The following is a 56,878-nucleotide window of genomic DNA, read 5'->3' on the forward strand; positions in this document are numbered from 1 at the left end:
TAAAAGAGGCAAACCGTTACGAGTATCAGTGACCGTTTCGTAAGCAATAGCAGTACAACCCGCTTTACCCAGTAACTCAGTTTGAGTTGGGTCTGGTGCTAAATGAAGGAAAGTATAAAGAATTTGGCCTTCGCGAAGCATTTTGCATTCGTTTGGCTGAGGCTCTTTTACTTTAACAATCATGTCGGCGCGCTGAAAAATCTCTTCTGGTGTATCAATAATAGTTGCACCGGCTTCCATATATTGCTCGTTTGTGAAGCCTATTGCTGCACCACCGTTATTTTCAATGATGACGTCATGGCCGTTTTCCACATATTCACGCACGGCTGCAGGAGTTAAGCCGATACGGTATTCGTGGTTTTTAATCTCTTTTGGTACACCAATTAACATTATCTGCCTCTTACAATTTCGTGTTTAAGGGGGAATTATTTGGCGCAAATTATAGACGCAAACAACAGTGCATGACTTACTTTTTTTAAGTTATTTTTTGGTGTGATATACTAATTTTAATTACTTATTTAGAGATTTATTATGTTTAACGCCGAACAACCAGCAGAAGTCACTATTGATAAAACCGACAGGAAGATCCTGCGGCTTTTGCAGGATGATGGACGCATGTCGAATGTTGAACTGGCAAGGCGTGTAGGGCTTAGCCAGACTGCTTGCCTGGAGCGTGTGCGTAAGCTTGAGCGGGAACAAGTAATTGAAAGTTATCATGCCCGGATTAATCCTGCTAAGTTAGGTGCAAACCTGATGGTTTTCGTTGAAATTACCTTAACCCGAACCTCAGCCGACGCTTTTGCCGAATTTAGCGAGGCTGCACGTAAAACAGATGAAATTCTTGAATGCCATTTGGTGGCGGGTGACTTCGACTTCCTGATAAAAGCACGGGTGCCGGATATGCGTGCTTACCGCAAATTATTGGGTGAAACCCTGTTAATGATGCCGGGGGTTGATGAATCAAGAACCTATGTGGTTATGGAAGAGGTCAAACAAGAAAATAAAGTATTAGTAAAGGGGTAACATTGGGGCTGATATTCGCTACAATCATGCGGATAAAATTTATCTCGATATTTTATCGTAACAAGAATACCAACGAAGGCGCTGCAATAAGATAATGACAGGTGTACAAAGAGTTTTAGAAGCAGGGTTGCTAATAAGTGGTGCGCTGGCCATTTTCATTTTTTTGTCATTGGTGAGCTTTAATCCCGCTGATCCCAGCTGGTCACAGACCGGTTATGAAGGAAGCATACATAATGCCGGCGGTGCCGTAGGTGCTTGGATGGCAGATGTACTCTTGTTTGCTTTTGGCTTCGTTGCCTACCTTATTCCTTTCGGCTTTGTTGGCCTTGGCTACTTACTGTTCCGTAAAACTTACCATTTATTAGAAATGGATTACCTTGCGGTCAGTTTGCGTATGATAGGCGCTATGCTCGCGCTTATTGGTGCATCCGCACTGTCCTCTATTAATTTCGACGATATTTACTACTTTTCTGCCGGCGGTGTTATTGGCGATGTTATTGCGGCGTCTTTGCTTCCTTATCTGAATTTTGTTGGTACAACCTTACTCTTGTTAACCTTCTTTTTTACTGGCATCACTCTGGTCAGCGGTATTAGCTGGTTGCAGGTTGCTGACAAACTCGGTGAGTGGGTTATTGACGGGGCTTTGTGGCTAACCGAAAAAATTAAAATTCTTTGGCAAAGTCGCGGAAGCTCAGAAGCGGAAGATAAAGAAGACGACTCAGAAGCTTATGATGACAACGAGCGTGAGCAAACGCTTGAAGAAAAGAAACCCACAACGCTCAGTAGCGACTTATTCGGGACTGACAAACAAGAACCTGTTTTGAGCCTGCCTTCAATGAGCTCTGTTGATGAAGATGATGACGTAGACAGCGATGCGCCTAAATTTAGCAAGCAAGCGGCTGCGAAAAAAGACACACCTAAGAAGCCTGCTGTGGCGCCTTCTTCAGACACCTCTGCGGAAGACGAGCCGCAATCAGCGGCTGATTCAGGCGAGGGCGAGTTACTTCCGCCGTTGCCGTCAATAGAGCTTCTTGATAGACCGAATAAAAAAGAGCACCCGGTAACTCAGGAAGAACTGGATCAGGTATCACGCACGGTCGAGACAGTGCTGAAAGATTTTGGGGTGGATGTTCGGGTGGCGCACGTTGAACCCGGTCCGGTCATTACCCGTTTTGAGCTCGACTTAGCACCGGGCGTTAAAGTCTCCAGAATTTCGAATTTGGCAAAAGATATTGCCCGTACCTTGTCTGCTGTTGCTGTACGTGTGGTAGAGGTTATTCCTGGTAAGTCATATGTTGGTCTGGAACTGCCTAATAAACACCGCGAAATTGTGCAGCTAAGCGAAGTGATTAATAGCGACCAGTTCACCCATAGCGGCTCGCCGTTAACGATGATTCTGGGCAAAAACATTGCGGGCACTCCAGTCGTTGTCGACTTAGGAAAAATGCCGCATTTGCTGGTGGCAGGTACCACCGGCTCCGGTAAATCTGTTGGTGTTAACGTTATGATTCTGAGCCTGCTTTACAAGAGCACACCGGAAGACGTTCGCCTTATTATGATAGACCCTAAAATGCTTGAGCTGTCGGTTTATGAGGGCATTCCGCACTTATTGACCGAGGTCGTAACCGACATGAAAGATGCCGCCAATGCACTGCGTTGGTGTGTGGGAGAAATGGAACGTCGTTACAAACTCATGTCATCTTTAGGGGTACGTAATTTAAAAGGCTACAACGCGAAAGTGAAGGCGGCTAAAGACGCTGGTGAACCACTGCGAGACCCTATCTGGAAGCCCGGCGACTCTATGGATGAGTTACCGCCGTTGCTGGAAAAATTACCAAACATTGTCGTGGTGATAGACGAATTTGCCGACATGATGATGATTGTCGGTAAAAAAGTCGAAGAGCTAATAGCTCGTATCGCTCAGAAAGCCCGTGCTGCCGGTATTCACTTAATTTTGGCAACTCAACGCCCATCGGTGGATGTTATCACCGGTTTAATTAAAGCGAATATTCCAACCCGAATTGCGTTTCAGGTATCATCAAAAATAGATTCGAGAACCATTCTGGATCAGCCGGGTGCCGACCAATTGTTAGGGCAGGGCGATATGCTCTATTTACCACCGGGTAGCGGTTCTCCGGTGCGTGTACATGGTGCTTTTGTCGATGACCATGAAGTTCATGCGGTGGTTAAAGACTGGAAAAAACGTGGTCGACCTAACTATCTGGAAGAAATTTTATCGGGCGATCAGGGCGAGGAAGCGCTGCTTCCGGGGGAACAGCAGGAATCTGACGATGCTGAATCTGATCCTCTATACGACGAGGCTGTTGCTTTTGTTACTGAGACTCAACGGGTCTCAGTATCCAGTGTACAGCGCAAATTCCGTATCGGTTATAACCGCGCCGCCCGTATCGTCGAACAAATGCAGGTGAGTGGTGTCGTAACCAGTGCAGGCAATAACGGCCAGCGCGAAGTGCTGGCTCCACGAGCTCCAAGGGATTAATTCATGAAAGCAGTTGTATTTGCCATGGTCATGGCCGTTTCGTTTAATGTGTTTGCCTCAGGCGACGAGTCAGACAAGCAGGCTCTGCAAAGTTTACTGAAACAAACTCAAAGCTTATCGGCAGAGTTTGAACAGCAAGTAAAAGATGAACAGGGCGAAGTGCTACAAACATTAAGCGGTACGTTAAAGCTAAAACGACCCGCTAATTTGTATTGGCATACGAAAGAGCCGGACGAAAGCGTGATGGTCGCTAACGGCAAAAAGGTCTGGTACTACAATCCTTTTGTTGAACAAGTAACCATTTATGCACAGCAGGACATGGTTGACGACAGCCCTTTACTGCTGGTGTTGAACAGCAACGGTAATCAGTGGCAGAACTATAATGTCAGCTTTCGCGATAACCGCTACTTTGTTGAGCATCAAACGAATGGCAGTAAGCTGGAGTTAAGATTTACTGATGAAAAACTCACAGAGATAACTATGGTTCAGGCTCAGGGCGAGCGGACTGAACTGATGCTGAATAATGTGGCGTTAAATGAAACCATCAGCGACGAACAATTTGTTTTTGATGTGCCCGCTGATGTCGACGTCGACGATCAAAGTTAATTGTTGTGGCAGGTCTGGACTTAGATTTTCAACCCGATTTCAAACCTCTTGCGGCGCGAATGCGCCCGCGTACGGTTGACGAGTATGTAGGTCAGCAACATCTTCTTGCTCCCGGTAAACCTTTGCGGGTAGCGGTCGAGCAGGGGCATCTGCATTCAATGATTTTATGGGGGCCTCCGGGTACCGGTAAAACCACCTTAGCTGAACTCATTGCGACTCAGGCAAATGCTACGGTCAGCCGCATTAGTGCGGTAACCTCCGGTGTTAAAGACATTCGAAAAGCCATTGAAGAGGCGAAGTTGCTGGCTCAGCAGCAGGGACGCCGCACCATTTTGTTTGTGGACGAAGTGCACCGTTTCAACAAAAGCCAGCAAGACGCTTTTTTGCCCCACATTGAAGACGGCACTATTGTCTTTATTGGCGCGACCACCGAAAACCCCGGCTTTGAGCTTAACAACGCACTGCTGTCGCGGGCGCGGGTTTACCGGTTACAAACACTGTCCAAAACGGATCTTGAACAGGCTCTGGAAAGCGCGTTAACGGACGCGGAACGAGGCCTTGGTCAACGTCAATTGCAACTGGAAGGTGAAGCCAGGGCAAAGCTTCTGGACTTAGCTGGTGGGGATGCACGTCGCTTATTAAACTATCTGGAAGTGGTTGCTGATTTTGTTGAGAGCAGCAGCCAGCCAATTACGCCCGAGTTGATCACTGCGGCTATTGGTGAAAAAGCCACGGCTTTTGATCATCAGGGTGACCATTACTACGATGTTTTATCCGCTTTTCATAAGTCTGTCAGAGGCTCGTCTCCAGACGGAGCCTTGTATTGGTACGCGCGCTTATTGACCGGTGGTGGGGACGCTCTGGTTATTGCCCGCCGGCTACTGGCTATCGCCTCTGAAGACATAGGTAATGCTGACCCCAGGGCATTGCAGTTGGCATTAAACGCCTGGGATACGTACCACAGAGTTGGCCCCGCCGAAGGTGAACGAGCCATTGCTCAGGCGGTTATTTATTGCGCCTGTGCGGCGAAAAGTAATGCCGTTTATAATGCCTTTAAAAGCGCACTAAGAACCGCAAAAGAACACAGCGATGCGCCGGTGCCTGAACATTTGCGTAACGCACCAACCAAGGTGCACAAAGCTCAGGGATATGGTGCTGACTACCAGTACGCACATAATTATCCTAACGCTTACGTTCCGGGTGAACGTTACTTACCGTCGGAAATAGCCAATACCCAGTTTTACGCTCCTGAGCCGCGTGGTTTAGAAATAAAGTTGCAGGAAAAGCTCCGTTGGCTGCAAGATATGGATTCAAAGTCAGACTGGCACAGGGAACCTGATGAATAACCTTCTTCTTCATTTCTTTTGCGTTGCAGTGGGGGGCGCAATAGGTGCATCGGCACGTTTTGCTATGGTTCTTGCTATGCAATCATTTGGGGTTCGGGCATTCCCTTTTGCCACGTTGACCGTTAACATAATAGGTTCATTTTTCTTAGGGTTGTTGCTGGCTTACGCAGAGCAACAACCTGTTTCTGAAACAACTCGTTTATTTTTAGGCGTTGGTTTACTGGGGGCTTTTACAACCTTCTCGACATTCTCTGTCGAAGTTGTGGCCTTAGCCAGTCAGGGTGAGCTGCTTAAAGCCGCTCTGCACATTGCCTTTAATGTAATTATTTGTATTGCTGCAGTTTTCGCGGCAATGATGTTGTACTCAACAACGGTTAAATAGGACACTCATGCTAGACGCAAAATACTTCCGAGAGGAATTAGACCAGACCGCAAAAAAGCTAGCAACGCGAGGCTTTGACTTAGACGTTGCCAAATTACAAAAGCTGGAAGAGCAGCGCAAAGAGGTGCAGGTGCGCACCGAGCAGTTGCAGGCAGAGCGTAACAGCCGCTCGAAAGCCATTGGTAAGGCAAAAGCTTCAGGTGAAGACATACAACCTTTGTTAGATGCGGTAAGCGATTTAGGCGAGCAACTGGATAACGCTAAAGAAGAGCTAAAAGTTATCCAGCAAGAACTTAACGATATTATTATGGGTGTTCCGAACTTGCCGGCAGACGAAGTCCCGGAAGGCGCGGATGAAGATGAAAATCAGGAGGTCCTGACCTGGGGCAAGCCTAAGTCGTTCGACTTTGAAGTGAAAGATCATGTCGATTTAGGCGAAGCATTAGCCAAAGGTATGGACTTTGAAACGGCCGCGAAGCTCACTGGAGCACGCTTTGTGGTTATGCGTGGTGGTATCGCCCGCATGCATCGCGCTCTGACTCAGTTTATGCTGGATTTACATACTGACGAGCATGGGTATCTTGAAACCTATGTGCCTTATATGGTGAACCAGGACTCATTATACGGAACCGGTCAGTTACCTAAGTTCGGTAAGGATTTATTCCATATTGAAGGCGAGTCTCAGGATCAAATTCCTATGTCGTTGATTCCAACGGCTGAAGTGCCGTTAACAAACTTATACCGTGATGAAATTGCTGACGAAGAAGAGCTACCGCTTAAGTTTACCGCGCATACGCCGTGTTTCCGCAGTGAAGCCGGTTCTCACGGTCGCGACACTCGTGGGCTTATTCGCCAGCATCAGTTTGATAAAGTGGAACTGGTCTGGTTGGTTAAACCTGAACAGTCGATGGATGCGCTGGAGCAATTAACAGGCCACGCCGAAACTGTGCTGCAAAAGCTTGAGCTGCCGTATCGAAAAGTACTGCTGTGTACTGGGGATATGGGCTTTGGGGCAGCTAAAACCTACGACCTGGAAGTTTGGTTGCCGGCGCAGGAAGCGTACCGTGAAATCAGCTCTTGCTCGAACATGCAGGACTTTCAGGCGCGCCGTATGCAGGCTCGTTTCCGTCGTAAAGGCGCGAAGAAACCTGAACTTATGCACACATTAAACGGCTCTGGTCTGGCTGTTGGCCGTGCGCTGGTAGCCGTGCTGGAAAACTACCAACAGGAAGACGGCTCAATTGTTGTGCCTGAGGTATTACGTCCTTACATGGGCGGTGTAGAAGTGCTTAAGGCTTAAATTAAATACATTTAGCCGGTTTAGGCAGGCCCGCAATTCGTGTGGCCTGCTTTGCCGGGCCTTTAGGGAACAGCTTATACAAATAACGACTGTTGCCTTTATCCTCGCCTAACTGCTTTTTCATGGCTTTAACCAGTACGCGCATTGCCGGACTGGTATCAAATTCACGGTAAAAATCCTGCACAAAAGTCACGACTTCCCAGTGTGCCGGGGTCATGTCGATATTTTCTAACTCTGCAAAGTGAAGAGCCAGCTCCTCGCTCCAGTCGTCTAAGTTTGCAAGGTAGTTGTGTTTGTCGGTTTCGTATTCTTTACCGTTAAATTCAATCATGCCGTGATATTACCAGGTTATTTGTTGTTGGAAGCTAAGCACCAGCTCAACCCACTGCTCGTCCGATTTTAACATGACGTAGTCAGGCAGTGCAGTATCCAAAGCGTTAGCTTCCTGTTTGCGCGCATAAACCGGTAATTCAACAGGTGACTCAGGTGGCAGTTCGTTGAGTGCTACGCCCGACATAAGCAAGGCATCAGTGTCACTCAGCAGGTGGCCATGTTGTTCCAGCCAAGGCACTAAAGACGAATTTCTTAACCAGTGTAAAGTAGAGGTCATGAGAATTGTAATACCTCGTCAAATTGGCTTAGGTGACGCTTTAATTGTTCTGGCGAGACGATAACCGTATCAATGTTTGCGGGCAGGGCGCTTGTATCGGTTAACTCTTCTGAACTTATTACAACAGGCTCAGCATCCAGTAATTCCAGCATGGCATAACGCTTAGAAGGTTGGTTCAGTAGAGACTTAACGGCTTCACCGGACAATATTAATTGCACCGGATAATCAAAGCTGGCCAATGCTAAAGCAATATCGAGTGCTTCGGTCGCCGAGTCGCTAGCGGCACTGCATTGTAAAATAGCAATTTTTTTCATGGTCATTAAAACTGTAAGGTCCGGTCGCTGTTAGCCATGGCAGTTGCCAGAGCGGTTAAACCTGAGGCTTCAAAACCGGGATGGAATTTCTCCATTCCTTTGCGTTCAGCTACGGTATGGCAGACCACCAGGGGGACTTGGTGGTGCTGGCTAAACTCTTCCCATTGCGTAATCAAGTCTTCATTTTCTGCTGGAGTGGGAAATTCCGCGTGATTTACCGACTCCCGATAAAAAAACACACAGGCTATGGTGTGGCCGGTGTTGATAGCCGCTTTTGCAAATGCCAGAGCGTCTAAAGAACGAGCTCGTTCTTTAACAGAACGTTGAAGAATGAGAGTAAGTTTAGCCATAAACTGTCCGTTTATACAAAAACGCCCCGCATGGCGGGGCGTTTGTTATTATTTTAGCAGGAGAGATTAATCATCGCCGCTAAACGCCATTAGCAATTGTAGCAAGCTAAGGAACAAGTTATAAATCGAAACATACAAAGTGACTGTTGCAAGGATGTAATTACGCTCGCCACCGTTAATAATGTCGCTGGTCTGCCACATAATCAGCATTGCCATCAATGGAATCATGATAGCAGATATTGCAAGCTGTAATGCTGGCAGTTGGAAGAACAGGTTAGCCAGCATCGCCACAAAAACCATGATAATACCGGCAGTAACCAGACCACCCAGTTTAGACATGTCTTTCTTCGTGGTTAACACATAAGCCGAAGTTGCAAAGAAGGTCAGAGCTGTACCGCCTAACGCAGTAGCAACCATCTCGCCACCACCAGGCATTGATAATGCCATGTTAAGGATAGGGCCAAGGGTGTAACCTAAAAAGCCTGTTAGAGCGAAGGTTAGTACAATGCCCATGCCGCTATCTTTGGTTTTGTGAATACCAAAAAGTAAGCCAAAGTAAGCAACTAAAGTGATAATGAAACCCGGATAGGGCAAGTTCATCATCGTGCTGATAGTAGCAACAATAGCACTAAAGGCTAATGTCATTGCCAATAAAGTGTAGGTGTTGCGTAATACCTTATTAACGGCCAGCGTCGATTCGTTCTGACCGACATAAGTCTGACTGCGATTGTTCATAGATTTCTCCGTGTTGAACTTACTGTCTGTTAAGACTGTTTTTTATTTAAAAAGTTTCCTCGATACTACAGCATTAATGGGGGCGTTGGGTAGAGCAGAAGGTAGTAATTTCTGGCGAATTTTGGTCGGTTTGTTTAATAAACGCCCAAACGAACACTTTGTTCAAATTTTTACTTTACAAGCGTAACTTAGGTCTTTAATATTCGCCTCGTTCTCAACAACGCAGTTGCAGAGAACAAAAATACGGAGAGGTGGCAGAGCTCGGTTTAATGCACCTGACTTGAAATCAGGCGTGGGTTCATACCCACCGGGGGTTCGAATCCCTCCCTCTCCGCCAAATTCAGAAAAAAGCCCCGCTCATTTGAGTAGGGCTTTTTTTGTTCCCGCCGCTTTTTGTTCTAGCCGATAGCGCAACTTTAAACCTCCTGTTATATTAAGCAAAAATGGAATTTTGCCATGGAATCGACCGTCAGTAATTGTAAGAACTGTAATACACCTCTTACCGGTGAATACTGCCATCAATGCGGCCAACAGGATAAACAAAGCATACGCAGCGTTTTTGCCGTTGTCGGCGATCTTTTTGGTGAGTTAGGGCACTGGGACTCCAGATTCTATCGTACTCTAAGAGGACTCTTTCTAAAACCTGGTTTTCTATCATCTGAGTTTATGAAAGGTCGCCACGCCTCTTATGTACCTCCGCTCAGGCTCTATTTCTTTATCTCGTTGATATCATTTATGGTGCTGACATCACAGATAACCTTTAACGATTCACGGTCAAAGACCGAGGATGGACAGTCCGAAACAGAAGTATCTGAAAGTGACTCTAACGAAAGTACCGTACGGCGCGGATTTGAGTTGCAGTTTGGTGATATCCCCTGGTTGAATGAAGAGCAAACGCGGATGCTTGAACAGAAACTTCAGCATTTAAAGCAAAACCCCCAGCTGTTTACGCAAAAACTGATTTCAATGACGCCGCAGATGATGCTTTTGATGCTGCCTTTTTGGGCTCTGTATTTAAAAGTCCTTTATTTATTCAGTAACCGTTACTACTTAGAGCACTTAACTGTAGCTTTGCATACACATGCTTTTTTACTGCTTTCCCTGATGTTGTTGTCGACATTAGGCTATATAACTAACCCGCTGATTGATAACTTTGGCTGGACCTGGTTAACCTTACCATCCGACTGGTTAGGTTATATTCTTATTGGATGGATGTTCACTTATCTGCTATTGACGCAAAAGAGCTTCTATCAGCAAAGCTGGACATTAACTGTATTCAAATTTTTAGCCTGTGTTTTTGGTTATTTTCTTTTATTAAGCGCTTCTTTTGTATTAATGGTGATAATTGGTATTCTTAAAGCTTAAATCAAACAGTCGTTTAAATAGGGAATAGTATGAACTTCCACACAGCTGTAGAACAAATCGTTGCGGATAAGAACAATCAAGTCATTGAACTACCTTCCGGCTGGGCTCAGGGACGCGCGTTTTTCGGCGGATTCAGCGGAGCATTGGCTGCTCAGTTTTTGTTGAAACAATTTCCGGTTGAATATCATCTTCGTTCCATGAGTATCTCTTTTGTCGCGCCTGCTGAACCGGGTGAGGCTGAGTTAAATTACCGAATTTTGCGCGAGGGAAAATCGGTTATTCAGGTTGCTGTCGAACTGCAGCAGCAAGGGCAGATTATGTTGTCTTGTCTGGCGAGCCTGGGCAAAGGCCGAAGTTCAACGGTTACAGTGGTAAGTGAAACGCCGCCCGATCTTAAAACCATCAACGACGGACCAGGTTTACCTGAAGCGGATATTGTCCCAGAGTTTGCGAAAAACTTCGATTACCGTATTACGTCAGGTGGTATGCCATTTAGCGGACAACCGGGAAGAACTTTTGGTGGCTGGATACGTTTTCGTGAAGAACAACAGCCGCTGACAACGGCAACTATACTGGCTTTAGTTGACGCCTGGCCACCGGCAGTCTTGCCTCATCTGGACAGCCCTGCGCCGGCCTCGTCTTTAACCTGGACTATTGAGTTTCCCGATATTCCTCTACAAAGTTTCAGTAGCCACGACTGGTTTCAGTACGAAGCTTTTATTGAGCATGCTGAAAATGGTTATGGGCACAGCCGCGCTGGTCTGTGGAGTGAGAAGGGCGAGTTATTAGCTATAAGTCGACAGACTTTTACGGTATTTGCGTAATAATTGTATGAAAACGACACCAGCAATCGTCAGACAACACCTTATCGATACTCAGCCGGGTATCGACTTGTTGCTGCTCCAGTTGCCAGAGCGGGGCTTATTGGCGGCATCTGAAACACCTGTTATTGAAGCTCTTCCACGAATTATTATTCGTCAAATGCTGTCTTTAAAAGCCTCCGCAACTATTATTGAAAGAGCGGAGCAAAAGGCAAAAGCATTAGGAGTGGGTTGCATTGCTTACCTTCCTGCGGAGGAATTAACCGGGTGCGGTGTCAGTCGTTCCAAAGCTTCGGCCATTAACAGCGTTGCTCACTGTCATCAAACTCAGCCCGAGAGAATAGATGCCTGGTCGCAGATGAATTCAGCTGACCTGATTAAGGATGTGACTCAGCTTAAAGGTATTGGTCCCTGGACGGCGTCTATTTTAGCTATGTTTCATTTTGCCCACGAAGATCTTTTTCCCATTCAGGATAGCTCGCTGCGTAAAGCCATGAGCCTGCTGAAAGACCAGGATATTTTGATCATCCCCGAACGGGCTCAGCCTTACCGCAGTTATTTAGCCTGCTATTTGTGGGACATGCTGGATCAGGCACGTCTGTAGTCCGGTATAAAAATTCACATTGAAGCTAGTCTTCAAATGTTATTTTCACACCTTTGAATTGGCTTTTTCAGAGTTTTTGTAAAGTTCTGTAAAAGCCGCTTGTTATTGTCTTTAAAAGCTCAGAATATTCTATCCGAATTCGGGCAGGGTGGTACGGATTTAACCTAATCAGGAAGACTAACAAGGTATACAAATAAGGAATGTGAAAATGAACCGTATTATTTTAGCGATCCCCAACCCCATTATTAGCGCCGGCATGGCCTCTGTTCTGCAGCAACACTTCAGTGATCAAATATTGACCGTAACCGGTATTGCCGATTTACGCCGAGCTTGCTACGAGTATGAAGACGCAGTAGTTGTTTTATGCAGCCGACTTGGTGGTGCTGCAACAGTGGAGCACTGGCGTCGCTTGAAACGTCGTCACTGCGATCTAAAGCTTATTGTCTGGGGTAGCAGCCAACAAGATATACTTGATTTTCAGTGCGGTATTAGCGTTGTTGACGGATATTTACTGGACTCGTGCGACAGTGCCGACCTAGTTCAGGCAATTCGTTCGTTGAAACAGGGCAATGTTTTTGTCGCAGCGCCGGTTGCCGCTTATCTTGCACAGAATCCGCGTTCGCAACAGCAAAAAACAATGGTTGATATGCTGAGTGAACGCGAGCTTCAGGTCGCACAAATGCTCAGCCGGGGCATTCGGGTAAGAGAAATATCCCGGCATTTATGCATTAGCAGTAAAACAATAAATACCTTCCGTTATCGGATTTTCTCTAAACTCGGTATCGATGGTGATGTACAATTGTCTCATCTTGCAATTCAGTCAGGTCTTGTTGACCTAATTCAGTTTGAAGGTAGATGACAGAAGGTAATCAACAAAAGCAGTTTGACAGCGACAGCTTTCTTCGTCACCTGACTCATCAGCCCGGCGTTTACCGGATGTACGATGAGTCGGGTGACGTGATTTATGTCGGAAAAGCAAAGGATCTAAGAAAACGTGTGTCCAGTTACTTTCGTGAGAAGGTCGACCGGATGAAAACACAGGTGTTGGTTAAGCAAATTGCGTCTATGGACGTAACCGTTACCAACACCGAAGCTGAAGCGTTAATATTAGAAAACACCTTTATCAAAAAATATCGACCACGCTACAATGTCTTGTTGCGTGACGATAAATCCTATCCTTATATTATTTTAACTGCTCACCAGCACCCTAAGCTTGGTTTTCATCGGGGCGCCCGGCGCGCGAAAGGTGACTATTTTGGTCCCTTTCCTAATGGTTCGGCTGTACGTGAAAGCCTAAACCTGCTGCAGAAACTGTTTCCAATTCGACAGTGCGATGACTCTTATTATCGTGCGCGCACCAGGCCTTGTTTGCAGTATCAGTTAAAACGTTGCCTCGCGCCCTGCGTTAATGTTTGCACTGACGACGAATACAATGAACAGGTGGCGCTGGCAAAACAGTTCCTGCAGGGCAAGAATCAGCAGGTTATTGACGAGCTGATGAATAAAATGGAGCAGGCGAGTACAGATCTCGATTTTGAACGAGCCGCTAGATTTCGTGACCAGATAGCTGCGCTACGAAAAACTCAGGAACGTAACTCGGTTACCGGAAGCCAACAAGAACTGGATGTTATTGGTTTAGCACGTGGTAACGGAATGACGACAGTGCAAATGTTGTTTATCCGGGATAATCATTTGCAAGGCAGTCGCAGCTATTTTCCTAAAGTGCCGACAGATACCCCTGACGATGAAGTACTCAGGGCTTTTCTTCTGCAGTTTTATTTGTCAGATACGGCTGGACGGAAAATTCCACGAGAAGTCGTGCTTCCCGTCGATGTACAGCCTGACAATGTTTTAGCGGAAGTGATGAGTGATGCGCTGTCGCAGCCGGTTAAATTGCAAAGCTCGGTACGTGGAGATAAGCGTCAGTACCAGTCACTGGCTCAAAAGAATGCGGTTAATGCGCTAGAGAGTCGGTTGAATCAGCAAAGTACGATGAACCGCCGGACTCAGGCATTACAGCAGGTGCTGGAATTTGGTGTACCCATTCAGCGCATGGAATGTTTTGATATTAGCCACACTATGGGTCAACAAACGGTGGCTTCCTGTGTTGTATTTGATCAAAACGGGCCTAAAAAGTCAGACTACCGCCGCTATAATATTACCGGCATAACGCCGGGCGATGATTACGCTGCCATGTCTAAAGCCCTGGCTAAGCGGTACGACAATGCGAAAGAGCAGGGCAATATACCGGATATTCTGTTTATCGACGGTGGTAAAGGACAGTTAGCTCAGGCGGAGAACTACTTTAATGACTGGGGAAAAGAAGCGCCGGTATTAATTGGCGTGGCGAAAGGCGAGTCGCGCAAACCGGGTCTGGAAACTTTGATCATGGCCGGTAGCCATGAAACCATTCCGCTGAGTAAAGACGCCAGTGCGCTGCATTTGATTCAGCACATACGTGATGAGTCACATCGTTTTGCAATAACCGGGCACCGCCAGAAGCGGGCTAAAGTTAAGAAAACCTCGACGTTAGAACAGATTGACGGGGTAGGAGCGAAGCGCAGACAGGCCATTTTGAAAAATCTAGGTGGATTACAAGAGGTAAAAAACGCTAGTATTGATAAATTAGCCAGCGTACCTGGCATTAGCCGATCATTGGCAGAGAAAATCTATTACTCATTTCGTGATGAGTAAAAACAATAAGGAATCAGCGGATAATGAAGTGGAATATCCCTAATATTTTGACCAGCTTCCGGATAGTACTTATTCCGGTATTTCTGGTGGTTTTCTATTTACCAATGGAAGATGCGCGTTTCTGGGCTGCTTTTATCTTTTGGTTAGCGGCAATCACAGATGCTCTGGATGGCTATATTGCCCGTCGCTTTAACCAGTTTACTAAGTTTGGCGAGTTTCTTGACCCGGTAGCTGATAAAGCGATGGTGGTTGCTGCGCTGGTTGTCATTGTTGAAGATTATAATTCTGCCTTTATTACCATTCCGGCGCTGACGATGATTTGTCGTGAGCTTATAGTAAGTGCACTACGGGAATGGATGGCGCAAAGCGGCCACAGAGCAAAAGTTGCTGTTTCGAACCTAGGTAAATGGAAAACAGTGGCACAGATGCTGGCCTTAATTGGACTACTTTGGAATGCGAACGTCTATATTTATTGGTTATCGATGTTCTTGTTCTATTCGGCTTTCGTTTTGACTGTGTGGTCCATGTGGGAATATTTACGCGGCGCCAAGAGTGAATTGACCAGAAATTAACTGCTTTGCCGTAAATTTGTGCAAACAGTCATTAAAATGATAAAAAGTCATTGACTGAAAACGATTAAACAGTAGAATGCCACGGCAGATGACGGTGCGGGAATAGCTCAGCTGGTAGAGCACAACCTTGCCAAGGTTGGGGTCGCGAGTTCGAATCTCGTTTCCCGCTCCAAATTCTGGCGGGTTGGCAGAATGGCTATGCAGCGGATTGCAAATCCGTGGATCTCGGTTCGACTCCGGGACCCGCCTCCATTATTCGAGAACACTTCTATGTAGTGCCCGGGTGGTGGAATTGGTAGACACAAGGGATTTAAAATCCCTCGAAGGTAACTTCGTGCCGGTTCAAGTCCGGCCCCGGGCACCAATTCCGAATTTACAGCAGTATCTGAAAGTTTATAAAGTCTTATAAATAAAGCCTCTCAGGCGATTCCTTGATTCCCCTTGTTTATTAAAACCTATTGGAAAATGCGACCATTTGGTGCTACTTCTAGTGCTATTCCAGTTTGGTGATCAGGATCCGCCCCGTTCATCACTCGCGTACTAATAAATAACTAAAAGTTAGTTCTGAGATTCATAAAGCAGGTTAAGCAAATCGTAGGTGTTTTCGGAAATGAATCCAAAAGAGAGTAACGCTTCTCTAATCTGCATGGGGTGGATTGAGAGACTCGACAGAGGAATAAATTCCTGGGTATTATAATCTTTCGTTAGTAACTTTAACGCTGCATATTTTATTGTGTCATCGAAGTTATAACCCATGTCCTCCAGCGGTTTTACCAAGTATGTATTAACTACCTCTTTTTGTTCCGTTATAAAAATCGCATCTTCAAGCTGAGCACGAGAAAAACTTGATGACTTGTTTTGGCTAATTTGAAGATAATCCAGAATAACGTCTTGGTTTATAGGCATAGGGCTGCCTGAACCAGATTCTAGAAACTTGGTAGCTTGTTGAACTGCTGGGCTCTGACTGATTGATTCTGCCAGTTGTTGTTCTTGTTCACTCCGTATTTCTTTTTCTTGCTGAGTCTCTTTAACCGTCTTTTCTGATTCTTCCTCTTCTAAAGCCGCTGAACGCTCCTTAAATGCGCTAAGCAATTTACTGTAGGACTCTTGGATATCGTCATGACACTTTTTCTGATGCTGATCAAGTTGCTCATATTCACTGCTGTCTAAATTAGGCCGATAGCGATCGAGCTGCATGAACGCATCCAATAACTCTCCGGAGGACGAGGCGTTGTCGAAGTCGGCTTTTGCTTTATGGAAATGAGAAACATTGTCACAAGTGATTTGAGCAACGGCTGATGTTGAAAACGCAAAAGAAAAAGGTGCCAAAGCCAAAAACACTAAGGAGGTTTTCATTAATTAGTTCCTTCTAAAAGATATGACTGAAAATAGCTTCTTGCTCATGCACCGCAATCCTTTGCAGAAGCCAGTTAAGGCTTCTGCTTCCATTCTCCGTCAATTTTTACATAGTGACCTGACTTGGTGCGTTCAATGGCGCGTTTGCCGGCTAACAGCTCGACATCGGCAACAGCAATGTCATTGTTGTTGGCTATGCGCGTGTATTCCTGACGGCGAGCTTCGTTAATGTGTTTAACGATTTGTTCGGCTGTTTCGGTGGACTTTACGACTCCCAGGTAACCGTCGGGTTTTTCACCCACCAGACCCTGCTCTTTGGCGTCACTTAACTGTGCCATTGACTGCTCTAAGTTTAGCTGCTGAGCTTGTGCCAGCGGGCTTGATAAGCCAATAAAAGCAATTAAAACTGCGGTTAGTAAATATTTCATCATTGCATTCCTTTGTCGTTAAAATAAGCCACTGGATTCAGAAATTACGTCGTCGAGCGCTTTATCAACTTTAACGTAAATTTCATGCTTTATTTTAACGTTCAAGTTAATAGTAATAGGCTCTTTAGGTGCTGCGACCTGTACCGTTGGGGTACACCCCAGAACGAATAAAGGCACGCTTATTAGTAGCAATAATCGTTTCATACCATCCCCTGATTAATTGATTTTTTGCTGTACTCGTTTACGGATAACATCGTTCAGACTGTTGCTTATTTGCAGTCCTTTTATCAATGCGGGTAAGTCTTCTTCTAAGCTTACGTTAAGCTCAACCGGACGTCCATTTTCAAGCTCAGGGTTCGAGCCTTTTAGTTGTACTGCTAAGGTCAATTTACCATTGTCATTATAATCAACGGTCGTAGACAGTTGATTATAATAGAAGTTACCCAATACGCCTGCCAAAGTTTGTAAGCTGGGGTTACTGCCGGCAAGTTGAACCAGGGCGGACGAATCTACCTGCAGGTGACCACCGGGCGCCAGCGCATCCAGATAACCTCTTTCTACGGTTAAATCGTTAGAGTCCCAGTAAACAGGGATGGTTCCTGAAACCTCACCATCTATGGAAATTTTGTTGCTTGGATATTGACGCATGAGTTCACCCAGCGAAATTTTTTCGAACACAATGGGCAGTGCAAAGCTGTCGGTTAAAGAGTAACGCTGGTTGGGAATGCTTATGCTGCCACCAAGAGCTTTAATGGTGTGACTGGTTAAGTCGAGAGTGGATTGCATAGGTTGTTGAAAGGGCAGTTGGGCTCTAAATTCAGCGGTGATTGGCCCCAGCGCAAAGCCTTGTTGCACGCTGCCAATGTGGAGCTTTGCATTATTCATATTAAGTTGTTCGTTATTAGCACTGAAACCAAAATCAATATTGCTATTAACCACGGATAAGGTATCAAAAACCCAATCGCTTTGTTGAATCTCTAATTGACCGTTGTCGAGGCGCCAGCGGTTATTATTTATGGAGTAAGTTACATCTGTCTGGCCGCTAATAGCGGCTTTACTCACCACAAATTGAGGCATCATAGTTGCTAGCAGGGCATCCAGTTGCGGAATTTGCTGCCAGTTAAAATCGGCAACTTCAATTTTGCTTTTTAACTGATCAGAAGTAACCTGGCTATGGTGTGCCACTTTTATATGATCACCGAGTACGAGCTCTCCGTCACCGGTCAGTTGCTGCTGTTGATATTGAAACTTACTGTCAAAAACGGCTTTGAGGTTCCGTATGGGGTCGAAATTAACTGCGTTGCTGTGAATGTTAAGGTCAAACTCTGCAAGCGCATTATGAGGTTCGGAGTACGGATAATAAATTTGATTGAAGTTGAGTACGGCTAAGGCGTCGTTGTCTAAAGCTTTAAGCTCAATGCGGGTTGGCTCAGTACTATGGAGTTCGGCAACTGTGGTCGAGACTGTTCCGGAAAACTTCGATATGAGTTTGCTTATCGTCATTGATTGCCCGGCAACAGGAAGCTTAATGCTGTCCGCATTCAGCTGCACATAATCGAGTTCAAGCGAGTTAAATTGCCATTGTTTTTGTTGTATCGATAACTCAGACGCGAGGCGAATCGTCTCGTTTTTTTCACCTTTAGCTACAGCATTTAGCTTTAGAGGCCAACGGGCTTTATTAACAGCCTGTTGAGCACTGAGCAATGAAACACCCAAACTGTCGCGGCTGTTCAGCTCCCAGGACAACGACGACAATTGTAGTGGTAGATCGGACTCGATTAATGACGCTAAGTTTTCAGTATCACCTTTCAGCTCGAGCTGATAAGAGTCCATAATACCCTTATTCAAATTTAGCTGAAGCTCACCTGTTGCTGTTGTGGTACTGCTGGTAATTTCGATTAAAGTGGGTTGCGTAATTGACACAACAAGCTCGCCGGACAATTCAGCTATAAGACTCTCCACTGTCGCTGACTCAATATAAGGTGAAAGATTACCGTTCCACTTTGCATCAACCGACACTGGCTCGGTCGTTACCTTGTCTGCAAATTGCTGTGCCGCTAAAAGATAACTACCACCGGCTATAAGCTTCCCTGAGTTATAGTCATAATTAGCTTGTAACAGGGCGTTGTCGTAGCGAGCTTTTAGTTTTACCTGGTTATCGTGTCGAATAACTCTCACATCGGCGACAAGTGGCTCCTGGCTATTGAGCTCTAACCGCAATTGCTGCTTGTTTATCAGTGAAAGACTTGCAGAGACGCTTTCAGGCAGTAACTTGCCTTTCAGTTGTAGCGACTTAATATCGATACGTTCTGGTAATAAAGCCGGCATTTCCATGGAGAATATCTGCGTGAGGTTTACCGCTGCGGTGGAACTTGCTCCTGACGATTCGGGTAAGGAATCAATTGTTATTTCCAGCTGCTTAATAACAATGTGGCTGGTAGTCAGTTTCTCAAATTCCACTTCCCAGTCAGTAACACCAGCCAATTTCAGTTGCTGGTTTAAATAGAAGTAGCCGAACAATGCTATAGCAAATGCAATGAGCAGAAGTGTGAGAAGCATGGAGCTGCCGAGTGATATTAACCGCCATAGCTTCATTTAGATATTAGTCCTTTTAATAAACGATGCTCTTTAACTTGCTGTTTTATAACTATAGTTAGCACGGATGAACCCTTCAAGGCAAAACCAACTTCGCGGCCTCTCTTTAAAAGCTTTTCACTTGATCTGGTTAAAAAACAAACAAAAGCTTTACCTTCATTTAATTTCGATTATGATAACTATCATAATTATAAAAAGCGCTGACTGCAGGCATTTCGTCATTATTGGTTCTAGCTTCTAGTCAGAAATTGCACTTTGAAAGTTAAAGTTCTGTAAAGCCTCTTTTATACGCTGAGTTACGCAGATAGTCTAAACGCTGTCTATTAATTCACCATTAATGGCTTTTGAATAACTTGCGACAGGAGCTATCCGTGAGCACTATAACCAATACAGCAGTCAATGTGACGCCGGATACCCCGGTGTTTATGGGGTGCAGTAAACCTCTGGAAAGTGATGTTCAGTTTAGCTATTTTTTTAATGGTTGTTTTATCTATTCGTATAATCATACAACTGGGCATTGCACTTGTTTTACAGAGCTCGATGTCGCAACCGCTACGGTGAAGCCTTTTGGTTTAGTTGACAAACATTATGTCGTTATTGGCGATAAGCTTTTTCGCTCACCAGCACAAGCTAAGAAAGCCCACAGTGTATTACCCAATGTGAATGCCGCAAATGACAATAAAGTTGATGAACGTGTACCGCTTCCGAAAGCCGAAAATTTATCACCTATAAAGTCGTTAGCTTTAATTGAGCGTTGGTTTAATGAAGACTTCGATGTGAAGTGGGAAACCTATCAGGAAAGCCCTGAGTTCTATAATCTTATTCAATACTATCTGGCTCTTTGCTGTGATGCATACAAAGAAAAGCCCGATCAGGCATTTCTGGATGCAGGAGTTCAGGTTTACTTAAGCATGGCGCAATTCAGTTGGTTAAACCCGTCTATTTTGCACAACGCCGCGTGTGTGTACTGGTTAGCCGGAGAGCAGGACAGTGCCCTTGACTGTATTGAGCTTGCTTTAGATTTTCGTTACACCGGCATGGAAAGCCTGTTAAATGACGAAGACCTTGACGGTCTTAGAGAGCACCCACGGTTTCGTTGTCTGTCGAATAAGTACCAGACATTAAAGCCGAAATTTAACTATGTTACGCCGGAGCTTTTCGAAGCCTTTGAGAATTTCGCGGTGCAGCAGTCTGACTCATTCGTGCGGTTTATGCGTGGCCATTTATTAAAAAACTTTAGGTTCTATGATATCTCTGAACTGAGTGCTCGAATTGATAGTTGCGAAAACGATGATGAGCGTGAATACTGGCAACGTCTGGCATCATTCAATAATAACTATTTATACAATTATATGCTGATGGACGAGCCTATGGATCTGTTAACAGAGCAGGGTAAAGCCAATTATCAGTTGTTTCAGCAATACCGCCATTACCGGGTACTTAATCCTTTAGTTTTTGCCAAGGTAGCAGAGCAGTTGTTTCATCATGCTCATTATTGGGGCAGTCAACATCACGGCTTTTTTAACCAGCGCGATAGCGCTTTGCTGCAACAAAGCTTTCAGCTATTTCAGGAGTTTCACGTTGCGACAGAGAGCCTCTGTAGTGAAAAGCGCAATGAACTTATGGCAAAAGCAAAAGAGTACGATATTTTCAATTACATGGAAAAGTTGGGGAGCTGCTGATTGAGTTAACCAGCCTGACGTATAGTCAAATTTACTCTACAGCGTCCGGTTAACGGGTGCATAGCCTCCTTAAGCTGTTGAACTCCGTGATATCTCAAGCGATCTTTTCCTCCCCAGACAAGCGCATCGGCATGCTGAAGACTGAACTTCTGATACTTATCAGAACGCTTAAAACCGCCCCACATAAAGGTTATAGGTAACCCGAAAGAAAATGAGACGATGGGCTTTGAGAAATCGGCTTCGTTTTTATCCTGATGGAGCCCCATTTTTGCGCCTGGCGTGTAAACGTTGATGAGACAAGAGTCTGGCTGAAAATTCTGAAAACCGGCTAAGCGTGAGACCTGCGTTGCTTTTACTAAAATACTCTGGGGAATGTCGGGCCATGGCTGACCTGTTACAGGGTCGATATTCTGATAGCGATAACCGTGTTTATCGCTGAGCCACCCGTAACTTCCGCAACTGCTACTTTTTACCGACATTTTATGGCCTGCAGGGGTTGCTAAGTGACGCAGCGGTGATTGCTTTAAAACGCCACGGATATCATTGAGCAAAGCTTCATCATCCGCCAGCAAAAACTGGTGAAAAAGGGTAGCTTGCTCACTTATTTCGGTGCTTAATGGTTCAGAACCATCGTTGGCAAAGAGGTCAAGAGACGACATCAGTTTTCCCAGAGTGAAAGCGTCATTAGCAAGCGGTCCTGGCCTGGCCCTAAATAGTCACGCACCGTTTTGGTGGTGTTAAAACCAAAGCTCCGGTAAAGCGAAACTGCTGAGGCGTTGTCTGGCGCGACACTAAGCTCCATTTGTTTATAACCAAGGCTGCGCGCAAGTGCTATGGAATCGCTTAATAGCAACTTGCCCAGTCCCTTGCCCTGGAACATTTTCCCTACCAATAACGACATAAGAGATACATCAGAGTCTGAAACCGGAACCATTAAACTATAACCTGCCGTTTTTTCTCCCGCCTTTAGAGTTAAAAAAGTGTGTGGCCATTGTCTTAATGCCTGATAGAAAAAGGCCGCAGAATAAGCGTCATTTGAATAAAGCTGTTTTTCTAAAAATGCAATTTTGGAAATGTCGTTATAGCTGGTATTGGCTACTGTAAAATCGCAAGGCTGCGCATCTGTCGTTGCAAGGGAACCTACGCATAAACGGCAGTCATCTTCATGAGGCGCAGATGCCTCAACGTAACGCAGCTTATGAGAGGACTTCTCCCTGTTACTGGAGACCTGATAAACACGTTCTCGCTTTTTATTTTGCTCGGTCATGGTGTTTGGTTCGGCGTTTGCCGCTGATCATAGGACGAATAAGCTCTATTTTACCAATATATGCGGTAACAACTACCGCTATGATATGAATAATAACCAGAGCAAAAATGATGTTGGCAGAAACAAAATGAACGGAGGTTAGAAAACTGTCTCCATAGAGTGCATTGATTTCTTCGCGGAGGAAGCCAGTAATAGCTTGCAGTAAGAATAAAGCCAACAAAAAAAACACCATAAGCCCACCGAGTGGGTTATGACCCTGACCCTGATTTACTTTTCTGTGGCGAAGTTCTGCGACGTGTTCTTTAATTCCGACAACAGAAGGGAGGAAATTATGGAAGCGTGCATTTGGCGGCCCCGTAAAACCCCAGATGATCCTTATAATAACTAAGGTTGCGGCAGTATAACCCACGGCCTGATGAAAACTGCCTCCGGGTTCAAGCCAAAAGTAATTGAGACAAAAACACAGCACCAACAACCAATGAAAAGTTCTGATAAATCTATCCCAAATGATCATTGGTACTGCCTTCCTTACTGAGTTACTCGGTTTCTTGCTTGACGATACTGCCATCTACAGGATTAAAGTAAATTTCCACTTTCTGTTTACTTTTATCCTGACCGTAGATTTCGTAGCAATTTCCGTCAGTTACCTTAAACTCATTAATCTCGTAACCTTGTTCTTTCAACGACTGTTGGAACTGCTCTTGATCCAGCCAGTTTTCCTTCGGTTCCATAGTGCACTGTGTGGTGCCTGATTCAGGGCCTCCGCAAGCGGTGACAAATAAAGCACTGGCTGCAATTGTAGATAATTTAATAAGTTGGCTTTTCATAAGACCTCCATTTTAACTAAAACTTAGAATCAAATGTAGCAACTCCAACTGAATAACGCTAACGCTCATCAAATATTAAAATGGCAAAACCCAGCTCATCCATAAAAAGTCCAGCCCGTCATTTGGACGTTTAATATCAGCATTCGAATAGTGGGTATAGCCTAACGCAACGCGGGCCTCTGAGCTTGGACTGTACTGCCACGAAAGTGATACTCGGTCTTCGAACTGAAACTGGGTGGATAAGTGTCGGTCAGCTATCCGTGTTTTATCGAAATAGCTGCCGCCAATGCCGGCTTCAATATAAAGCGGGCGTTCAGCTCCTGCTACATGCCAGGAAAGAATCGGGCTAATTGTGAACGCAGTAATATTGTCCGCTGTATTATTTGAGTCTTGCCAGTGGTTTAAGGCCGCTTCCAGATGAACGTCAGGTGAACCTATCCAACTTGGCAACTCAATGGGTAAGTCGGTTACCCGGTAACCAGCCCTTACGCCTCGTAGCTGATCTGTAGAATAGGCGCCGGCAACATGAATCTCGTCAGCGAAAGATGAAAAACTCGATATTATTAGTACAACCAGTGATGCTCTTAACCACATATCACTCTCCAATAACCAAAAAGGGGTGATATTTTACATACAAACATGAATGTATGTAAATTGGAAAATGAACTTTGGCTAACTGACTGCGCGTTTTTTAGTCTTTATTCAAGAAATAATCATTTGCAGCCATTTTATGAACGCTACCAGGGCTACTGGCTGCCTCTGTCGTTTTCGATAATAGATGCTTAGCGGATACTGACAGGGCTGTGCGGAGTCGTTATAGACTTTTAAATTAGACAGTCCGGGCGTAATAAGACTACTGTCAATTAATGCTACGGCTTGTTCAGCGGATGATAAGTCCAGTGACATTTGCACATCATTGCAGTGAATAATGCGTGTGGATTTCAATTGTTGACTGTAGGTCTTTAACATTGCCTGATGATCGGGATTCTCAGGGTTTATTAACCAGGGCAACTGGAAAGGTGAGTTATTGGTCTTAATGGCAGAAACCGGGAGCATCTGATTTTTCTGTAACACAATGGACTGAATGTGCTTATCCGTGACTTTTCCATAACCAATGGCAAGATCCCAGCTTTGGTGTTGTATTGCTGACGCCATTTCTGCGGCGCTTTCATTAATAAAGTACTCATTGCAACGGCTGAAGCTAAGTTGAATGTGCGGGTACAGAGAATGAAAATCGGCAAGCTTTGCTGCTAACCAAAAGCGCAGTCGCTCAGAACTGATTGCGACGGTCAACTGGGTTGTTGTATTGTCACTCAGGTTTCGGGTGCGCTCAATGGTACGCTCCAGTTGTTCAAATATTTGCTCAATTTGAGGGGCTAATTCCAGACCGACAGGAGTGAGCGAATGAACCCGGTTGTCTCGCTGGAACAAACGAACTTCGAGCTGTTCTTCCAGAGTTTGTATTTGTCGGGTGACGGCAGACTGAGTTACCCCAAGCTCTTGCGAGGCTTGTTTAAAAGAGCCACTTCGGGCGGCGACATCAAACACTCTCAATGCATTTAGTGAGGGGAGTTTAGTGTTTTTCATGTTGATTAATAGTAATCTGTAATTAATAAAAAGTAACTTTGATTCTGGCATCTAAAGTTGAATTGCGCAATAAGGAGTTTGTGTTGTCTTACTGGAGTGAATTTTTAACTATCGCTTTTATCCACCTGTTTGCGGTCGCGAGCCCGGGGCCTGATTTTGCAGTGGTTTCACGTTATAGCCTGAGTTTTGGTCGTAAGGCAGGTTATTGGGTGAGTTTAGGTGTGGCATCAGGAATCATTATTCATGTTACCTATTCACTTATTGGTGTGGCGCTGATTATTCACCAGACCGACTGGCTCTATCAGACTTTACTTTGTGCGGGTGCACTTTATTTAGGCTTCATTGGAACTCAGGCCATTAAAGCTAAACCCAGAAAGGATATGTCCGATAGTGAATTGGTTGCTACCCAGCCGCGTAAACGGAAAGCGTTTATTGTCGGTTTTATTACTAATGGCTTAAATGTAAAAGCGACTATTTTCTTTTTAACTTTATTTACTACTATTATTGCCCCGGAAACGCCTTTTGCTATCCAGTTTGGTTATGGTATTTACCTAATTGTTGCGACCGGTCTGTGGTTTTTATTCCTCACCTGGTTGCTAACTCAACCGCGCATTTTTAAAACACTCTGGCATTACAGCCATTGGGTGGACCGTACCATGGGAGCTGCTCTTATTCTATTGTCGTTAAAATTATTGTGGGAATGGGCAAACCTGATAGAGCTTATCTGATAAAGCGTTTCAGGTTATACTAGTTACAGTTACCGAAGAAGAGATGAGAACAGCTCGCTATGCAGTTATTTGTGAATGATTTGACCGTTATTGATTGCTCTTACTTATGCCCGGAAAGGGGGATAGTTGGTGAGAGTTGGATTGTTGATATCGTGCTGGATGGCGCGTTAAATGAGCAATCTATGGTGCTCGACTTTGGTCGGGTTAAAAAGCAGGTTAAAGCCATTATCGATAACTCGGTTGATCATAAACTGGTTGTACCGGCAGAGCATTCGTATACAAAAGTTACGCACAACTCTGATGACAGCGCTAACTGGGTCGATTTTCTGCGCCCGGAACAAGGTTCTATTCATTTGTTTTGCCCGGCCGATGCCTTTGCCTTTATCGATGCAGATGTCGTTTCCATGGAGACAGTAACGGACTACCTGAAAGCCGTTATAAAGCGCGAGTTACCGGTTAATGTCGAAGGTCTGCAGTTGTTTTTGAGACCTGAAAATATCGATGGTTTTTATTATCACTACACACATGGTTTGAAAAAGCACGACGGTAATTGCCAACGTATTGCTCATGGTCATCGTTCAAAAATTCAAATTCGACTGGATAACATTCGCCAACCGGTGTTGGAAAAAGAATGGTCAGATAAGTGGGAAGACATCTATCTAGGCACTACCGAAGATGTTCGTTCGAAAAAGGAACTGACACTGTCCGAGGCTGCAACGTCGGCAACCAGCGACTCGACTCATACCTATTACAGCTACGTTGCTGACCAGGGGCTGTTTGAGCTTATTGTTCCGAATGCAGAGAACTTTGTTATAGAGACAGACTCAACAGTTGAGTGTATTGCCGATTTTCTCGCAGCAGAAATTAAATCTAAGCATGCGGGTCAGGCTGTAGAAGTTCGCGCCTTCGAAGGGGTAGGAAAAGGAGCAATTGCCTATGCGTAAAATGATTGTTGCCGCTGCTTTAGCGCTGTGTTCGGCGAATGTGGCCTCAGCCGATGAGTCTTTGCCGCTGGAAATAAAAGGTTCTTTGACTCAGGGGGCTTTAATTCTGGCTAAATCTGAGCCCGGTGTTACTGCAACATTGAACGGCGAAGCTCTGCAGGTAACCGAGCAGGGGTATATTGTTTTTGGTTTTCCGCGTAAGGCTGAGTTAGAAAATACCTTAGTTGTCAGTAAAGGCGATGAAACTATCACTAAGAAACTCAAACTGGCGCCTCGTGAATACAAGATTGATCGTGTCGATGGTGTACCGCAAAAGACCGTGACACCAGACCCTGAACAAGTAAAACGAGCCAGAAAAGAAGCGGAAAAAGTTTGGCTGGCCAGACAAAAAGAAACCACACGAACGGATTTTTTGACTGCAATTACTAAACCCGCCGAAGGCCGCATTAGTGGTGTTTACGGCAGTCAGCGAATTTTTAACGGCGAGCCCCGAAACCCGCACTATGGGCAAGATATCGCCGGGCCAACAGGAACTCAGGTTAAAGCGCCGTGGCCGGGCGAAGTCGTTCTGGCTGAACCTGATTTATTTTACTCAGGCGGTACCATCATTATTGAACATGGCTATAAAGTGAACACAACATATTTGCACCTGAGTGAACTGCATGTTGAGGTTGGTGACAAAGTAGAGCAGGGCGATTCAATTGGTGCTATAGGTGCCACAGGCCGTGCTACGGGGCCTCACCTAGACTGGCGGGTTAACTGGGGAAATGAGCGGTTAGACCCTGCGTTACTTCCCCAGCTTTATCAGGATTAACCGGAAGGGGTTAACCAGCCTTTCAGCTTATCTGGTTGTTCTACGCTTAAAACATAGCTGCTTTTAGCGGGTTCCTGCCAGGTAAGCTCCAGTGTCATTAACTCGTCGCGGCGAAACGCATGAATTGTCACCGTGTCTCCGGGAATATACCGCTCCAGAATTCGTTTAACCGACTGCTCAGTGGCCTGCAAATGATCAATTGCGATGATTTTGTCGCCTGCAGAAAGACCTGCGTGATAAGCGCTTTCATCATGATACACATTAAGAACGTCCAAACCCTGCGGTGATGCTTTGTACTTAGCCCCAAAGTTGACACGCGCAGGCTGTTCTGACGCTTTTCCACCGACGCTGTTATCATCAACGGGCACCTGTTTTTGAACCATAACGCCAAAGTTTTGCAGTAACTCCACAAGCGACAGCGATTCTTTGTTGTATAAAGCGTCTTTTAGGAAGTCCGAAATATCAATGCCCGGATACTGGTTTAGCCAATTAATGACTGTGTCGTCGGCTGTACCAATAGATGTTTTACCAAACTCATGCCAAAGCTCTTTCATGACTCTTGCAAGCGTCAGTTTATGGTCGGATTGCAGACGCAACATGAGATCGAGGCTAAGTGCTATTAATGCACCTTTCGCGTAATAGCTGACAATACTGTTCGGCGCATTCTCGTTCTGCTGATAAAACTTAGTCCAGGCCAGAAAGCTCGACTCTGTCACGCTTTGTTGGTATTGCCCGGCACCACGCTCAACCCGCGATAGAGTGTCACCCAAAAGCTTTAAATAACGCTTTTCGTCAATAATGCCGCTGGTGTGCAAAAGGTAATCGTCAAAGTAGGATGTCATACCTTCGTAGAACCAGAGTTGCTCAGTGTACGACTCTTTCTCCAACTGATAAGGAAGAAAAGCCTTTGGTTTCAGAGTTTTAATATTCCAGCTGTGGAAGTATTCGTGGCAACACAAGCTCAAAAAGGTTTGATAGTTGTCATTCATTTCGTATTGATGAGCACTGATTAAATCTTTACGGCTGCAAAGTAGTGCGGTTGAATTTCTGTGTTCGAGTCCGCCGAAACCATTTCCTACCACCATGGTCAGGAAGGTATAAGACTGAAAAGGTGCTTCTTCAAACAGGCTAATCTGAGTTTCGCAAATTTTGGCTAAATCTGCCGTTATGCGCGAGGTATCAGCATAATGGCGGCCGCTTAAGACCAGAGAGTGCTTAATGCCGTGAGCAATAAACTCATCAATGGTTAAGTCTCCAATTAAAAAAGGATAGTCAATTAGCGCATCATAATTATCGGCTCGGAAGCATCCCCAGGAATGTGGTTGCCCACTTTTTCGGGGCATCCCGGTCGCGACCTTCCACAGAGGGGCTTCTGGCGGCGCATGCAAGTGCAGTTCACAGGGAAGGTCGGTTTGTCCCTCAACTGCAAGACACAGGCTGGTATTATTAAAGAAACCCTGAAACTGGTCCAGATAAGCCGAACGAACCGATAGGTCCCAGGCGTATACCTGATAGTGCACAGTAACAGGATGCTTCGAACGAGCCAGTTGCCAGCGGTTCTTACTTATTTGCTTAACCGGCAGGGAAAGGCCGTTACTCTCGGCGTGTAAACCAATAATGTGCTTACTAAAATCCCGTATTAAATAACTGCCCGGAATCCAGTTAGGTAACCAGAGTTCCTGCTCATCGTTCGTTTGTTCAATAGTGAGAGAGACATTAAATAAATGCCCATGTAAATCGATGGGTGTTATATCGTAAGCGATCAAGATACTCTCCTTTGCTTGACACAGCCTGACAACTAGCGATCATAGTAACATATTGATTCATCGCAAAGAGACCCCTATGCCAAGCAAAATTTCGCAGCTCGTTACAGGTCAGAAAATAGAAGTTCAACTGTCCAGTTCGAACGTTCCGGCTCGGTTTTATTCGGAGTTTATTGGTGCGGTTAACGAGCGCTGGGTTATCGTTAATATGCCCGACGCGCGTAAATACAATGACATGCGTGATCTTTTGCAGGAGAAAACACCGGTTATTGTCCGCTTTGTTCTGGAAAACGAAAGTGGTGAAATTTGTGCGTTTCGCAGTGAAATAAGCTATGTCATCTCACACCCGACGAAAATGCTTTTTATTATGTGGCCAAATCAGATTGAGCATCGGATTATTAGAAAAGGGCGTCGATTTGACGCCTTTTTACCTGCTTCAGTCTCAGGGCAGTCGGTAAAAGGCGAGGAGAATACTTTCAGAGGACACGTGCTGGATGTATCTGAAAGTGGGTGTCGCCTAAAGCATGAAAAGCCTGAAGGTAAAATAGACGAGCTTTGGGAGAATGGCAGCAAAATTGTTCTTAAAATAGAACAGAAAAATAACGGCGACTTAACCCTTAAAGCTATAGTCCGGCAGGTAAAGCAAGTGGATGACCAGCTTGAGTTAGGTGTGCAGTTTATGGGGAACCAGAAAGATGAGGTTAACTCTCTTTTCTCCGGAAGCCTTGTGGATATTGACGAGTTGTCGCGTTTAGAGTCCTCAACATAATGGAGAAACCGATAAAAACGCAGTGGCAACTATTGATGGATAACCGTAACAGGTTCTTTTGGTTGCTGCAGGCGGGAGGCTGGATAGGTTATGCGTTAGTGAACTACATAGGGTCACTAATGCATGAAATGCGGGATATCTACACCCTCATTATTATTTTGGGGGCGTATGCCGGCTTTTTGAGTACGATTCCGCTTCGCTATTTGTACCGGCGTATATGGGAGTTCCCCCCGGCACTTATGGTTTTAATTGCCATTGTGGTGTCTTATGTTACCGCTGTAGCCTGGGCCATTGTTGATAACGCAACTTACTGGGAAATTTATAAATTCGGTTTTCGTCCGGACAGTCCCTTTTTCTATTTGAAAAACAGTTTGGCCAAGTTTTATATCATTCTTAGCTGGAGCGGACTTTATTTTGGTATTAAGTATTATCAGATGCTGCAGGAAGAGAAGCAAAAAGCGTTACTGGCTTCATCTATGGCGCATCAGGCGCAGTTGAAAATGCTACGATACCAGCTCAATCCGCATTTTTTGTTTAATACCTTAAACGCAATTTCTACGCTTATTTTGCTCAAAGAGAATGAAAAAGCCAATTTGATGGTGAATAAGCTAAGCCACTTCCTGCGTTTTTCTTTAGATAATGAACCGATTAAAAAAGTGACTCTGGAAAAAGAAGTGGATGCCTTGCTTTTGTATCTGGATATTGAAAAAGTACGTTTTGACGAGCAGCTTGAAATTGATATTCATTTGTCAGATGAAACCAAGAATGCTCTGGTTCCTAGTTTAATTTGTCAGCCTTTAATCGAGAACTCAATTAAGTACGCCATTTCAAATGTAGAAGGGGTGGGGAAAATCAGAGTTCGTTCCTGGTCAGAAAAAGAGAACCTGATTTTGGAGGTGTGTGATAATGGGCCGAAAATTGAAACGGATCCGGAAAAGCTATTCCGCAAAGACGGTGTCGGGCTTAATAACACTCGTCAAAGGCTTAAATCCTTATATGGTAAGCAGTATAGGTTTGAAATGCTAAAAGGTGCTGAGAGCGGTCTTTGTGTTCGTATTACCATTCCGATGGAAATGTTGGAGAGTCAAAGATGAATCGATTGAAAACCCTGGTTATTGACGATGAGCCCCTCGCCAGAAAGGGGTTGGCTATTCGTTTACAGGCGTTTGAGCAACTGCAGTTAATGCCCGAGTGCAAAAGCAGCAGGGAAGCCGTCGATATCATTATCGAAAATAAACCTGATCTGATTTTTCTCGATATACAAATGCCCGGGCTTAATGGCTTTGAAGTATTAAAAGCTGTGCAGGAGAAGGGACATGAGTTGCCAGTCGTTGTTTTTGTAACAGCTTATGACACCTACGCTATCAAAGCCTTTGAAGTCAGGGCGTTAGATTATTTGTTGAAGCCCGTTGATGACGACCGCTTGGCTGAATGCGTTAACCGCGTTATAAGCGAGCATCAGACGGTTAACGACGAGCACCAGGAAAAACTGATCAGTTTAGTTGCGGAGGTAACCGGGCAAGATACGCATACTCTATTACAGAAGCTGGCTTCAGGCGAAAGTATTACCGCAGACCAATATCCGGAATATATCGCTATAAAGGACAGCGGTGAGATAACCCGGGTTGCCGTCAAAGACATTAAGTGGATTGATGCCGCTGGAGATTACATGTGTATACATGCCGGTGACGATACCCACATTCTGCGACGCACAATGAAAGAACTGGAGCAGGACTTAAACCCTAAGCTGTTTCAGCGGGTTCATCGTTCCGCCATTGTTAACATTAAACAGGTTGAAAAGCTCTGTAACCAACAAAATGGCGAATATCATTTACAATTAAAAAATGGTCAAAAACTGAAAGTAAGTCGTAGTTATAAAGACCGTATTAAACAACTTATTCTGAGCTAATCATGTATCGACTGCTGGCAGTAATAACCTTTTTAATCCTGATAGCAGGGTGTACGGCGAACCTTGGCTACAAGTTTGCTGACACTCTGGTTGAGTGGAAAGTAAAGGATTACGTTGACTTAACCGGTGAGCAGGAAGAGCTGCTAGCAGAGAAAGTTGATGAAATGCATCTTTGGCATGCACAAACTCAGCTCCCGTTGTACAGAGATGAACTGAAAAACCTGAGAGATAAGGTCGATAAGCAGACGCTGAGCAAAAACGATATCAGCAAATTTGAAGATAAGCTCTGGACGTTCTGGGATAATGTTTTAGTACGAACAGAAGCCGAAGCGGGCTTATTAGCGACTCTTTCACTCAAACAACGGCAACAACTTATCCGTCGATTAGAAGAAGCGCAGGAAGAGCGTTATCAGCGCTTTCAGGACGACCAGGAAGAGAACCCGATACTAAGAAGGCTGGACCGCATTTCGGAAGTGGAAGAGGACTTAGAAGATATTATCGGTTCTCTGACTAAAGAGCAGGATAAGTTATTACGCAGCTGGGTGGCTGATTCTCCTGAATTACGTGAGCAATGGTTAAGCTATCGCTCAAATTGGTTAGGTGAATTTGAGAAAGCGTTGCTGAAGCAACCTGTAGATGAAAATCAATTATCAGCATTGATTCTTGACCCACAACAATTAAGAAGCGAAGAGCTTCAGCAAAAAGCGGATAAAAATAGCCAGCTTCGTAAAGAGTTCTTGTGGGATATATATCAGAGCCTGACTGGGGAACAACGTAAAAAAGTGATAGAAAAGGCCGATGAATACATCGACCTTCTTGATTCTTTAATTAATGATTTTAACGATTAACGAACTTCTATCATCTTACAGGTATTACTTGAGCCCACGGTTTCCATTACATCGCCGTGGGTTAGTATGATTAAATCACCGGCTTTTATGTGTCCACTTTTTTTCACTACCTCAATAGCTTCAGTTATCGGATTACTGACACTAGTAGAATCGAAATCTATAGGGTAAACACCACGGTATAAAGCTGATTTGTCGCGACTTTGCGGATGGCGGGATAATGCAAATATCGGTAAATGGGAAGTAATTCTCGACATAAGCTTGGCAGTAAAACCGGATTCAGTTAACGCTATAATGGCCTTGACCCCATTCAAGTGGGTGGCTGCGTACATGGCAGACATGGCTGTCGCCTCGGTAATGCTGGAAAACATTTCTTCCAGATCCTGGTGGCGTAACTGAGCGGTTGGATGTGTTTCTGCACCCAGGCAAATTTCAGCCATGGCTTTTACGGTTGCTACTGGATGTTTACCGGCAGCCGTCTCAGCCGACAGCATTACGGCATCTGTACCATCCAATACGGCGTTGGCAACATCCATCACTTCGGCGCGGGTTGGCATTGGGTTTTCAATCATCGACTCCATCATTTGAGTCGCGGTAATAACCACACGGTTTAGTTGGCGTGCACGCGAAATAATTTGTTTTTGCTTACCCACCAATTGCGCATCACCAATTTCAACGCCTAAATCGCCACGGGCAACCATAACGGCATCGGATGCTCTGATAATGTCATCTAATGCATGTTCGCTGGCAACGGCTTCTGCGCGTTCAATTTTAGCGCATAATACGCCTTGTCCACCAGCTTCGCGGAGCAAGTGCCGAGCCTGGTTAATATCATCGCCAGAGCGAGGGAATGAAACCGCAAGGTAATCTACATTGATTTCTGCTGCGAGCTTAATATCGGCTAAATCTTTTTCCGTTAATGCGGCAGCTGACAAACCACCACCCTGACGGTTAATACCTTTATTATTAGAAAGCACGCCGCCAACGGTGACTTCTGTTTTAACCTGGCTACCATCAATTTCTTCAACTTTTAACTGGATACGACCATCATCCAGTAAGAGAAGATCGCCGGGACTGACATCTGTTGGCAGGTCTTTATAGTCGAGGCCAACACGTTCCTGATTGCCGCTGTCTTTTCCAAGCGCAGCGTCTAAAATGAACTTATCACCGACAGCCAACGTAATTTGTTTTTGTTGAAAGCGCGCAACTCGAATTTTTGGTCCCTGCAAGTCGCCTAAAATGGCAATATGGGCGTTTAATTCCCGGGCAATTTTTCTGACCATGGAAGCGCGCTGCTTGTGATCGTCACCATTGCCGTGAGAAAAGTTTAAACGAACAACATTGGCACCCGCTTTTATTAACTCTCTGAGTGTTTCCTCAGAGTCAGTGGCAGGCCCGAGAGTAGTTACAATTTTGGTACGACGAAGCATGCAAAACCTCAGCAAATTTACCCATGAATTTAAGCTTAAGTTTAGCACATGGACTGTTACAGTAGTACGAAATTTAATTGAAAGATAAAGGAGTTAAGCAAATATGAGTGAACACGACTGGAGTAACAGAAATGAACAGGAGTGGCGCGAAATATTAGGCGATGAAGCTTATTATGTACTGAGAGAAAAGGGCACTGAACGGCCGTTTTCCGGAAAGTATTTAAGCTGTGATAAAGACGGCGTTTACCATTGTGCCGGTTGCGGTCAGAAACTTTTTGAAGCAGGACATCAATTTGATGCACATTGCGGCTGGCCAAGTTTTGATGAAGCCATAAAAGGCTCAATTGACTATGTAAAAGATTCAAGCCATGGCATGACTCGTACTGAAATACTCTGCAGTCAATGTGGTGGGCATTTGGGCCACGTATTTGACGATGGCCCAACAGAAACTGGACAACGCTATTGCGTTAACTCACTAGCGATGCGTCACGAAGACGATGAGTAGTAACCGCGGAATTTACCCTCTTCAATTTTATCGACAATCGCTTCAGCGCGATCATCCCAGTCGTCGTATTGGTCTTCGCTGGCATTAACAATTGATTTCATACTGTTTTTATCCAGGTTTTTCTGGCCGAACTGCCAGGCAACCTGGGACCAGACATAAGCTTCAGGACCATTACCTTCTTTTAAATACATAGAAACTAAAGTTGAAGGTATTTCAGGGTTTACTTTGTCATCGGGGCGATACAGTCGGAGTGCGCTGTACAGAAGCTCAAAGGTTTTTTCCGAGTCTTTCTTGGTATAATAGGTGGCTAGCGCTAGTTTAAGTTCAGGCGTTTCCATTTTTTTGCTGCCCTCTAGTGCGAGAAGCTTATCCAGTGCTTCATGGTCGCTTCGGTTGGCCCAATGCCAGTATAGCCATAGAGGGTGTTCGGAATCGGCGGTCTCGTCAGCCAGCTTCTCTATATTTTTTCGTGAGTTAATAAAGGCCTCTAAACGATCCGACTGCTTCTGTTTTGATTTTGTCATTTCAAGTGTTGCAGCCAGCTCGATACATTTTGAGTACTTTTCCAGATCCCGCATGACGAAATACTGGTTTTCGCTCGTATCGTTTAGACTACGTTCATAACGACTGTAAATAAGTTCGCTACGTTCTACGTTGCACCAGTTATCGGTATTTAAATCGCTACAAATACTAGGAGTAGACTCGCAGATTTTACTGACTGACGGCTTTCCTTCCATACATCCGGTTAAAGCGAGAGCAGCACTTGTAATAACAATTTTTTTTAGCATAGATATCAACATTTTTTTTGTGAAACACAATTGTTCCGTAAAATTGGCTTCATGCCAAGCTTTTCAGTACAATATCGCGGTTTTTAAGCGTAGCACTTTATAAGCTCACAGACATTACCATAGAGGACAGGGCTCACTATGAACTCTAACCAGCAAGATCCAACCTTATCAAGTTGGCAGGAACGTCAGGAATTCGCCGAGCAAATGCAACCTTTGCTTGGGAAGTTGTACCGGAACTTCGGTGTTGAAATTTTGGTTTATGGCCGTTCATTACTGAACGTATCGACCATTAATATTATTAAGGCACACCGTCTTATTCTTCGCCACGAAGGGCAGAAAGTTCGTTTACGCGAAAGCTTTCCGTTCTTGCAGGCTATGGCAGAGCTGAAACTGTCCCCGGCACGCGTTGATTTGGGCAAACTGGCCTATGGCTACTTGTTTGGAGATAAAGCTGATGGTTTGTCGGTTACAGATTACGTCAAACGTGAGTTAGCGGACATCATTGATTCAGAAGATAATATCGAACCTCGCGACGTGGTTTTATATGGTTTTGGACGGATAGGGCGCTTATTGGCTCGTCAGTTAATTGAACGTAATGGTGGCAACAATAAAATGCGCTTACGTGCCATTGTTGTTCGTGGCGGTCGCGATGGTGATTTAGAAAAGCGGGCAAGTTTACTGCGTCGTGACTCAATCCATGGTTTATTCAATGGTTCAATAACCGTTGATCACGATAGCCAGAGCATAAAAGCTAACGGTACCAGTATTAAAGTGATTTACTCTAATGGACCGGACCAAGTGGATTATACCCAGTACGGTATTAATAACGCGATTGTTATCGATAATACCGGTATCTGGAAAGATGAAGATGGCCTGGGTCTGCACCTGAAATCAAAAGGTGTTGATAAAGTGCTTCTGACGGCACCGTCAAAAGGTGATATCAAGAATATCGTCTTTGGCGTGAACGATAAGATGATCGAAGACAGTGATAAAATTGTTTCTGCAGCAAGCTGCACGACCAATGCGATTACACCTGTGCTTAAAGCAATAAATGATGAGTTTGGTATTCGTAACGGTCACGTAGAAACGGTTCACTCGTACACTAACGATCAAAACCTGATTGATAACTATCATACCGCCGAACGTCGTGGTCGCTCAGCGCCTCTTAACATGGTTATTACCTCTACCGGCGCGGCTAAAGCTGTTGCTAAAGCACTTCCGGAAATGGCTGGTAAACTGACAGGTAATGCCATTCGCGTGCCGACCCCGAATGTGTCAATGGCAATTATGAATCTGAACTTTGAAAAGTCGACAAGTCGCGAGGAATTAAACGATTATCTGCGTCAGGTTTCTCTGCATTCAGAACTGGCTAACCAAATTGACTATACCGCTTCGACTGAAATCGTTTCTTCAGATTTAGTGGGTTCACGTCATGCTGGTGTGGTTGACTCTCAGGCAACAATAGTAGAAGACGACAGAGCAGTACTGTACGTTTGGTATGACAACGAATTTGGTTATAGTTGCCAGGTTATTCGTGTGGCTGAAGCTATGGCCGGACTTAAGGTTCCTAATTTACCTAAATAATTGAAAAAGCGCCTGCGGGCGCTTTTTTTCTACTCTCTTTCTCAGAAACAACACATAAAGGTGAAGTATGCATATCACTGCAAACTTTGACAGTGGCAATATTCAAGTTATCAGTTCAGACAATGCCGATAACATTCGTTTAGCTATCAAGAAAGATCATCAATCTGATTTTTATCAATGGTTCCATTTTAAGCTGTTTGCTGAAGCCGGCGAAGAGCACGTGATGACCATTGAAAACGCTTCTGACTCTGCGTATCCGGATGGTTGGAAAGAATACCAGGCACTCGCCTCATATGATCGTGAAACCTGGTTCCGGGTTCCGACCGAGTACAATGGCAAAGAGCTGACTATTCGTCATACACCAGAGCAAGAAAGCGTCTATTATGCGTATTTCATTCCTTATTCTTACGAGCGTCATCAAGACCTGATTCAATCAGCTCAACAGTCAATTGATTGTTATCACGAGCTATTAGGAGAAACGATAGACGGCCGCGAATTAAACTTATTGGTTATAGGTGAACCCGCTGAGCACAAAAATACCATTTGGGTAACTGCACGCCAGCATCCTGGTGAGTCAATGGCTGAGTGGTTTATGGAAGGCTTAATTACACGTTTACTAGACGACGAAGATGGCGTGGCCCGTAAGTTGTTAGACGAGAACGTTTTCTACGTCGTACCAAACATGAACCCAGATGGTAGCGTTCGTGGGCATCTTAGGACTAACGCTGTTGGTACTAACCTGAACCGCGAATGGGCGGAACCAAGCCTGGAAAAAAGCCCGGAAGTTTTTTATGTGCTAAAACGCATGCAGGAAACCGGTGTTGATATGTTTCTTGATGTGCACGGTGATGAAGCTTTGCCTTATAACTTTGTCGCAGGCTGTGAAGGTATTCCTTCATATGACGAGCGCCATAAAGACTTAGAAGACACTTTCAAGTCAGCCTTTTTAGCAGCAACTCCAGAGTTCCAGACGAAGTATGGTTATGAGCTGGATGAGCCGGGTAAAGCGAATATGACAGTCGCAAACTCAGCGGTGGGTGAGCGCTTCAAGTGTTTATCTTATACGTTGGAAATGCCGTTTAAAGACAATGCAGACTTACCTGACGAAGATTTCGGCTGGTCAGTAGCTCGTTGTCAGCGTTTAGGAGAAGATGTTTTAACCGCAATATTGGCAGTCTCACCAAAATTGCGTTAAAACTAGAGTTGGATCACAAAATAATAACAACAAAAGGGGGTCTTCCTTGGAAGCGCTCAACAATTTTTTGCTTTGGATTGACGGGTTTTTAGGCTCTGCAGCCTATTTCCCGTTTCTTTTGCTCGGTGTGGGATTATTTTTCTCACTGTATCTTGGTTTTCCTCAGGTACGCTATTTCAGACATGCCTGGAGAGTACTGGCCGGCAAATTCGATAAAAAAGACTCACAAGGTGATACCAGTCACTTCCAGGCCTTATCGACCGCGTTATCAGGTACTGTAGGTACCGGTAATATTGGTGGTGTTGCACTTGCGATATTCCTGGGTGGCCCGGCGGCTATTTTCTGGATGTGGATGACGGCATTCCTCGGTATGACCACGAAGTTTGTCGAAGTGACCTTGTCACATAAATACCGTGTAAAAACCGAAGATGGCACTATGGCTGGCGGACCAATGTACTACATGGATCGCCGCCTTAATATGAAATGGTTAGCGGTTATCTTTGCCATTGCGACTATTGTTAGTTCCTTTGGCACCGGAAATATGCCGCAAATTAATAACATTGCGCAGTCAATGGAACAGACTTTCTCAATTGATCCGGTCTGGACAGGGGCTATCCTCTCTATTTTACTGGCAATGGTCATTATTGGTGGCATCAAGCGAATAGCAGCGGTTACCTCGAAAATTGTTCCTATTATGGGAATTGTTTATGTCATTGGTTCTTTGAGCGTTATTTTCTTCAATATCGATAATATAGGCTCATCTTTCGTTTCTATTTTCACTGACGCTTTCACCGGTTCAGCGGCGGCAGGCGGCTTCCTTGGCGCCAGCTTCGCCTATGCCTTTAACCGTGGTGTAAACCGTGGCTTATTCTCGAACGAAGCGGGCCAGGGTTCTGCTCCAATTGCACACGCATCAGCTAAAGCCAAAGATCCTGTTGCTGAAGGTTTGGTTTCAATTCTTGAGCCTTTCCTGGATACCATCCTAATCTGTACCTTAACCGGTCTGGTTATTCTGTCTTCCGGAGTTTGGACTGAGAAGTTTGAAAATAACTTTGCCAGAAGCGATCTGGACTTCGTTGTTGGTGAGTACAATGACGTTGACAAAGAAGATCGCCAGGAGCTTTACAGATACCTGAACGACTACGACGACACTGAAATCAAACGCTATTCGGGTACGCTGAATGTTGTTGATGGTAAGGCGCAGACTGATGGTGAAATCACTATTTTGCATGCGCGCTCGGTTGCTGAAGACGTGCGTTTCATTATTGCCGGAGAAGATGCTTACAATGGTCAGGTGAAAATTGAAAATGGCAACTTGATTAAAGAAGACATTGAAGTTGTCGGCAAATCACTAGTGCATTCCGCAGCTCTAACCTCACTGGCTTTTGCTAATGGGTATTTCGGAGACTATGGGCAGTACATTATTCCTATTACCTTATTGATGTTTGCCTTTTCAACGGCTATTGCCTGGTCTTATTACGGTGACAGGGCGGTTGTTTATCTGGTCGGCCAAAAGGGTGTTATGCCTTACCGTATACTTTATGTCGCAGGCTTTTTCTGGGCGTCATTTGCAGATACCACCTTAGTTTGGACAGCTTCTGCTGTCGCTATTGTCTTAATGACATTACCTAACTTACTGGGTATGATTTTGCTGCATCGGGAAATGAAATCAACGGTTAAGTCTTATTGGAAAGACTTTGGCGACGCCGACAAGAAAAAGTAATAGAATAAGCATCAATTAAAGCAAAACGGTCAACTTAAAGTTGGCCGTTTTATTTTTTATTCCCTCGCAATGCTTGAAATTGAGAGCAAAAGCCTTATATTGCAAGGACTACATAAGAGATAGGTAGTTTATGGCGTTAACACAATGTCCTTCGTGTAATAAGCGAATTTCAAGCAAAGTAAAAGAGTGCCCGCATTGCCAGTTTGTTCTGGCTGGTCAGTCTAAAGATGATATAGAGCGTGAAGCCATACGGATAAAGCAGGAAAAATCCGATAAGCTGGTTTCCCGTTCAATGCTCGCCTTACTGATATCGATTGCCGCTTTTACTTATTTATTCCTTCAGCAACCCATGCCAAAAACTTGGCAATACAGCGTTGCCGTTGGCTTAATGGTCGGGGGATTAGTTTGGTTTATAATCAACCGCGTGCAGCTTGTCTTTTTAAAAAAGAAAAAGCGGTAAACTATGCAATTCGACGACTTAATTAAAAGTATGAATCAGGACATTTACGAGCGTCTGGTTCAGGCGGTTGAAACCGGTAAATGGCCAGATGGTAATCGTTTAACTGATGAGCAACGTGAAAACTCTATTCAATTGGTTATGGCTTACCAGGCTAGATACGCCAGCACAGAGGAAGCTTTTACTATTGGTGCTAACGGCGAAATAATTACGAAAACCAAACGGCAATTAAAAGAGGAGTTCAAAACTGACTCTGGCGAACAAATTGCTCGTTTCAAACTCGACCAACAAGAAGGCGAATTATGAGCTCTCAGCTGTATTCTGACTTATTAGCCCAAAGCCGGGCCTTAACAGAAGGTGAGCCCGATTTAATTGCAAATCTTGCGAATATCTCTGCGCTACTCTATGAGCACATTGAAGACATTAACTGGCTAGGTTTCTACCTTACCCGTTCCGATAACGAGTTGGTGTTAGGTCCTTTTCAGGGCCGCGTCGCTTGTGTTCGTATTCCTTTTGGCAAGGGCGTTTGCGGCGTTGCTGCAGAAACCCAAACCTGCCAGAGAGTTGAAGATGTTCACCAATTTGCCGGGCATATAGCTTGTGACTCAGCATCAAACAGTGAAGTTGTTGCACCTATAGTCGTTAATGGTAAAACCGTCGCGGTACTGGATGTCGATAGCCCGTCGGTGGGGCGCTTTAGTGAAGAAGACGCAAAAGCCATTCAGGCTATTGCTGACTACTGCCAAACTCTGAATTGGCAAGGGTTGCAGTCATAATATGTTTGTTGAATTCGATATTCACAGTTATTTAGTAACCAAACAAGATGTTATTTTCTTTGAAGAGCATGAAGAAGAAGCCGCTGATAAAATAAATGAAATGCTGCATCTTATTAATGCATTACGAGAGGATGACGATACAACAGAGCAGCTTGAAGAAATGGTTCGCCGTACTTTGTACGACTGGATTGAAGAGCCTGCATTGCTAGATTTGTCATTTGATGAAATGGACGACTATGTTCGAAACTTAATGAAAGTTGTCCGCGAACAGGAAGAAGAATGGAATGAGTGAACCTGAAAAGCTGACGAAAAGTAAAGATGTCATTGCCTATTTAGCCGAACAGTTTCCAGACTGTTTTACTATTAAAGGCGATGCCAAACCTTTAAAAATTGGTATTTTTGAGGATTTGGCGAAACGCCTTGAGGACGATGACAAAGTAAGTAAAACACGTTTAAGAACGGCTCTGCGTCATTACACCAATAGCTGGCGGTATCTATACAGCGTTAAAACGGGTGCTCAGCGAGTGAATTTAGACGGCGAGCAGGTAGAAGCTGTAACAGAAGAACATCAGCAGCATGCACAAGAGACTTTAAAAGAATCTAAAGCTAAAGTTGCAGAGAAAAACAAAGCAACCAACAAGGCTGCAGCTAAAAAAGCTCCGGCTAAAGATAAACCTGAAAATACAGCAAAAGCTAAACCGAAAACCGCAAAAAAACCGGCCAAACCAAAAGTTAAATTGGCTGATGTGGAACTCAACAAGCTTTCTGTTGGTCAACAGGTTCAGGTAAAAGCGGGGAACACCCCCATGTCAGCAACAGTTTTAGAGCTGGACAAGGACGACGTTCAAGTTCAGTTGCAAAACGGTTTAATTATGAAAGTAAAAGCAGATAAGATTTTTCTGCGCGCTTAGGAGTAGTCAATGAAACACTGGGCTGTAAAGAAATGTGCATTGGCACTGATGTGTGTTGTTCCTGTTGCGGTTGCCATACCGCCAGAGCACAAGATCAGTGAATTACCAGAGTTAGAGCAGGAAGCTCAGCATGATACAGCCAGTGAGCGTATTGCGTCCTATTTTACCCGTTATCATTTCAGTAGTTTGACGCTGGATAACGAGTTATCTGAGCAAATTCATGAGCGCTACTTTGACTTGCTGGATTACAGCAAAATGTTTCTTCTGAAAGAGGATATAGAAGCCGCCCAGGAGTATCGTCATTTGTTTGATGACATGCTGAAACGGGGGGAGCTTGATGTTGCTTACGACATTTATCAGAAAAGTCTTGAGCGACGTTTTCAGCGTTACGAGTATGCGCTGTCTATACTGGACGAAGACAAGCCCATGGATTTTTCGGTTGAGGGTGACAAGTACTACTACGATCGTGAAGATGCTGATTGGGCGGAATCCAAAGAAGAGTTGGATGAGCTTTGGCAAAACCGTGTTAAATACGATGCGCTTAATTTGAAACTGGCCGGTAAAGAGTGGCCAGAGATAGTTGAGACACTCGGCAAGCGTTATAACAGTGCATTAAATCGACTGACAAAATCGAAAAGCGAAGATGTTTTTCAAACCGTTATGAACGCGTTTGCCCGTTCAGTTGAGCCGCATACAAGTTACCTATCGCCTTCCAACTCAGAGCGCTTTCAGCAAAATATGAATCTCGAACTGGAAGGAATTGGCGCAGTACTTCAGTCAGAATACGATTACACAATAATTCGCAGTTTAGTCCCAGGCGGTCCTGCGGATAAAACCGATGAGCTTTCTCCAGAAGATAAGATCATAGCTGTAGGCCAAGGCTCCGGCGAGGATGAAGAGGAGTTTGTTGACATCATTGGCATGCGTCTGGACGATGTCGTTGAGTTAATTAAAGGACCCAAAGGAACAACCGTCCGTTTGCAGGTCTTAAAAGCCAGCCAAGGTGCCGGCGGCACTCCAAGTGAAGTTGAAATTGTCCGTGACAAGGTGAAACTGGAGGATCGTGCAGCAAAAGCCGAAGTCAAAGAGTTCGAAGAGGGGCCTTATAAAGGTCGTCGTCTTGGTGTTATCGAAATTCCTGGGTTCTACAATAACCTAACAGCTGATGTCAAAAAGCTGATTGAGGATTTAGAAAGCCAGAAAGTAGAAGGCTTAGTGATTGATTTGCGCGGTAATGGTGGCGGTGCTTTAACCGAAGCTATTGGTTTGAGCGGACTATTTATTGATAAAGGCCCAGTAGTTCAGGTGAGTGACGGGCGCGGGCGTGTCGATGTCAGTGAAGACAAAGACGGTAAAACCTACTATGACGGACCATTGTTCGTTATGGTTGACCGTTACAGTGCTTCAGCGTCTGAAATTTTTGCCGCGGCCATGCAGGATTATGAACGTGCCTTAATAATAGGTGAAAATACCTTTGGGAAAGGTACTGTGCAACAACATCGAGGACTTGCCCGGCGCTTCGATTTCTACGATAAGCCATTAGGCAGCGTTCAATATACCATTGCGAAATTCTACCGCATAGATGGTGGCAGTACACAGTTAAGAGGTGTTCAGCCAGACGTTGTTTTCCCTTCGTTTGTTGAAGCTTCAGACTGGGGTGAAAGCAAAGAAGACAACGCGTTACCCTGGGATAAAATAGATAAGGCGAGTTATAGTCCCGTTGGTGAAATTAACAGTGCTGAAGTGAAAGATTTGCAACAGCAGTTAAATCAGAGAATTGAAGATGACCCAGAATTTTCTTACATATTTGAAGAAATAGAACGTTATAGAGAAGAGAAAGATAAAACGTGGGTCAGCTTGGTGTTAACTGAGCGCGAAAAGAAACAAGAGCAGCAAAAAGCCAAGCAACTTGAGCGAGTTAACGAACGCCTGAAACGTGCGGGAAAAGAGCCAATCGAGAACGTTGAAGACGCTCCCGATGAGTTTACCGAGGTAGATCCCTTCCTCGATCAAGCCGCTTTGGTTGCATTTGATTTCATTGATAAAAATCAACTTGCCTCGAATTAAATTGACCGTTTAAAAATACCGCCTTTACGGCGGTATTTTTTTGTGCGCTTGTCATAGACCCCAGTTTTGTGGTCATATAGCGCGTTACTGAACACAAACGATTAATAATAATGACAACAAATAATCAGGCGATATCAAGCCGATGGTCAAGTCGGTTAAGTTTTATACTGGCCTCTTCAGCAGCAGCTGTTGGTTTAGGCAATATTTGGAAGTTTCCCTACGTGATGGGCGAGAACGGAGGCGGTGCCTTTGTTCTGGTGTACCTGCTTTGTATTTTAGCCATTGGCATTCCAATTATGATGGCCGAGGTGATTATTGGTCGCCGTGGCCGACACTCACCAGGCTATGCAGCCAAATCGGTCGCATTAGAGTCCGGTAAGCATCCCGCATGGCAAGTTGCAGGTTGGCTGGGAATGTTGACCGGTTATCTGGTGTTAAGTTTCTATGCGGTTATAGCCGGTTGGGCGCTGGCTTATGTCTTTAAAGCCGCGCAAGGAGTGTTTACCAAAGCTTCTGCCGAGGACATAGGTAAAACTTTTGACGCACTGCAGGCGTCACCCGGAGAATTGATGATCTGGCACAGCTTGGTTGTTATCGCTACCATTCTAGTGGTTGGCAACGGGGTTAAAAATGGTCTGGAAAGGTCAGTACGCTTCTTACTTCCCTGCATGATTGTGTTGCTGGTTTGCATTGCTGTTTATTCTGGCAGCATCGGTGATTTTTCCTCGGCTGTTAGCTTTATGTTTGAACCTGATTTCAGCAAGTTGACAGTTAACGGCGTAATGGTCGCGCTAGGCCACTCTTTTTTCACTCTGGGGCTAGCTTCTGGCGTTGTGATTATGTACGGCGCTTACTTACCGCGAGAAACCTCTATAGTACAAACCAGTGTCTGGATTGCTGTTATTGATACTTTTGTCGCGCTGTTAGCGGGACTGGCAATATTTCCTCTGGTGTTCGGTTATGGTTTAACGCCAAGTGAAGGCCCGGGTCTTATCTTTACTACCTTGCCTTTAGCTTTCAGTGAAATGCCTGCCGGAGGCTTTGTTGGAACCGTATTCTTCATTATGCTGGTTATTGCGGCGTTTACTTCCGCTATCGCCATGATTGAATCATCGGTTGCCTTTGTTTCAGAAAAATTTTCCTTAAGCCGTTGGCCGGCAACCTTAGTTTCTGGCGGAGTGCTATGGCTTCTGGGACAGTTGACTATCCATTCGTTTGCTGGCTCCGGCTGGGCTCAGTTAGACTCCGAGTGGTTAGGTAAGCCAATTGAATCACTCTTTGATATTATTGACGTTTTAACGTCGAGCTTACTGCTCCCGCTAGGCGGCCTTCTGCTCGCGCTATTAGCGGGCTGGGTAATGCGTTCGGAGTTCACGAAAGACGAACTGGATACAAAAAAGGGCATTTTCGATGTCTGGCTACTGTGCGTTAAATATATTTCTCCAGTCGCTATCATTATTATTTTTTTACAGCTGATCGGCTTTATAAAACTTTAGGTTGAATAATTAATGAGTCATAAAACAAAAGCACCCAGTTTATTACAGGCGCTGATTCCTTTACTTGCGCTAATCGGAATGTTGTCCTCGTCGGTTTATTTATTTGGCGAAGACTCTTCTTATGGACCCAATCAGATAGCCTTGTTAGTGGCGGCCGGTATTGCTGTCATCATAGGTTTTAAAAACGGCTTTAGCTGGCAACAAATAGAAGAGGGCATAACCGAGGGGATTTCTGTAGCCCTGGGCGCAATGTTAATCATTCTTGCTGTCGGTTCGTTAATTGGTACCTGGTTGTTGTCAGGTACCGTTCCAACATTAATTTACTTTGGTCTGGAACTGCTAAACCCAAGCTTATTCTATGCGGCAAGTTGTATTATTTGTGGTGTAGTAGCGCTATCTATCGGAAGTTCCTGGACAACCGCAGCGACCATTGGTGTAGCATTAATGGGAGTAGCTTCCGGTATGGGCTTAGAGCCAGGTATCGCTGCTGGTGCAATAGTTTCGGGAGCGTACTTTGGTGATAAAATGTCACCTTTGTCTGATACCACCAACTTGGCACCAGCGGTCGCAGGAACAGAACTGTTCGCTCACATCCGTTATATGGGGTATACCGCAGGACCTGCTTTTGCTATCTCGATAGCCTTGTTCTTAATTCTTGGTCTTAACACCGATACCAACGTTAGTTTACAGCGTCTGGAACTGATGCAGGAGCAACTAAGCGCAACCTTTAACGTTGGCTGGGAAATGCTGGTTCCTCTGGCGGTGTTGCTATACTTGGCAGCAACCCGCAAACCAGCGCTACCCACGGTATTTTTCGGAGCCTTGCTCGGTGGTGTGTGGGCGCTAATTTTCCAACCTGAAATGGTCAGTCAAATAGCCGGAGAACAGGGCTGGGTTGCTGCCTTAAAAGTAGTTTGGTTAGCCTTATCAGATGGCGTATCGGTGAGTACAGGGAGTGCCAATCTTGATTCATTGTTAAGCGGCGGTGGCATGTCGTCAATGTTAAATACCGTATGGCTCATTTTAAGTGCCATGACCTTTGGCGCCATTATGGAAAAAGTTGGCCTGCTGGAACGCTTTATCCGCGGCATGCTGAAGTCAGCTAAGAGTGTCGGTTCGCTGGTTACCGGGACCATTTTTACCTGTTTTGGTGCGAACGTACTAACCGCAGACCAATATATGGCAATTGTATTGCCAGGGCGCATGTTCAAAGAAGAATATGAGCGTCGCAATCTGGATCCCAGAGTGCTTTCCCGTACTCTGGAAGATAGTGGTACCATCACATCGGCTCTTATTCCCTGGAATACATGCGGAGCTTATATGTTTTCAGTACTTGCCGTAAGTCCGTTCGAATATGGTATTTATGCGTTCTTTAATTACCTGACACCGCTAATTGCCATAATTCTCGCTTATACCGGCTGGACTATCTTGTATTTGAACCCAAAAGACAAAACGGCTGAAGCCTAATTAGAGCGAATAGCCGTACGCAAGAGAGCGACTTAAGAGAACTAAATACAGAAGGAAGCTATGACACAATTACCAAAGGCTAAATATCGTAAAGATTATCAGGAACCTGAATTCACAATAACGGATGTCGATTTAACTTTTAATCTTCATCCAACAGAAACTCGGGTAACGAGCGTCTTAAAAGTTGTACGGCAAGGCGATCATACAAAGCCTTTGGTACTCGACGGGGAACAACTCACCTTACTGAGCTTAAAAGTCGATGGTGAAGACGTTGCTGAGGATTCATATGAATGCAATGAGCACAGCCTTTCACTTAATACTTCGCTCAAGGCGTTTACCCTTGAAATTGAAAATAGCGTTAACCCGACGGCTAATGAGGCGCTTGAAGGCCTGTACCTGGCTGAAAACACCTTCTGTACGCAGTGCGAAGCAGAAGGCTTCCGACGCATCACTTATTACCCCGATCGGCCTGATGTTCTGGCAAAATTTACAACCACAATTATTGCCGATAAAGCAGAGTTTCCATACTTATTATCAAATGGTAACCGCATAAAGCAGCTGGATCTTGATAACGGAAAGCATATGGCAACCTGGCAGGACCCGTTTCCTAAGCCTTGCTATCTGTTTGCTCTTGTCGCGGGTAATTTCGATGTATTACGTGACGAATTTACTACCCGGGAAGGGCGTACCGTTGATTTAGAGCTTTTTGTCGATAAAGGCAACCTGGACAGAGCTGATCATGCCATGTTATCGCTTAAGAATGCGATGAAGTGGGACGAGGAGCGTTTCGACCTGGTCTACGATCTGGATATTTATATGATTGTAGCCGTCGACTTCTTCAATATGGGCGCCATGGAAAACAAAGGCCTGAACGTTTTCAATGCGAAGTACGTTTTGGCTAATCCCGCGACGGCAACCGATCAGGACTTTCTTAACGTTGAATCCGTTATTGGTCACGAATATTTCCACAACTGGACTGGCAACCGCGTGACGTGCCGCGACTGGTTTCAACTGAGCTTAAAGGAAGGGCTGACTGTTTTCCGCGATCAGGAGTTCAGTTCAGATCTCGGCTCCAGAGCCGTCAACCGCATTCAGGACGTCCGCGTTATTCGCAGCCACCAGTTCGCTGAAGATGCCGGACCCATGGCGCATCCGATTCGACCGGATAAAGTTGTTCAAATGAATAACTTTTATACGGTTACGGTCTATAACAAAGGCGCCGAAGTTATTCGGATGATCCACACCTTATTGGGAGAATCCGGTTTTCAGAAAGGTATGAAGCTTTATTTTGAGCGTCACGATGGTAAGGCTGTAACCTGTGAAGATTTCGTTCAGGCTATGGAAGATGCAAACGGCGAAGACTTCAGTCGATTCCGTCATTGGTACTCGCAGGCAGGAACGCCGGTTGTTACAGCGGAGCAGTCTTACGATAAAGACGCGAAACAACTGACCTTGGTGCTCAAACAGGAAACAGCGTCTACTCCCGGACAAGAGCAAAAGGCACCTTTCCATATTCCGGTTAAATGGTCAGCCTATAGCGAGCAGGGCGCAGAACTGTCATTAAGTGATAATAATTTATTGCACTTAAAAGAGAATGAATCGACTTTTACCTTTGATAATGTTGTGGAGAAACCCATTTTATCTTTATTCGATAATTTCTCTGCGCCAGTTAAAGTAAAACGCACCATAAGCGATGACGAATTGCGGGTACTGCTGGCTCATAGCAAAGATGACTTTAGTCGTTGGGATGCGGCACAGTCGTTGTTTACCCGAATGATAGAAAAGGGAATTAATGATGATTCCGCTATCGAATTATCAGCACAAACGATTGATGCATGCAGGAACTTGCTTCAGGCCAATACAGATCCGGCACTAAAAGCTCTGGCCTTAACACTGCCTTCAGCCTCAACGATTGCTGATAATTATGAAACCATTCCGGTAGAAGCAATTAATACCCAGTTGAAGTCACTAAAAACACAACTGGCAGTTGCGCTCGAGAATGATTTCAGCCAGCTTCTGAGTGCCTGTAAGTCAGAAAAAGCCTACCAGTTAGTGGGTGATGAAATAGCCAAACGGCAACTGAAACAGGTTTGTTTAAGCTACTTAGCCGAATTAGGCGACGCAGCGACCGATAAGTTGACAGAACAGTTTGACCAGGCCGATAACCTGACTGATCAACTGGGTGCAATGCAGGCCGGAGTGTGGGCTAATCATTCTGCAGCCGAGTCTTTACTTAATAAGTTTGAGCAGCAATGGCGTGGCGAAAAACTGGTAATGGACAAGTGGTTCAGCACTCAGGCTCTTGCTAATAACGAAGCTACGGTGGAGCGCGTTAAAGATTTAATGACGCACCCCGATTTCTCGTTAAAAAATCCAAACCGGGTGTATTCACTGCTTGCCGCGTTCACTCAGAATCAAGCTCAGTTTCATAAAGCTGACGGGGCAGGGTATGAACTGATAGGCTCAGTCATTCAACAACTGAATACCAGCAACCCTCAGGTTGCCTCAAGACTGCTCTCTGCTTTTGTCAGTTGGCGCCGGTATGATGAGAATCGCCAGAAATTAATGCGGAATCAGCTTGAGTCTTTACGTCAATTGCCAAACCTGGCCAGTGACTTATTTGAAAAAATAGAAAGTTGTCTAACTGAATAATTATTTAAAGGTATTAACCAACGGTGATCATTGAGTATGTTTTTAACCTGAGTATGAGCTATCAGGAGTTTTGCGATGTTTATTACAGCAAGGGTTATCAACAAATTGTAGTAACGACCGTTAACGGCACGCGGGTAGCACTACCCGCGGGGCGTTTAATTCCTTTTATCGATAACCAGGGCGTGCGTGGACGCTTCCTTTTACAAGTTGATGAGCAGCAAAAGTTCGTGGGATTAAAACGGCTGACTTAGAGTCCATTCATTTAAACTAAATAGTTATATTATTTTACTTGCCATATCTGGTCTAAACACCTGTTTTTAGCGCGAATAAGCGTTGAAACCCCAGCGTAAATGTTCGACAATAACATCAATCATATATTCTCTGGCCGTGGGCCGCATTTGGGCTTGCCTACGACGTTTCACCAACAACCTCAAGGACTCTGCAATTATGTCGTTGGTCGATAGTCAATCTCCGGTTTTACTGGAAAAAGTCGTTGAATTGATAAAAAAGAAAGTTCCCGCCTCTCAAGCGCACTTAGTAGCAGATTTTGCCAAGCGCTTATATCGCAATATTGCCAGTGATGATTTAACGAACCGCCACGATAGTGATATGTATGGTGCGGTTTTGGGTTTATGGCACAGCTTTAATGAGTATAAACCCGGTGATAAAGCACTGATAAAAGTATATAACCCTGAAGTCCCGACGGACGGCTGGGAGTCTCCTCATACCATTATTGAAATTATTCAAAATGATATGCCATTTATGGTCGACTCAGTGCGCATGGCGCTGGCTCGTCTGGGCATTACATCGCATTTATTACTGCATATGCCGTTGAGCCATAAACGGGACAAAAATAGCCAGGTTACTGAATTACAGAAACCGGGTACCCGTAGCGATGATAACTATGTCGACACGGTTTTTCTTATTGAAATAGACCGCCAAACCAGCAAGGAAGAGATAAAAACGTTAAAAAGTGAGCTGGTGTCGGTAATGGAAGAAATCAGTCTTGCTGTTGAAGACTGGCAGGCTATGCGTAAGCGTCTACAGACGGTTTCGGAGCAACTGGATCATGAATACTATCCGGGCTCAAAAAAAGAAAAGAAAGAAATTAAAGAGTTCTTACAATGGCTGGCCAATGATAACTTCACGTTAACCGGTTACCGTTCCTATGAGCTAACTCCGGTGAAAGGCGACTACGAACTCAAACAGGTTAAAGACTCCAGTCTGGGGTTAATGAAAAACTCCGTTAGTGAAAAAGGACGTTTGGTTTCCAGCTTACCGGAAGATGCGCGCGAAATAACGCACAACGAACGCCTGTTACTGTTGACCAAAACCAACTCGAAATCACGGGTTCATCGTCCAGCATACTCAGACTACATTGGTGTTAAACGCTTTAATGAAGACGGCGAAGTCATAGGTGAAGACCGCTTTATTGGTTTGTATTCGGCCAACTTCTATAACAACAGTGCACGTGATATCCCGTTGGTGAGTGAGAAAATATCCCGCGTATTAGACATGTCAGGCTTTGCTCCGCAGTCTCACGCGGCTAAAGCACTGTTGAATATTTTAGAGACTTATCCTCGTGACGAAATTGTGCAGGCAGAAGAAGATGACTTACTAACTGTCGGTCTGGGCGTGTTGCAAATGCAGGAGCGCGACATGACCCGCGCTTTTCTGCGCCGCGATATTTTCGGCCGCTTTATGTCGTGCATGGTTTATGTGCCAAAAGAGCGCTATAACACCTTGTTACGTCAACGAACTCAAAGTGTGTTGGCGCGTACATTGAAAACCGAATACGACGTCGACTTTACCACTTATTTTTCAGAGTCTTCGTTAGCAAGAACACATTATACCGTGCGTTTGAGCGAAGACCATCAGGATGTGAACGTGAAAGAATTAGAACAGAACTTAATTGAAGCGGCCCGCACGTGGGAAGACAACTTCGAACGTATTTTGCAGTCCACTTTCGGGGAAGCAAATGCTACCCGTTTAAACAAACGATACGCTACGGCATTTCCCCGTGCGTATAAAGAAGACGTTTTACCGTCGGTAGCAATTTCAGACATAAAACAACTGGAATCGTTAAATGACGAACATAAACTGGGTATGGTGTTATACCGTGCTCAGGAAGAAAAAGACGACAGTAAACATCTGCACTTGAAGTTGTTCCATAAAGACGAACCGATTCATCTGTCGGACGTACTGCCGATGCTCGAGAACTTCGGGTTACGGGTTATTGGCGAAAGCCCTTACCAGATTAAAACGGGCGACGGTGATGTGTACTGGGTTCTTGATTTCCACATGCTTCACACTGCAGGCTCGTTGAATCTGGAAGAGAGTCGTGAAACCTTCCAGGAAGCCTTTGCGTTAGTCTGGAACGGTAAATTAGAAGACGATGGCTTTAACCGCTTGGTACTAGGTGCCGGCATGAATGGCCGTCAGGCCACTATTTTGCGTATGTTTGCGAAATACATGCGTCAAATTGGCACCACATTCAGCCAAAGCTACATAGAGAGTACGTTCAGTAAGTATCCTCTGCTGGCCAAGCTGGTTGTGAAGATGTTTTACAGCAAGTTTGAACCGGGTACAAAAGGTGTTGAGAAAAAGCTTGAAGCACTTCATACCCGTATTAATACCGAGTTGGATAACGTTGCCAACCTTGACGATGACCGTATTATTCGTCGCTATGTCGAACTGATTGATGCAGCTTTGCGTACCAACTTCTTCCAGAAAGACGAGCAGGGCAACGACAAACCTTATATTTCAGTTAAGTTCTTGCCTGAGCTGGTACCGGAAATGCCGTTACCGTTACCTAAGTTTGAAATTTTTGTTTACTCGCCGAAAGTCGAAGGTGTGCATCTTCGTGGCGGTAAAGTAGCTCGTGGTGGCTTGCGCTGGTCAGACCGTCGTGAAGACTTCCGCACCGAAGTACTTGGTCTGGTAAAAGCTCAGCAAGTGAAGAACACCGTTATTGTACCTGTGGGTGCAAAAGGCGGCTTTATTTGTAAAGCTTTACCGGAAGACAGAGAAGGCATGATGGCCGAGGGTAAAGAGTGCTATAAAACCTTTATCCGTGCGTTACTGGACATTACCGATAACATCGTTGAAGGCGAAATTGTTCCTCCGAAAAGTGTTGTTCGCCGTGACGAAGACGACCCATACCTGGTTGTTGCCGCAGATAAAGGTACTGCAACTTTCTCTGATATCGCTAACGGCATTTCAGCTGAATATAACTTCTGGCTGGGTGATGCCTTTGCATCTGGCGGCTCAGTTGGCTATGACCATAAGAAAATGGGTATTACCGCTCGTGGTGCCTGGGAATCAGTTAAACGCCATTTCCGCGAAATGGGTATTGATTGCCAAACCACAGACTTTACCTGTGTTGCCATTGGTGACATGGGTGGCGATGTATTTGGTAACGGCATGTTGCTGTCCAAGCATACGCGATTACAAGCGGCATTTAACCACTTGCACATCTTTATTGATCCGGAGCCAGACGCTGCGAAATCCTGGGAAGAGCGTGACCGTTTATTCAAAATGCCGCGTTCAAGCTGGGATGATTACAACCGAGAATTGATTTCAAAAGGTGGTGGCATCTTCAACAGAAGTGCTAAAGCGATTGAGCTAACGCCTGAAATTAAGAAAATGCTGGGTACCCAGAAAAAATCAATGACACCTAATGATTTGATCAAAGCCTGCTTAACGATGGAAGTTGATCTTATCTGGAATGGTGGTATCGGTACTTACGTTAAAGGCAAAGCCGAAACCGACAGCGATGTTGGTGACCGCGCTAACGATGCGTTGCGCGTTAACGGTCGCGAGCTGAACGCGAAAATTATCGGTGAGGGCGGCAACTTAGGCTTTACCCAGTTAGGCCGTATTGAATTTGCACAAAACGGTGGACGAGTTAATACCGACTTTGTCGATAACGTGGGTGGCGTGGACTGCTCAGATAACGAAGTTAATATTAAAATTTTACTTAACGGTTTAGTTAACAGTGGCGATCTGACGAAGAAGCAACGCGATAAACTGCTTTACGATATGACCGACGATGTCGCGAAAATTGTACTGGATGACTGTAACAGACAAACACAGTCAATTTCGGTAACAGCATTGCGTGGTACCGATCAAGTTAAAGAGTATACGCGGTTTATTCACCACCTTGAGCGCGAGCATTCGTTGAACCGTCAGCTTGAGTTTTTACCTGATGATGATGAATTAATTGAGCGTCAGGCAACGAACCAGGGCTTAACACGTCCGGAGCTGTCCATTATTACGGCTTACGGAAAAATGGTTCTTAAAGAGCAGCTGATAACGGATGAAATCACGGAAGACCCGTACCACATGCGTGAACTTTTTGACTCTTTCCCGGAGGCTTTACGTGAGCGTTTTGCTGACAGTATGGTATCTCATCCGCTGAAAGGTCAGATTATTGCAACTAAGCTTGCCAATAATATCGTTAACGATATGGGACCAAACTTTGTTTTCCGCAAGCAGGAGGCAACCGGCTCGACAGTTGCTGAAATAGCTTCAGCTTATGTTGTTGCCCGCGAGTGTTTTAAAGTTGAAGAGCTGTGGGAACAAATTGAAGCGCTGAATAATAAAGTACCTGCCGAAGTTCAGAATGAAGTTTTATTCCAGCTTCGTCGTATGGTTCGCCGCGCAACTCGCTGGTTCTTGCGTCACCGCAACCCAGCTCTGAGTGGCATTCAGGAACACTTAGATTTTTACATGGGTGCATTTGATGACTTACGCGAGAACAGCCTCAAGTATATGGTTGAAGATGAAGCTAAAGTCATTGAAGAAACGATAGAGAAGTACAAAGAACATGGCTTTCCGGCCAAGTTGGCAAAACAAGTTGCAAGCCTGAGCACGGTATTTTCTGCTATGGATCTTGCTGAAGTTGCTAATGAAACCGGACAGTCGTTCAAGACGGTTGGTACGCTTTATTTCCGCTTAGGTGCGGAAATAAACTTACATTGGTTCTTAATACAAATTAATAACCAACCTGTGGCGAACCACTGGCAAGCTCTGGCAAGAGCGGCATTCCGCGAAGAGCTCGACTGGCAGCAACGTTCATTAACTCAAGTTGTACTGCGTTCAACACCAGACGTGAGCGATCCGGAAAAGATGATCAGCGAGTGGATAGAGCAAAACGAAGTACTATTATCGCGCTGGCAGCAAATGCTATCCGATTTCCGTACAACGAAGAGCCACGAGTTTGCTAAATTCTCGGTCGCTTTGCGCGAGCTTATGCTGTTAAGCCATAACTGTGCACCTAAAGTGATCAGTTAATGTACAACCTTATAAAACCATTGTTGTTCCGTCAGGATCCTGAGAAAACGCACGAATTAATGCTCGGGATCCTGAGTAAATGGCATCGCACACCGTTGTCGCTGTTTTGGAAACAAAACGTACCCAGCAAATCGGTTCGGGTTATGGGAATTGATTTCCCTAACCCGGTAGGTTTAGCCGCTGGTCTTGATAAAAATGCCGAGTGTATAGATGCATTTTCTCAGATGGGTTTTGGTTTTATCGAAGTTGGTACAGTGACACCTGTAGCTCAGCCGGGTAATGATAAACCTCGTTTATTCCGCTTGACCGAAGACGAAGCAATTATTAACCGCATGGGTTTTAATAACCATGGGGTTGATGAGCTTGTTAAAAATGTCAAAGCGTCTTCCTATAAAGGCGTGCTAGGCATTAATATCGGTAAAAACAAAAACACGCCGGAAGAGCAGGCCATTGATGACTACCTTGCGTGTCTGAATAAGGTTTATCCTTATGCAGACTACGTAACGATAAACATTTCATCTCCTAATACTCCGGGTTTAAGAAACCTTCAGCACGGCTCCAGTCTTGATGGCTTATTGTCCAGCCTTAAAACGGCTCAGCTGACTTTGGCAAAAGAGTATGAGCGCTACGTGCCGCTGGTGGTTAAAATAGCTCCGGATCTTGAAGATCATGAAGTGGAAGTTATGGCGCAGTCACTATTAAAGAATGAAATGGATGGCGTAATAGCAACCAACACAACTTTGTCGCGTGACGGACTGCAAAGCAGTCAGGCCGGCGAAGCAGGGGGCTTAAGCGGTAAACCACTTCAGGATAAAAGTACTCGAGTGATAGAGCTGTTATGTAAAACTTTGCAAAGAAAAATACCGGTTATAGGCGTTGGTGGCATTGATTCAGTTGAGTCAGCAGAGGCCAAACTCAAGGCTGGAGCGAGCCTGGTGCAAGTTTACACAGGGTTTATCTATCAAGGGCCTGGGCTAATTCGCTCAATTGTTAGTCACTTGTAATGGTTAAGTGACTTTAGTATCTTATCGCAAAGCTTAAATTCTTCTAATAATAAAGGCTAACATCGTGGAATCGGAATCCCATTGGTTATGGTTATTCAATACAGAAAGCGGCAAGCTTAGCGTTAAGCTAAGTGATACCGACGTATTTGATACGCCTTACAAACCGAGTCAGCTAGTCAATATTCACTTTAATGAACAAATGATGGATATTGAAGACGCGACAACTTTCCAAATCGTTAGTGAAACATTAGAGGCTTACCCTGCAGATAAAATGCCTTGTGCACCGCAAAACGCAGCTCTTAATGCAACTGCCTGGTGTCGCTTTGGTCGTCCTCAAATGCCACAGAGTTGGCATTTTCAAAAATCTGATATTAGCGAATGGCCGTTAGAGCGGCGTTTATGCGAATTGAACTCAGGTTTTGATCAGGGGCTGTTCTTAATTCTTGATACCGATGATGAATTTGCGACTTGCTTACTATTAAGTGAGGGCATGCAGCTTTCTGCGATTAAATCGCTGCGTCAGTACCATGTCATTAAAGTCACCTTAAACCGCTTGTTACCGGCAACCGTCGATTTAGCTTTGTCAGCTCAGTCTAACTGGGGACAACAGTTGGCGTAGTGGCTTTAAATATAAAGCTTGCGTCTTAAGTCTATTTTCAGGCTTACTTGGGAATTTATTCAAAGAAAGAGTATTTAGCAGGAAGGCATTACTGAATTCTAATTCCGGACGTTGGTTGCGGGGGCAGGATTTGAACCTACGACCTTCGGGTTATGAGCCCGACGAGCTACCAG

General features: G+C 44.9%; 56 protein-coding genes and 5 tRNA genes (2 of these 61 running past the window's edge). 41 read left to right on the forward strand and 20 right to left on the reverse strand.

Features of this window, described 5'->3' with window-relative positions:
- Positions 1-390: the 5' portion of an alanine dehydrogenase gene (gene ald, locus B2U97_RS10670; RefSeq protein ID WP_011233922.1), read on the reverse strand. It extends 738 nt beyond the left edge of the window; only the first 390 of its 1,128 coding nucleotides appear in the window; its start codon is at positions 388-390; its stop codon lies beyond the left edge, outside the window.
- Positions 391-528: 138 nt separating this feature from the next.
- Between ald and lrp the strand changes: the two genes are divergently transcribed.
- From lrp to serS, 6 genes are all read left to right on the forward strand, one after another.
- Positions 529-1,023 carry a leucine-responsive transcriptional regulator Lrp gene (lrp, locus tag B2U97_RS10675; protein ID WP_041291753.1) on the forward strand — a complete coding sequence of 165 codons (495 nt, stop codon included), beginning with the start codon at positions 529-531 and terminating at the stop codon, positions 1,021-1,023.
- Positions 1,024-1,117: 94 nt separating this feature from the next.
- Positions 1,118-3,523: a DNA translocase FtsK gene (locus B2U97_RS10680; protein ID WP_286830514.1), complete on the forward strand. Its 2,406-nt coding sequence runs from the start codon at positions 1,118-1,120 to the stop codon at positions 3,521-3,523.
- 3 nt (positions 3,524-3,526) lie between these two features.
- Complete coding sequence (lolA, locus tag B2U97_RS10685) at positions 3,527-4,129, forward strand: outer membrane lipoprotein chaperone LolA (RefSeq protein WP_011233919.1); 603 nt, start codon at positions 3,527-3,529, stop codon at positions 4,127-4,129.
- Between the two features lie 5 nt (positions 4,130-4,134).
- Positions 4,135-5,475, forward strand: coding sequence for a replication-associated recombination protein A (locus tag B2U97_RS10690; protein WP_414018440.1), 1,341 nt, complete (start codon positions 4,135-4,137; stop codon positions 5,473-5,475).
- Positions 5,468-5,857, forward strand: a complete 390-nt coding sequence (gene crcB / locus B2U97_RS10695) for a fluoride efflux transporter CrcB (protein WP_011233917.1) — start codon at positions 5,468-5,470, stop codon at positions 5,855-5,857. Before B2U97_RS10690 ends, crcB begins: the two co-directional genes overlap by 8 nt.
- A gap of 7 nt (positions 5,858-5,864) precedes the next feature.
- Positions 5,865-7,157, forward strand: coding sequence for a serine--tRNA ligase (serS, locus tag B2U97_RS10700; protein ID WP_011233916.1), 1,293 nt, complete (start codon positions 5,865-5,867; stop codon positions 7,155-7,157).
- Position 7,158: 1 nt separating this feature from the next.
- Here serS and B2U97_RS10705 read toward each other — a convergent pair whose 3' ends face one another.
- The 5 genes from B2U97_RS10705 to B2U97_RS10725 all read right to left on the reverse strand — a co-directional run bounded on the left by B2U97_RS10705 (position 7,159) and on the right by B2U97_RS10725 (position 9,166).
- The gene (locus B2U97_RS10705) at positions 7,159-7,488 is read right to left on the reverse strand and encodes a TusE/DsrC/DsvC family sulfur relay protein (protein WP_011233915.1); all 330 of its coding nucleotides are present in this window, start codon (positions 7,486-7,488) and stop codon (positions 7,159-7,161) included.
- Between the two features lie 9 nt (positions 7,489-7,497).
- Positions 7,498-7,767, reverse strand: coding sequence for a hypothetical protein (locus tag B2U97_RS10710; protein WP_011233914.1), 270 nt, complete (start codon positions 7,765-7,767; stop codon positions 7,498-7,500).
- Positions 7,764-8,087: a DsrE family protein gene (locus B2U97_RS10715; RefSeq protein ID WP_011233913.1), complete on the reverse strand. Its 324-nt coding sequence runs from the start codon at positions 8,085-8,087 to the stop codon at positions 7,764-7,766. Before B2U97_RS10715 ends, B2U97_RS10710 begins: the two co-directional genes overlap by 4 nt.
- Positions 8,087-8,431, reverse strand: coding sequence for a sulfurtransferase complex subunit TusD (tusD, locus tag B2U97_RS10720; protein ID WP_011233912.1), 345 nt, complete (start codon positions 8,429-8,431; stop codon positions 8,087-8,089). The genes B2U97_RS10715 and tusD overlap by 1 nt, the downstream gene beginning before the upstream one ends.
- 66 nt (positions 8,432-8,497) lie before the next feature.
- Positions 8,498-9,166, reverse strand: a complete 669-nt coding sequence (locus B2U97_RS10725) for a Bax inhibitor-1/YccA family protein (RefSeq protein ID WP_011233911.1) — start codon at positions 9,164-9,166, stop codon at positions 8,498-8,500.
- A gap of 245 nt (positions 9,167-9,411) precedes the next feature.
- On the opposite strand from B2U97_RS10725, the gene B2U97_RS10730 reads away from it, so the two are divergent.
- The 10 genes from B2U97_RS10730 to B2U97_RS10775 all read left to right on the forward strand — a co-directional run bounded on the left by B2U97_RS10730 (position 9,412) and on the right by B2U97_RS10775 (position 15,586).
- A tRNA-Ser gene (locus B2U97_RS10730) sits at positions 9,412-9,503 on the forward strand.
- Positions 9,504-9,622: 119 nt separating this feature from the next.
- Positions 9,623-10,531, forward strand: coding sequence for a DUF3667 domain-containing protein (locus B2U97_RS10735; protein ID WP_114981344.1), 909 nt, complete (start codon positions 9,623-9,625; stop codon positions 10,529-10,531).
- 29 nt (positions 10,532-10,560) lie between these two features.
- A complete protein-coding gene (locus B2U97_RS10740; RefSeq protein ID WP_114981343.1) occupies positions 10,561-11,355 on the forward strand; it encodes a thioesterase family protein in 795 nt (264 codons plus the stop codon).
- 7 nt (positions 11,356-11,362) lie between these two features.
- Entirely contained in the window at positions 11,363-11,956 is a 594-nt protein-coding gene (locus B2U97_RS10745; RefSeq protein WP_114981341.1) for a DNA-3-methyladenine glycosylase family protein, read from the forward strand.
- A 208-nt stretch (positions 11,957-12,164) separates the two neighbouring features.
- A complete protein-coding gene (locus tag B2U97_RS10750; protein ID WP_034820779.1) occupies positions 12,165-12,815 on the forward strand; it encodes a LuxR C-terminal-related transcriptional regulator in 651 nt (216 codons plus the stop codon).
- Positions 12,812-14,650 carry an excinuclease ABC subunit UvrC gene (uvrC, locus tag B2U97_RS10755; protein WP_114981339.1) on the forward strand — a complete coding sequence of 613 codons (1,839 nt, stop codon included), beginning with the start codon at positions 12,812-12,814 and terminating at the stop codon, positions 14,648-14,650. The genes B2U97_RS10750 and uvrC overlap by 4 nt, the downstream gene beginning before the upstream one ends.
- Before the next feature lie 23 nt (positions 14,651-14,673).
- Complete coding sequence (gene pgsA / locus B2U97_RS10760) at positions 14,674-15,222, forward strand: CDP-diacylglycerol--glycerol-3-phosphate 3-phosphatidyltransferase (RefSeq protein ID WP_011233905.1); 549 nt, start codon at positions 14,674-14,676, stop codon at positions 15,220-15,222.
- A 96-nt stretch (positions 15,223-15,318) separates the two neighbouring features.
- Positions 15,319-15,394, forward strand: a tRNA-Gly gene (locus B2U97_RS10765).
- A 6-nt stretch (positions 15,395-15,400) separates the two neighbouring features.
- Positions 15,401-15,474, forward strand: a tRNA-Cys gene (locus B2U97_RS10770).
- A gap of 25 nt (positions 15,475-15,499) precedes the next feature.
- A tRNA-Leu gene (locus tag B2U97_RS10775) sits at positions 15,500-15,586 on the forward strand.
- Positions 15,587-15,780: 194 nt separating this feature from the next.
- Here the strand turns inward: B2U97_RS10775 and B2U97_RS10780 are convergent.
- From B2U97_RS10780 to B2U97_RS10795, 4 genes are all read right to left on the reverse strand, one after another.
- Positions 15,781-16,578: a hypothetical protein gene (locus B2U97_RS10780; protein WP_011234490.1), complete on the reverse strand. Its 798-nt coding sequence runs from the start codon at positions 16,576-16,578 to the stop codon at positions 15,781-15,783.
- A 74-nt stretch (positions 16,579-16,652) separates the two neighbouring features.
- Complete coding sequence (locus tag B2U97_RS10785) at positions 16,653-17,009, reverse strand: YdbL family protein (RefSeq protein ID WP_231378632.1); 357 nt, start codon at positions 17,007-17,009, stop codon at positions 16,653-16,655.
- 15 nt (positions 17,010-17,024) lie between these two features.
- Entirely contained in the window at positions 17,025-17,210 is a 186-nt protein-coding gene (locus B2U97_RS10790) for a YnbE family lipoprotein (RefSeq protein WP_011234492.1), read from the reverse strand.
- 12 nt (positions 17,211-17,222) lie between these two features.
- The gene (locus B2U97_RS10795) at positions 17,223-19,565 is read right to left on the reverse strand and encodes a YdbH domain-containing protein (protein ID WP_231378633.1); all 2,343 of its coding nucleotides are present in this window, start codon (positions 19,563-19,565) and stop codon (positions 17,223-17,225) included.
- A 407-nt stretch (positions 19,566-19,972) separates the two neighbouring features.
- Here B2U97_RS10795 and B2U97_RS10800 point away from each other — a divergent pair, with 407 nt between their 5' ends.
- A complete protein-coding gene (locus tag B2U97_RS10800) occupies positions 19,973-21,283 on the forward strand; it encodes a TPR end-of-group domain-containing protein (RefSeq protein ID WP_011234494.1) in 1,311 nt (436 codons plus the stop codon).
- Positions 21,284-21,288: 5 nt separating this feature from the next.
- On the opposite strand, the gene alkB is transcribed toward B2U97_RS10800, so the two are convergent.
- The 6 genes from alkB to B2U97_RS10830 all read right to left on the reverse strand — a co-directional run bounded on the left by alkB (position 21,289) and on the right by B2U97_RS10830 (position 24,964).
- Positions 21,289-21,942, reverse strand: coding sequence for a DNA oxidative demethylase AlkB (gene alkB / locus B2U97_RS10805; RefSeq protein WP_011234495.1), 654 nt, complete (start codon positions 21,940-21,942; stop codon positions 21,289-21,291).
- Positions 21,942-22,550, reverse strand: coding sequence for a GNAT family N-acetyltransferase (locus B2U97_RS10810; protein WP_011234496.1), 609 nt, complete (start codon positions 22,548-22,550; stop codon positions 21,942-21,944). Before B2U97_RS10810 ends, alkB begins: the two co-directional genes overlap by 1 nt.
- The gene (locus B2U97_RS10815; protein ID WP_011234497.1) at positions 22,534-23,064 is read right to left on the reverse strand and encodes a cytochrome b/b6 domain-containing protein; all 531 of its coding nucleotides are present in this window, start codon (positions 23,062-23,064) and stop codon (positions 22,534-22,536) included. Before B2U97_RS10815 ends, B2U97_RS10810 begins: the two co-directional genes overlap by 17 nt.
- A 22-nt stretch (positions 23,065-23,086) precedes the next feature.
- Positions 23,087-23,377, reverse strand: a complete 291-nt coding sequence (locus B2U97_RS10820; RefSeq protein ID WP_011234498.1) for a PepSY domain-containing protein — start codon at positions 23,375-23,377, stop codon at positions 23,087-23,089.
- A gap of 75 nt (positions 23,378-23,452) precedes the next feature.
- Positions 23,453-23,971: an acyloxyacyl hydrolase gene (locus B2U97_RS10825; protein WP_011234499.1), complete on the reverse strand. Its 519-nt coding sequence runs from the start codon at positions 23,969-23,971 to the stop codon at positions 23,453-23,455.
- 108 nt (positions 23,972-24,079) lie between these two features.
- Positions 24,080-24,964: a LysR family transcriptional regulator gene (locus tag B2U97_RS10830; protein ID WP_153849087.1), complete on the reverse strand. Its 885-nt coding sequence runs from the start codon at positions 24,962-24,964 to the stop codon at positions 24,080-24,082.
- 80 nt (positions 24,965-25,044) lie between these two features.
- Here B2U97_RS10830 and B2U97_RS10835 point away from each other — a divergent pair, with 80 nt between their 5' ends.
- From B2U97_RS10835 to B2U97_RS10845, 3 genes are read left to right on the forward strand one after another with little or no spacing between them, the layout of a single operon-like run.
- Positions 25,045-25,692: a LysE family translocator gene (locus tag B2U97_RS10835; protein ID WP_231378637.1), complete on the forward strand. Its 648-nt coding sequence runs from the start codon at positions 25,045-25,047 to the stop codon at positions 25,690-25,692.
- 59 nt (positions 25,693-25,751) lie between these two features.
- A complete protein-coding gene (locus B2U97_RS10840) occupies positions 25,752-26,636 on the forward strand; it encodes a 6-carboxytetrahydropterin synthase (protein WP_011234502.1) in 885 nt (294 codons plus the stop codon).
- Entirely contained in the window at positions 26,629-27,450 is an 822-nt protein-coding gene (locus tag B2U97_RS10845) for a M23 family metallopeptidase (RefSeq protein ID WP_011234503.1), read from the forward strand. The genes B2U97_RS10840 and B2U97_RS10845 overlap by 8 nt, the downstream gene beginning before the upstream one ends.
- Here B2U97_RS10845 and B2U97_RS10850 read toward each other — a convergent pair.
- Positions 27,447-29,216: a M61 family metallopeptidase gene (locus tag B2U97_RS10850; RefSeq protein ID WP_272990555.1), complete on the reverse strand. Its 1,770-nt coding sequence runs from the start codon at positions 29,214-29,216 to the stop codon at positions 27,447-27,449. The genes B2U97_RS10845 and B2U97_RS10850 overlap by 4 nt on opposite strands.
- A 76-nt stretch (positions 29,217-29,292) precedes the next feature.
- Between B2U97_RS10850 and B2U97_RS10855 the strand changes: the two genes are divergently transcribed.
- From B2U97_RS10855 to B2U97_RS10870, 4 genes are read left to right on the forward strand one after another with little or no spacing between them, the layout of a single operon-like run.
- Positions 29,293-29,982 carry a flagellar brake domain-containing protein gene (locus tag B2U97_RS10855; protein ID WP_011234505.1) on the forward strand — a complete coding sequence of 230 codons (690 nt, stop codon included), beginning with the start codon at positions 29,293-29,295 and terminating at the stop codon, positions 29,980-29,982.
- Positions 29,982-31,076 (forward strand): sensor histidine kinase, encoded by a 1,095-nt coding sequence (locus tag B2U97_RS10860; protein ID WP_011234506.1) that lies wholly within the window; start codon positions 29,982-29,984, stop codon positions 31,074-31,076. Before B2U97_RS10855 ends, B2U97_RS10860 begins: the two co-directional genes overlap by 1 nt.
- On the forward strand, positions 31,073-31,891 hold the full coding sequence (locus B2U97_RS10865) for a LytR/AlgR family response regulator transcription factor (protein ID WP_011234507.1): 819 nt from the start codon (positions 31,073-31,075) through the stop codon (positions 31,889-31,891). Before B2U97_RS10860 ends, B2U97_RS10865 begins: the two co-directional genes overlap by 4 nt.
- 2 nt (positions 31,892-31,893) lie before the next feature.
- Complete coding sequence (locus tag B2U97_RS10870) at positions 31,894-32,739, forward strand: DUF6279 family lipoprotein (protein WP_011234508.1); 846 nt, start codon at positions 31,894-31,896, stop codon at positions 32,737-32,739.
- Here the strand turns inward: B2U97_RS10870 and pyk are convergent.
- Entirely contained in the window at positions 32,736-34,166 is a 1,431-nt protein-coding gene (gene pyk / locus B2U97_RS10875; RefSeq protein ID WP_011234509.1) for a pyruvate kinase, read from the reverse strand. The genes B2U97_RS10870 and pyk overlap by 4 nt on opposite strands.
- Before the next feature lie 103 nt (positions 34,167-34,269).
- Between pyk and msrB the strand changes: the two genes are divergently transcribed.
- A complete protein-coding gene (msrB, locus tag B2U97_RS10880; protein WP_011234510.1) occupies positions 34,270-34,671 on the forward strand; it encodes a peptide-methionine (R)-S-oxide reductase MsrB in 402 nt (133 codons plus the stop codon).
- Here msrB and B2U97_RS10885 read toward each other — a convergent pair.
- A complete protein-coding gene (locus B2U97_RS10885; RefSeq protein ID WP_286823302.1) occupies positions 34,653-35,459 on the reverse strand; it encodes a DUF2989 domain-containing protein in 807 nt (268 codons plus the stop codon). The genes msrB and B2U97_RS10885 overlap by 19 nt on opposite strands.
- Positions 35,460-35,597: 138 nt before the next feature.
- Here B2U97_RS10885 and B2U97_RS10890 point away from each other — a divergent pair, with 138 nt between their 5' ends.
- The 16 genes from B2U97_RS10890 to B2U97_RS10965 all read left to right on the forward strand — a co-directional run bounded on the left by B2U97_RS10890 (position 35,598) and on the right by B2U97_RS10965 (position 56,705).
- Positions 35,598-37,043 carry a glyceraldehyde-3-phosphate dehydrogenase gene (locus B2U97_RS10890; RefSeq protein ID WP_034820840.1) on the forward strand — a complete coding sequence of 482 codons (1,446 nt, stop codon included), beginning with the start codon at positions 35,598-35,600 and terminating at the stop codon, positions 37,041-37,043.
- 67 nt (positions 37,044-37,110) lie between these two features.
- Positions 37,111-38,238: a M14 family metallopeptidase gene (locus B2U97_RS10895; RefSeq protein WP_011234513.1), complete on the forward strand. Its 1,128-nt coding sequence runs from the start codon at positions 37,111-37,113 to the stop codon at positions 38,236-38,238.
- 46 nt (positions 38,239-38,284) lie between these two features.
- Positions 38,285-39,961 carry an alanine/glycine:cation symporter family protein gene (locus B2U97_RS10900; RefSeq protein WP_011234514.1) on the forward strand — a complete coding sequence of 559 codons (1,677 nt, stop codon included), beginning with the start codon at positions 38,285-38,287 and terminating at the stop codon, positions 39,959-39,961.
- 130 nt (positions 39,962-40,091) lie between these two features.
- Positions 40,092-40,421, forward strand: coding sequence for a Zn-ribbon protein (locus B2U97_RS10905; protein WP_011234515.1), 330 nt, complete (start codon positions 40,092-40,094; stop codon positions 40,419-40,421).
- Between the two features lie 3 nt (positions 40,422-40,424).
- Positions 40,425-40,724 (forward strand): YeaC family protein, encoded by a 300-nt coding sequence (locus tag B2U97_RS10910; protein WP_011234516.1) that lies wholly within the window; start codon positions 40,425-40,427, stop codon positions 40,722-40,724.
- Positions 40,721-41,194: a GAF domain-containing protein gene (locus B2U97_RS10915; protein WP_011234517.1), complete on the forward strand. Its 474-nt coding sequence runs from the start codon at positions 40,721-40,723 to the stop codon at positions 41,192-41,194. Before B2U97_RS10910 ends, B2U97_RS10915 begins: the two co-directional genes overlap by 4 nt.
- A 1-nt stretch (position 41,195) precedes the next feature.
- Positions 41,196-41,486, forward strand: coding sequence for a hypothetical protein (locus tag B2U97_RS10920; protein WP_011234518.1), 291 nt, complete (start codon positions 41,196-41,198; stop codon positions 41,484-41,486).
- Positions 41,479-42,105, forward strand: a complete 627-nt coding sequence (gene proQ / locus B2U97_RS10925; protein WP_011234519.1) for an RNA chaperone ProQ — start codon at positions 41,479-41,481, stop codon at positions 42,103-42,105. The genes B2U97_RS10920 and proQ overlap by 8 nt, the downstream gene beginning before the upstream one ends.
- A gap of 9 nt (positions 42,106-42,114) precedes the next feature.
- Positions 42,115-44,172 (forward strand): carboxy terminal-processing peptidase, encoded by a 2,058-nt coding sequence (gene prc / locus B2U97_RS10930; protein WP_011234520.1) that lies wholly within the window; start codon positions 42,115-42,117, stop codon positions 44,170-44,172.
- Between the two features lie 110 nt (positions 44,173-44,282).
- A complete protein-coding gene (locus B2U97_RS10935; RefSeq protein ID WP_011234521.1) occupies positions 44,283-45,668 on the forward strand; it encodes a sodium-dependent transporter in 1,386 nt (461 codons plus the stop codon).
- A gap of 12 nt (positions 45,669-45,680) precedes the next feature.
- Entirely contained in the window at positions 45,681-47,135 is a 1,455-nt protein-coding gene (nhaC, locus tag B2U97_RS10940) for a Na+/H+ antiporter NhaC (RefSeq protein WP_011234522.1), read from the forward strand.
- A 60-nt stretch (positions 47,136-47,195) separates the two neighbouring features.
- On the forward strand, positions 47,196-49,787 hold the full coding sequence (pepN, locus tag B2U97_RS10945) for an aminopeptidase N (RefSeq protein ID WP_011234523.1): 2,592 nt from the start codon (positions 47,196-47,198) through the stop codon (positions 49,785-49,787).
- 23 nt (positions 49,788-49,810) lie between these two features.
- Positions 49,811-50,038 (forward strand): DUF2835 domain-containing protein, encoded by a 228-nt coding sequence (locus tag B2U97_RS10950; protein ID WP_011234524.1) that lies wholly within the window; start codon positions 49,811-49,813, stop codon positions 50,036-50,038.
- 196 nt (positions 50,039-50,234) lie between these two features.
- The gene (locus B2U97_RS10955) at positions 50,235-55,082 is read left to right on the forward strand and encodes an NAD-glutamate dehydrogenase (RefSeq protein ID WP_114981327.1); all 4,848 of its coding nucleotides are present in this window, start codon (positions 50,235-50,237) and stop codon (positions 55,080-55,082) included.
- Complete coding sequence (pyrD, locus tag B2U97_RS10960) at positions 55,082-56,086, forward strand: quinone-dependent dihydroorotate dehydrogenase (RefSeq protein ID WP_114981326.1); 1,005 nt, start codon at positions 55,082-55,084, stop codon at positions 56,084-56,086. The genes B2U97_RS10955 and pyrD overlap by 1 nt, the downstream gene beginning before the upstream one ends.
- A 64-nt stretch (positions 56,087-56,150) precedes the next feature.
- Positions 56,151-56,705: a cell division protein ZapC domain-containing protein gene (locus B2U97_RS10965; RefSeq protein ID WP_011234527.1), complete on the forward strand. Its 555-nt coding sequence runs from the start codon at positions 56,151-56,153 to the stop codon at positions 56,703-56,705.
- A 112-nt stretch (positions 56,706-56,817) separates the two neighbouring features.
- Here the strand turns inward: B2U97_RS10965 and B2U97_RS10970 are convergent.
- Positions 56,818-56,878: transfer RNA gene (locus B2U97_RS10970), tRNA-Met, on the reverse strand; it runs 132 nt beyond the window's last position.

It is taken from the genome of Idiomarina sp. UBA3176, assembly GCF_002364295.1.
GTDB lineage: Bacteria > Pseudomonadota > Gammaproteobacteria > Enterobacterales > Alteromonadaceae > Idiomarina > Idiomarina loihiensis.

Bases quoted from the DNA above. Each gene is read 5' to 3' on its own strand.
- B2U97_RS10680 (WP_286830514.1), top strand. From the start codon at position 1,118: ATGACAGGTGTACAAAGAGTTTTAGAAGCAGGGTTGCTAATAAGTGGT.
- lolA (WP_011233919.1), top strand. From the start codon at position 3,527: ATGAAAGCAGTTGTATTTGCCATGGTCATGGCCGTTTCGTTTAATGTG.
- crcB (WP_011233917.1), top strand. From the start codon at position 5,468: ATGAATAACCTTCTTCTTCATTTCTTTTGCGTTGCAGTGGGGGGCGCA.
- serS (WP_011233916.1), top strand. From the start codon at position 5,865: ATGCTAGACGCAAAATACTTCCGAGAGGAATTAGACCAGACCGCAAAA.
- B2U97_RS10705 (WP_011233915.1), bottom strand. From the start codon at position 7,488: ATGATTGAATTTAACGGTAAAGAATACGAAACCGACAAACACAACTAC.
- B2U97_RS10710 (WP_011233914.1), bottom strand. From the start codon at position 7,767: ATGACCTCTACTTTACACTGGTTAAGAAATTCGTCTTTAGTGCCTTGG.
- B2U97_RS10715 (WP_011233913.1), bottom strand. From the start codon at position 8,087: ATGACCATGAAAAAAATTGCTATTTTACAATGCAGTGCCGCTAGCGAC.
- tusD (WP_011233912.1), bottom strand. From the start codon at position 8,431: ATGGCTAAACTTACTCTCATTCTTCAACGTTCTGTTAAAGAACGAGCT.
- B2U97_RS10725 (WP_011233911.1), bottom strand. From the start codon at position 9,166: ATGAACAATCGCAGTCAGACTTATGTCGGTCAGAACGAATCGACGCTG.
- B2U97_RS10735 (WP_114981344.1), top strand. From the start codon at position 9,623: ATGGAATCGACCGTCAGTAATTGTAAGAACTGTAATACACCTCTTACC.
- B2U97_RS10740 (WP_114981343.1), top strand. From the start codon at position 10,561: ATGAACTTCCACACAGCTGTAGAACAAATCGTTGCGGATAAGAACAAT.
- B2U97_RS10745 (WP_114981341.1), top strand. From the start codon at position 11,363: ATGAAAACGACACCAGCAATCGTCAGACAACACCTTATCGATACTCAG.
- B2U97_RS10750 (WP_034820779.1), top strand. From the start codon at position 12,165: ATGAACCGTATTATTTTAGCGATCCCCAACCCCATTATTAGCGCCGGC.
- uvrC (WP_114981339.1), top strand. From the start codon at position 12,812: ATGACAGAAGGTAATCAACAAAAGCAGTTTGACAGCGACAGCTTTCTT.
- pgsA (WP_011233905.1), top strand. From the start codon at position 14,674: ATGAAGTGGAATATCCCTAATATTTTGACCAGCTTCCGGATAGTACTT.
- B2U97_RS10780 (WP_011234490.1), bottom strand. From the start codon at position 16,578: ATGAAAACCTCCTTAGTGTTTTTGGCTTTGGCACCTTTTTCTTTTGCG.
- B2U97_RS10785 (WP_231378632.1), bottom strand. From the start codon at position 17,009: ATGATGAAATATTTACTAACCGCAGTTTTAATTGCTTTTATTGGCTTA.
- B2U97_RS10790 (WP_011234492.1), bottom strand. From the start codon at position 17,210: ATGAAACGATTATTGCTACTAATAAGCGTGCCTTTATTCGTTCTGGGG.
- B2U97_RS10795 (WP_231378633.1), bottom strand. From the start codon at position 19,565: ATGCTTCTCACACTTCTGCTCATTGCATTTGCTATAGCATTGTTCGGC.
- alkB (WP_011234495.1), bottom strand. From the start codon at position 21,942: ATGTCGTCTCTTGACCTCTTTGCCAACGATGGTTCTGAACCATTAAGC.
- B2U97_RS10810 (WP_011234496.1), bottom strand. From the start codon at position 22,550: ATGACCGAGCAAAATAAAAAGCGAGAACGTGTTTATCAGGTCTCCAGT.
- B2U97_RS10815 (WP_011234497.1), bottom strand. From the start codon at position 23,064: ATGATCATTTGGGATAGATTTATCAGAACTTTTCATTGGTTGTTGGTG.
- B2U97_RS10820 (WP_011234498.1), bottom strand. From the start codon at position 23,377: ATGAAAAGCCAACTTATTAAATTATCTACAATTGCAGCCAGTGCTTTA.
- B2U97_RS10825 (WP_011234499.1), bottom strand. From the start codon at position 23,971: ATGTGGTTAAGAGCATCACTGGTTGTACTAATAATATCGAGTTTTTCA.
- B2U97_RS10830 (WP_153849087.1), bottom strand. From the start codon at position 24,964: ATGAAAAACACTAAACTCCCCTCACTAAATGCATTGAGAGTGTTTGAT.
- B2U97_RS10840 (WP_011234502.1), top strand. From the start codon at position 25,752: ATGCAGTTATTTGTGAATGATTTGACCGTTATTGATTGCTCTTACTTA.
- B2U97_RS10845 (WP_011234503.1), top strand. From the start codon at position 26,629: ATGCGTAAAATGATTGTTGCCGCTGCTTTAGCGCTGTGTTCGGCGAAT.
- B2U97_RS10855 (WP_011234505.1), top strand. From the start codon at position 29,293: ATGCCAAGCAAAATTTCGCAGCTCGTTACAGGTCAGAAAATAGAAGTT.
- B2U97_RS10860 (WP_011234506.1), top strand. From the start codon at position 29,982: ATGGAGAAACCGATAAAAACGCAGTGGCAACTATTGATGGATAACCGT.
- B2U97_RS10865 (WP_011234507.1), top strand. From the start codon at position 31,073: ATGAATCGATTGAAAACCCTGGTTATTGACGATGAGCCCCTCGCCAGA.
- B2U97_RS10870 (WP_011234508.1), top strand. From the start codon at position 31,894: ATGTATCGACTGCTGGCAGTAATAACCTTTTTAATCCTGATAGCAGGG.
- pyk (WP_011234509.1), bottom strand. From the start codon at position 34,166: ATGCTTCGTCGTACCAAAATTGTAACTACTCTCGGGCCTGCCACTGAC.
- msrB (WP_011234510.1), top strand. From the start codon at position 34,270: ATGAGTGAACACGACTGGAGTAACAGAAATGAACAGGAGTGGCGCGAA.
- B2U97_RS10885 (WP_286823302.1), bottom strand. From the start codon at position 35,459: ATGCTAAAAAAAATTGTTATTACAAGTGCTGCTCTCGCTTTAACCGGA.
- B2U97_RS10890 (WP_034820840.1), top strand. From the start codon at position 35,598: ATGAACTCTAACCAGCAAGATCCAACCTTATCAAGTTGGCAGGAACGT.
- B2U97_RS10895 (WP_011234513.1), top strand. From the start codon at position 37,111: ATGCATATCACTGCAAACTTTGACAGTGGCAATATTCAAGTTATCAGT.
- B2U97_RS10905 (WP_011234515.1), top strand. From the start codon at position 40,092: ATGGCGTTAACACAATGTCCTTCGTGTAATAAGCGAATTTCAAGCAAA.
- B2U97_RS10910 (WP_011234516.1), top strand. From the start codon at position 40,425: ATGCAATTCGACGACTTAATTAAAAGTATGAATCAGGACATTTACGAG.
- B2U97_RS10915 (WP_011234517.1), top strand. From the start codon at position 40,721: ATGAGCTCTCAGCTGTATTCTGACTTATTAGCCCAAAGCCGGGCCTTA.
- B2U97_RS10920 (WP_011234518.1), top strand. From the start codon at position 41,196: ATGTTTGTTGAATTCGATATTCACAGTTATTTAGTAACCAAACAAGAT.
- proQ (WP_011234519.1), top strand. From the start codon at position 41,479: ATGAGTGAACCTGAAAAGCTGACGAAAAGTAAAGATGTCATTGCCTAT.
- prc (WP_011234520.1), top strand. From the start codon at position 42,115: ATGAAACACTGGGCTGTAAAGAAATGTGCATTGGCACTGATGTGTGTT.
- B2U97_RS10935 (WP_011234521.1), top strand. From the start codon at position 44,283: ATGACAACAAATAATCAGGCGATATCAAGCCGATGGTCAAGTCGGTTA.
- nhaC (WP_011234522.1), top strand. From the start codon at position 45,681: ATGAGTCATAAAACAAAAGCACCCAGTTTATTACAGGCGCTGATTCCT.
- pepN (WP_011234523.1), top strand. From the start codon at position 47,196: ATGACACAATTACCAAAGGCTAAATATCGTAAAGATTATCAGGAACCT.
- B2U97_RS10955 (WP_114981327.1), top strand. From the start codon at position 50,235: ATGTCGTTGGTCGATAGTCAATCTCCGGTTTTACTGGAAAAAGTCGTT.
- pyrD (WP_114981326.1), top strand. From the start codon at position 55,082: ATGTACAACCTTATAAAACCATTGTTGTTCCGTCAGGATCCTGAGAAA.